Source organism: Vibrio sp., assembly GCF_048266485.1.
Lineage (GTDB): Bacteria > Pseudomonadota > Gammaproteobacteria > Enterobacterales > Vibrionaceae > Vibrio.
Genome location: NZ_JBLWZK010000002.1, coordinates 205,578 through 263,248, shown reverse-complemented (window position 1 = coordinate 263,248; position 57,671 = coordinate 205,578). Strand labels below are relative to the sequence as shown.

The following is a 57,671-nucleotide window of genomic DNA, read 5'->3' as shown; positions in this document are numbered from 1 at the left end:
ACGGTTAGAACGATTACCCCAATCACGTTGCGTGGTTACCACTGCTTCAGCAAATGCCAAAGTTTGATCAACCGGAATAAAGCCAAAATCATCAGCACGACGAGGATAAGTAGAAGTATCACCATGAGTCATCGCAAGACCACCGCCCACCAGCACGTTAAAACCAATTAACTTACCGTTTTCTTCAATAGCCACAAAATTTAGGTCATTGGCATGAACATCCACATCGTTCAAAGGCGGGATCGCAATCGTAGTTTTAAATTTACGAGGTAAGTAAGTACGACCTAAAATAGGCTCTTCTTCTTGAACCGTACTATCAATTTTTTCTGCATCTAGCCAAACTTCCGCATACCCTCGAGCGTGTGGTAAAAAGTGCTCACTGATCTTCTTTGACCACTCATACGCTTCTTTATGTACTTCTGATTGATATGGATTCGCCGTACATAGAACATTTCGGTTCATATCTGCCGCAGTACCAATTGTATCAATACCAATCGAGTTCAACGCTTTATGAACCTTCTTAATATTAGGCTTTAAAACACCGTGATATTGAAAGGTTTGACGCGTGGTTAAACGAATACTGCCATATAAAGTATGTTCATCCGCCCACTTATCGACACCAAGCCATTGCGTTGGTGTGATCACACCCGCTGGTAAACGTGCACGAACCATCAAAGTATGTAATGGCTCCAGTTTTTGCTTGGCGCGCTCAGCTCTAATATCACGATCATCTTGTAAATACATGCCATGGAAACGAATCAATGTAAAATTGTCCCCCGTTACTGCACCAGTAATTGGGTTTTGTAGATCTTCTGCAATCGTACCACGTAAAAAATTACTCTCGGCTTTTAAACGTTCACCATCAGAAAGTGGACCTAATACTTCACCTAATACTACTTGTTCTTTCGTGCTCATTAGTACACATCCCTTTGATAACGTTTTGCTTTACGTAAGTCATTCACAAAAGCTTCTGCTTGTTCGCGACCTAGTTTTCCTTGTTCTTCAGCTACTGAAATTAATGCTTTATGCACATCTTTGGCCATACGATTAGCATCACCACATACATAAATATACGCACCTTGCTGTAACCATTGCCATACTTCAGCGGCATTTTCTAAAATTCGATCTTGGACATATACCTTCTCTGCCTGATCTCGGCTAAAGGCAACATCGAGTTTTGTTAGCACACCTGATTTCAAATACTTTTGCCATTCAACTTGATATAAGAAATCTTGAGTGAAGGTACGATCACCAAAGAATAACCAGTTTTTACCTTCGGCATCTCTCGCTTCTCTTTCTTGAATAAAACTACGGAATGGTGCAATCCCCGTACCCGGGCCAATCATGATCATTGGAGCAGTGTCGTCTTGTGGTAACTTAAAGTTATTATTATGCTCAATGAATACTTTAACATTATCCCCTTCTTCCAAACGATGAGTCAGATAATGAGATGCGCCACCATAACGAGTCTCTTCACCTTGCTGATATTCAACCAAACCAACCGTTAAGTGCACTTCATCCTCAACATCGGCTTGGCTAGATGCAATTGAATACAATCTTGGCGTTAATTTACGGAATAAACTCGCGAGTTGCTCAGCCGTAAGAGTCGTTTTCTTCTCTTTTAACACATCAAGTACCTGAGTCTTACTTGCATACTCACGAAGCTTATCTTTATCTTCCACCAGTTTTTGCAGCTTTTTACTGCCCGAAATCTCTGCATATTGGCTCACAAGCTGTGGATTCGATGCCGTAATTTCAAACTTATTAACCAGTGCACTATGAATAGAAATGCTTTCACCATCGAGTTCAATGCTTTCAATTCCAGATAAACCGACTTGCTCTAAAATCGCAGCAACCAGATCTGAATGGTTTTCATACCATACCCCTAGTGCATCACCAGGCTGATAAGTGATACCCGATCCTTCAAGATCAATTTCAATATGTCTAACATCTTTACCTGAATCACGACCGGTAATCTTTTGACTAGTCAGTAAACTCGCAGTGTAAGGGGTTTGTTTATTCCAAGGGCTTTCAACATGTGCGCTTTGCCCTACCGGTAATTGCACCACTTGTGCATCACTCGCCGATAGCGTTTCTTTTACTTTTTCTAATGCTTGTTTACGCCACTCACTCGCCGGAGCTTCATAATCAACATCACAATCCAGGCGGTCAAGGAAAGCCGTTGCACCAAGCTTGCTTAAGTAGTTATCGAAATCTTTACCAGTTTGGCAGAAAAACTCATAACTAGAATCACCTAATGCAATAACCGCATATTTTAAGCTGGCTAATTTAGGGGCTTTTTTCGATTGCAGAAATTCATGCAACTCAATCGCATTATCTGGCGCTTCCCCTTCACCATTGGTTGAGGCAACAATAATGACATGAGTTTCTTTGGCGAGATTCTTACCTTTGTAATCACTGGCATCAAATAACTCTACAGCGATACCATTGGCATCTGCTTCATTTTTTAACGCTTCAGCGACGCCTTTGGCATTACCGGTTTGCGAGGCATAGATAATAGTCAATTTTCCCGCTGGTTCAGCGGCGACTGAAAGTTGAGATTGAGTAGCGCCTCCGGCTGCTGGTTGTTCGGTTTGGCTTAGCCCCCAGAAGTAACCACTCACCCACGCAAGCTGCTGCGGTGATAACTCAGACATAGCCTGCTGCAATTGACCGATTTGTTGATCATTGAGCGGACTTGCCAAAGCAGAAAGATCCTTAAGTAACATGTCACGACATCCTATCTTTTATATAAGCTCAAACGTTCTCAATTCAGGTGGGAACATTTAGAGATACAATATTATTGCTTCATGACAATAGATTAACGACTCTAATGAATCGCGAGAAAGAATTGATAAGTATGTTTTATAACTTTTTGGAAATAAGAAAGGAGAGGAATAATAAAAGTAGATATAAAATAGCCGTTAGTTCGCTGTTTTTTAATGACTATTTATTAGCGATGCGAATTTGTTTAAAACCCACATCTAAAGCAGAGTGAGAGGCTTCGTCGGCATCTTGATAATGACACTCTTTTCCGTGCTCATCAGTCAGCAACACTAAGCCGCCTCTATTATGACGAAATTCGACAATCCAACGTTCCTCTTCAATAGAGGACTCAATAATCGCTTCAATCAATTGCTTATCTTGATATAAACAGCGAAGTTCTGTCACGGTCATGATGTGCCCTTCCATGTCACTCACAATGCTCAGTATTAATCATGGCGCAAATTTCAGAACTTGCTAGTTTGGCCACTAAATTACCCTCCTGCTGTCAAAAAAATTAATAAGAGCTTGGCTTATTGTAGTGTTTATAAATATACAAACCTATCAACGCTATAATGATCCAAGGCAGTAGTTTTATCACCGCCCCTACCATGCTCACGATAAAAGCAAACACGAGTGCAGCCGCGAAAGCGATAAAGAAACTCACCAGGGTTACACCCGTGAACATCAACATACCAATAAAAACGAGAATACAAAGCAGTTCAAACATAAATGGTCCTATTTAATCAAAATCAGATATTGCACCTAACTAGCTATGCAGATTACGCGCCAAGTTTAACCAAATATAAAGACTTAAGATTCAGCAGCTTAAATAAGTAAGGAAAAGGTAAGATAATAAAAAAGCGGATTTAACCAATAAAAGGCCAAATCCGCCATCGTAGAAATGAGATTAAACGTCCAATTCTGCTGGAATTTTGGCTAGTGCCGCTTCAACGACTTCAATACCCGCACCCGGTTTATGCGCATTTTCACTAATATAACGTCGCCATTGACGAGCGCCTGGCATTGCTTGGAACAAACCTAGCATGTGACGAGTGATATGACCTAGGCTAGCACCGGCCGCCATTTCTTGTTCAATGTAAGGCAGCATTTCTTGTACTACCTGACGACGTTTCTTAATTGGCTTATCACTGCCAAATATTTTCTGATCAACTTCGGCTAACAAATAAGGATTTTGGTAGGCTTCACGCCCAACCATCACACCGTCAAGATGCTCTAAATGCGTTAATGAATCCTCAATAGTTTTTACGCCACCATTAATCGCAATAGTTAAATCAGGAAAATCTTGCTTAAGTTGGTAGACACGAGGGTAGTCCAACTCTGGAATCTCACGGTTCTCTTTGGGACTTAATCCACTTAGCCAAGCTTTACGAGCATGAATGGTAAATTGATCAACGTCGCCCTTTTCACTCACCATAGAAACAAAGCGAGTTAAAAATTCATAAGAATCTTGATCATCAATACCAATACGCGTTTTTACCGTAACCGGAATATCCACCACTTCACGCATCGCTGCCATACAATCAGCCACCAGCTCAGGTTCTGCCATTAAGCACGCACCAAACTTACCATTTTGTACACGATCGGAAGGACAACCGACATTTAGATTTACCTCATCATAACCACGCTCTTGAGCAAGCTTGGCACAATGGGCTAAATCAACAGGATTAGAACCACCAAGTTGCAACGCCACCGGATGCTCTTGCTGACTAAATTGCAGAAAATCCCCTTTACCATGAATAATCGCACCGGTTGTAACCATTTCAGTGTATAACAACGTATGTTCAGATAATAAGCGATGGAAGTAACGACAGTGGCGATCAGTCCAATCAAGCATCGGGGCAACAGAAAAGCGATTTATGCTAAAATTCATAAATAAATCACTCAAAATTAACACTAAAAACCAAAAATAAACAAAAACTTAGCATATAAAACCAGAGATTAAAAACAACAACAAAAAAAACCAAAAAAAATCAAACAGTTAATAAATTACAATTAAATCAATAAGATAGATAAGCATGTTTAATGAGATCATTTTAGCATAAAAAGATAGATTAGAAGGTGACAAAAATACCATCATTATTCTTAAACAAAACTCATAATCAGTATATTACTCTGTTTAAATTGATTAAGTAGATTAACCCACATCTCTCAAGCAATGTTATTTAAACCCAAAATGGCCTTACAAAAGCAAGACCATTTGGAATTAACATTTATTAACTTATAGAGAATTGTTATTTATCACATCAATAACATTCTTTGATATATGCCACATCATTACGGGAGGAACAGCATTTCCAATCGCCTTAAAAGCGCGAGTATCAGAGACTTGAAACCTAAAGCTTTCAGGAAAAGATTGTATCCGAGCGGCCTCTAATGGTAAGAATCGTCTATATTTTCCATTAAGGCACATTACAGGATCAACACTATTTAAACTTGCTTTCGATAGATGTGCACTAATAGTGTTGCAAGGCTCCTGTGGATTTTGAGACCGACCCTTATTCATTTTTTCTCTATTTTTCATCATCCCAAGAACAGCCTTTTCGCTAAAATAATATTTCTCAGGAATTTTACTTTCAGGTATCAATATATCATTTAATATTTTTTTATCACCTTCAGGAACTGATACAGGAAAATTAAAACTTTCCATATGTTTTTTATCTTTGAAACCGACTATAAACACTCTTTCTCTTTTTTGTGGAACACCTAATTCTACCGCATTTTGTAAAACAAACTTACAAAAGTATCCTGCTTCTTCAAATGTTTTTAAAATAAGAGGAAAAGCTTGCTTTTTATTTGCAGAAAGCAATCCCTTCACATTCTCTGCAATAAAAGCTTTTGGTCTATGTTGCTTTAAAACATCAACCATTTCAAAGAATAATTTTCCAGTATCATTTTCATAACCCAACCGAGGTGGATTTTGAGCAACTATTGAAAATGATTGGCAAGGAAACCCACCGATCAATATATCGTGTGGAGGAATTGTAGTTTTTAACTCTCTTATATCACCACAAATAGCTTGATGTGAAAAATTATCATTATAAATACTCACAGCATAAGGATCTATATCAGAAGCAAATACCAGTTCAACAGGGTTTAACTGATAACTTGTCCCTAAATAGTCAAACCCACCTTGAATTCCAAGATCCATACCTCCACAACCGCTAAAAAGTGATGCAACTTTCAATTTCATGCTAATAGTTTCTCATCCCAACCAGATTGTTCATTATAAATTATGTCAAATCCACTTGGGGACATCACCTTAACCCGACCATCTTTAAAAGCTCCAACAGGGTCTTTTATTATAAATAAACTTCGCTTTTCAGATGTAATTACTAAGCGATATACAAAATAATTCTCTCTATTTGTAAAAGCTGAATTCCATTCATTTGGAGTTAAATGAAAACGATATTGTGTTAATTTTTTATTGCTAACTGTTGTTTTCACTTCTATAAACTTATGAGAATCATCAAAATCACGCGACTGCACATCATAACCAACAGCTAAATGCGTAGGCATAAATTTAACTAAGTGAGTTAAATGTTCAGCTCCTTCTTCTATCAATTTAGCTTTTTCGTGAGCTATTATGATTGCTTCACCTTTATCACCAATTTCTTTAGTGCTCAACTTATGAACTTTTTCATAATCAATTTCTATATCAACATCTGTTTCTGATGTATGTGAGCGGATGAAATTTCCAACGTTGGTTTTAAACTTACTAAATTCCAATTCGTTAACATAATCAAACCATTTCTCCCTAACATATGAAATATCAGATGGTTGTAGATCATCTTGGCCATAATAAGCATCATACTCATCAAAAAAATCTGGATTTTTTATAAAATCATCGATAATAGTGCGCTCAGAGTCATTGACCATAAACTTCCGTTCTTTCACTACAAGCAGGTTAGCTAAGGTCATATAATCTAAAATATCACCAGCGGTGCGAGTTTGATCGCCACGAGATTTTGAGCATCCCAGTTGACCTGAATATTCCAGATTTTTTTCACATCTATTTTTAAGTATTATTTTAACAGCTAAATTTAAATCTGATGTCTCCGATAAAAACCGAACATCATTGAGCAAAACATATGTTGCTTCTTCTTTGGTTAAATATGCATCCTGAGGAGATTTTATTTTCAACAAATTTATAACTTTCAAAAATAATAATGCTGGCTTAAATTTCACTCCAAGATTAATTAGTTCGCAATTAAACCTGTCTTTTATATGTCCACCTGGAAATTGCAACTTAACAGAGAAACACTTAAAGAAACTGATGAAATCTTGTTCATCATTCAACTCTCGTGCTAATTTACTGGACTTTACATTACCATTTTCATATTGAATGAAGCCTAATAGAGAAGATATTTCAGTTCTCCAATTAGCAATCGTTTTCGGTGATAAACTATCATTCCCTTGATAACCACGAATAAGATTATCTAACTTTTGGTTAAATTCCTTAGGTGGACACTCTTCAATTTGGCTAATGGCATTTGAAAAATAAGATAAAACATCTTCCAGTTCATTTTTAAAACGAGGCCTAACAAAGTGCATATCAATATGTGAGGCAATTGGAGTCCGATAAATACTTACTGTAGGCATTTTTTTATTTCCTTTGCTATAGCACAACCTAATAAAGGTGGAACAGCATTTCCAACCTGTTTATATTGTTCGGTCTTATTGCCATAAAATACAAAATTATCAGGGAATGATTGTAATCGAGCATTTTCTCTTACTGTAGGAACCCTATTATATTTATAATGAAAATGGTGTCTATGACCAGTATCTATTGTAGGAGATGGTTTTTTGCTATGGTATCGAGTCCAAGCAACATTAAAATTTCTCGTGTTGCGTAAATGCTCTGGTAAGCTTTTATAATTCCCACCTTCTGGGACTAATGCAATGGTATTCTTTACCTTTTCTTGATGCTTAGTAATTAGATGGTTTTTAACTATATCTGCACCCATTCTCATAAGTTTTTGATAATCATTTTTCTCAGCACAAGCATATTCATTACTTTCGGGCATATCGGTTTCATCTAAAGCGTGCAGATCGCTTAACGCATCCTCACAAGATACATAGTCTATTGGACGACAAATAGGCTGAGGAAAGTTAACTGATAAATTAAGATCGCGTCTAACACCTATAAAAATCGTCCTTTTTCTGATTTGAGGAACTCCATAATCAGCAGAATTCAATACTTTGTAATCAATGTCATAACCAATTGCTTTAAACTCTTTAAGGATTTCATCTTTAACTTGCCCTTTAAATAAACTCACAATACCCGGGACATTTTCAAGAATAATAACTTTAGGCTTCAAATGTTGTGAGATTTTCACGAAAGATCTAAATAATCGATTTCTCGCATCTTCAAATTTTCGAGGGCCAGATAGGGATAAGCCTTGACAAGGTGGGCCACCAATTATCACATCGATATCTCGCCCTTCAATAATATTGTCAATCTCATTTAGAGTAATTTGTTCAATATCACCACAGATGACTTCCGAAGATTTGTGATTTTTTTTAAACGTTTCAATAGCTGCAGCATTATTATCTATTCCTAATAGTATATTCGCTCCGCTCATCTCAAACCCCATAGAGAGGCCACCACATCCACAAAAAAGATCTACAACATTCATACCCAAAACACCTGTATTTATAAACAGCACTAATATAACAAAAATTTTTCATTATCGCACATATACCAATGTGACTTAACCAAAACTGTCCAGTGCTTTTCAAGTTTTATCATTTGGACATGATTTATTTACTTATCCTATTTTTCATCATTAAAATTGAAATCCCAACTGTAGGCTTAACACCCAAAGCCTCACAATATCTCACATACTCCAACACATCGAGTTTACGCTCACATTGCTCAACCTTTCCCACATAGGAATGAGGAACATCAAGTTTAACGGCTAATTCACGCATAGTTAAACCTCGCTCGGCTCTTGCTTCTTTAAGCCATTCGATAAGTTTTGCGTATTCAGGTGTAAATAGTGTCTTTTTCATTGTCCCTATATTAGAGACAAGATAAAATGTACCCAATTCAGGAACAAAGGACAACACTATGACTTTAATGACCCCTAGTAAAATGGGAAACAAAAGAGGCAAGCCCAAAACGGATCGCTTTACCACTACTCATTATCTATTGCTTGCGCAGTTTGGAAATAGGTCTTTGATCTTGATTGAAGAAATTGCGGAAGATTTACTCGGTTTGTCGGTAGCAACAGCAAAAAAACGGGCTTCTAATAGTGCTCTACCGTTTCCTGTTTTGCGACTTGGTGAAAGCCAAAAATCGCCTTGGTTGGTGCATATAGATGATCTTGTGAAATATATAGATGCAAAAACGATTAAGGCTCGAAATGAGTGGATATTGCTTAATTCTTGATTTGTTTATATCGTCAAAAAATTGCCCCAAATCCTTAAAATTTTCCCAAAATTAGACTTTAAAAAATAAAAATACAATTTACTTTCAGTGACTTACAAAGATTAGGTTTTTTTTGAAAAAAAGTGCCCCACACAGTGCCCCAAATTTATTTTTTACCTTAAAATATCGTTAATTATCAATAACTTAGCACAAGGAATCACCCTTATCGAGCATCGGGGCAATGGAAAAACGTTGCATTGGGTAATTATTCATAATGGTATATGGGATAAATATCTCTGACTTATTTGGCCAAATATTTTACCATAGGCAGCAAAGGCGTACACCAATGAAAATTAAGGTTAACAGATTTTGAATAAACGTTTGATCCAACAAGTAACGGACCTTTGCCAACAACGAGGGGTTCGCCTCACCTCGCAGCGTCAACAAGTGCTTGAGTTAATTTGGCAACAAAAAGGCTCTTCGACTGCTTATGAGTTACTCGATAAACTCAAACAAACCGAACCTCAAGCAAAGCCGCCGACCGTTTATCGCGCATTAGAATTTTTGCTTGAACAGGGATTTATTCACAGAGTGGAATCAACCAATAGCTTTGTCTCCTGTTGCTTTTTTGATGAGCATGATTGTCATGGCAGTAATAAACACTTTTCACATTTATTGATCTGTGACAAATGTGGCGATATCAGTGAACTTCAAGATAAATCCTTAGTTGAATTGCTAACCAGAAATATTGCTCAACATGGATTTAAACTCACTAACCATGTCATCGAAACTCATGGGATTTGCCAAAACTGTCAATCTGATTAATTAGATTGGTATTACTCCCCTTCATTATCCTTAATGGCAAAATTGACAAAAAAAGAGAAGCCCAATTTGAGCTTCTCTTTTTTAATATCAGTTTGTAAATCACTTACGTTTTAGTTAATCGCTTAGGCTTTAAAAGCTTTGAATGCGTTAATCAAACCATTAGTTGAACTATCATGCGAGTCTACCGCATTGTTGTCCGCCAGTTCAGGCAAGATTTGATTAGCAAGTTGCTTACCAAGCTCCACGCCCCACTGATCGAAACTGAAGATATTCCAAATCACGCCTTGAACAAAAATCTTATGCTCATACATCGCAATTAAATTACCTAGTGTTTTAGGCGTAATTTGCTTAACTAAAATAGAGTTCGTTGGGCGATTGCCTTCAAACACTTTAAAGTTCACCAAATCTTTCACTTCTTCTGGTGATTTGCCTGCTGCTGCAAATTCCGCTTCAACTTGTGCTTTTGATTTACCAAAAGCCAAAGCTTCCGTTTGAGCAAAGAAGTTTGACATCAATTTTTGATGATGATCGCTGACTTGGTTATGGCTGACTGCAGGTGCAATGAAATCACATGGAATCAACTTAGTGCCTTGGTGGATCAACTGATAGAATGCATGCTGACCATTGGTACCCGGTTCACCCCAAATAATTGGACCAGTTTGGTAATCCACAGCATCACCATTACGGTCAACATATTTACCGTTTGATTCCATGTTCCCTTGTTGGAAGTAAGCAGAAAAACGGTGTAAGTACTGATCGTAAGGAAGAATGGCTTCTGATTCCGCACCATGGAAGTTGTTGTACCAAATACCAATCAACGCCAAGATCACAGGAATGTTATTTTCAAATTCGGTATTAGCAAAGTGCTGATCCATCTCATGGGCACCTTCCAATAACTCAATAAAGTTATCAAAACCAACTGCAAGACAAATAGAAAGACCGATTGCCGACCATAAAGAATAACGACCGCCAACCCAATCCCAGAATTCAAACATGTTATCCGTATCAATACCGAACTCTTCTACTGATTTTGCGTTTGTAGAAAGCGCCGCGAAGTGTTTAGCAACATGTGCTGAATCTTGTGCCATCGCTAGGAACCAGTCACGTGCACTATGCGCATTAGTCATAGTTTCTTGCGTAGTAAAAGTTTTTGATGCTACTAGGAACAAGGTCGTTTCTGGATTCAAGTTCTTTAGTGTTTCAGCGATATGAGTACCATCCACGTTAGATACAAAGTGCATGTTCAGACGTGTTTTGTAAGCTGTTAATGCTTCAGAAACCATGTAAGGACCAAGGTCAGAACCACCGATACCGATATTCACAACATCCGTGATTTCTTTACCGGTATAGCCTTTCCATTCACCCGATACGATACGGTTAGTAAAGCTTTCCATTTTCGCCAGAACAGCATTTACGCCAGGCATGACATCTTCACCATCTACCATAACCGGTGTGTTGCTACGATTACGTAAAGCCGTATGTAAAACGGCGCGACCTTCAGTTTGGTTGATCTTATCGCCAGCAAACATTGCTTGAATCGCGGCTTTAAGTTCAGTTTGCTCAGCAAGGGCAAATAAATGAGTGAAGGTTTCTTTATCCAACAAGTTTTTAGAGTAGTCGACTAAAATGTCGGAGCCAAATGTTACAGAAAATTGATTAAAACGATCAGCATTTTGAGCAAATAGATCAGCTAACTCCATATCTTGTGCTGATTCAAAATGCTTAGTTAGCGCTTTCCACGCCGCCGTTGTGGTTGGATTGATATTTTTCAACATTACTCATTCCCGATAAGTCTATTGGATTTATTCAGAACAAAAAACGATCGTGTTTATTAAAAACATGAGCGTTAATTGCCTACCCCGATACAAAACAAGCTTAGCCGCATTCCTAGGCTCAACTTAAAATTTCTTATACTGCTATTGAATAATTATCGCAGTGATTTATGTGATCTATATTGCGTTACATCAGTTTAAAGAAAAGTCACAATGAAAGAAATCAACAAATCTCAGATTCAATTAAATAACGGCAATAATTTAAAAGGATGATTAACCATTACTCGGAACATGCTTTCTTCATCGGCTAATCGACCAACATCGGTAAACAGTCCCCATAGCCACCATGGCACTTTATAGCAATCAAACACTGGCCAGTTTTGTAATGGCTGTTAATCTGGCATCACTCGATATTCGAAACTAGAGTTAATTGCCGCTCGGCTGGTGAATCGACTGAAAGAAAACCAAATGACTTTTTTTCATCATTCGTTTCTGGCTATTCCGAATAAAGCAGTGCAACACGCCCGGTTAATTTGGTCACTAACTCATAAGCAATCATACCAATATGATGAGCCACTTCTTCTGCTGGTAATCCATTTCCCCATAAGGTTGCCTCATCGCCCACTTCATCTTGACTATCCGCCCCCAACTCAACCGTCAACATATCCATAGATACTCGCCCAACTAACGGTACTCGACGTCCATTAATCAATACCGGTGTACCATTTGGTGCGGTGCGTGGATAACCATCACCATAGCCCATCGCAATCACACCTACTTTAGTGTCTTGTTGAGCAGTCCAAGTAGCGCCATAGCCAACACTCTCTCCTGATTTGACATCTCGCACCGCAATTAATTGAGAGGTTAAGGTCATGGCAGGCTTAAAGCCTAAAGACTCAGCGGTTTGATTTTCAAAAGGTGAAACACCATACAAAATAATCCCTGGCCTTACCCATTCAAGGTGACTATCTGGCCAAGCTAAAATTCCTGATGAAGCGGCAATAGAACGCTCACATTCAGGTTCAGCTAATTGGGTAAATAAGGTTATTTGCTGCATAGTGACCGGATTATCAAGCTCATCAGCACAACCAAAATGACTGATAAAGCGCAGTGGTTTCACGACATTCGGGCAAGCATGGAGACGATCAATAAATTCATTAAGATCTTCAGGCCGAATCCCTAGCCGATGCATACCCGTATCAATTTTCAGCCACACATGAATAGGAGAAGCTAAGCTTGCTTGCTCTAATGCAACTAATTGCTCTTCACAATGTAGCGCTGTATGAAGATTATTGGCTTGTAAAATAGGGAGATCGGAATCAGCATAAAAGCCTTCGAGTAATAAAATCGACTGACTGATTCCAGCACGCCTCAACTCTAAAGCTTCTTCAATTCTCGCCACGCCAAAGTTATCTGATAATGACGCTAGCGCTAACGCGACAGGAACTGCACCATGACCATACCCATTGGCTTTAACAATTGAGGTAATTTGGCTATTCGGTACCTTGAGCTTGATTTGCTCCAAGTTGTGACGCAATGCTGCTAAATCTATCTTGGCAGTCGCGGCCAGAGTTGGCTTCATTTCAGTGTGTCCTTGAGATGCTAGGAGGGATAATCGGCAATAAAAAAATCAAGCTGACCAATAAAAGCTAGCTTGATTGTGTTATTTATTCATCATCAAAAGCAGGGCCAGCGTAATTATCAAAGCGAGAGAACTGACCTTGGAAAGTGAGTCGTACTGAACCGATTGGGCCGTTACGCTGCTTACCAATAATAATTTCTGCGATACCTTTAAGCGCACTATCTGGGTGATACACTTCATCACGATAGATAAACATAATCAAATCGGCATCCTGCTCAATCGCCCCAGATTCACGTAAGTCCGAGTTAATTGGGCGCTTATCAGCACGTTGCTCCAAAGAACGGTTAAGCTGAGATAGTGCAACGACTGGAACATTTAACTCTTTAGCCAGCGCTTTAAGAGATCGAGAGATCTCTGAAATTTCCAAAGTACGGTTATCTTGCAGACCCGGCACACGCATCAACTGAAGGTAATCGACCATGATCATCGATAAGCCACCGGTTTCACGAGCAATTCGACGTGCACGAGAACGTAAATCGGTTGGCGTTAAGCCCGAACTATCATCGATATACATATTCTTCTTCTGCATCAGAATACCCATGGTCGATGAAATACGCGCCCAATCTTCATCATCCAATTGACCGGTACGGATCTTAGTTTGGTCAACGCGTGACAATGAAGCCAACATACGCATCATTAACTGTTCGGCGGGCATCTCTAGTGAGAAAATCAGTACCGGCTTTTCTTGATCCATTGCGGCATTTTCACACAGGTTCATCGCAAAAGTGGTTTTACCCATTGAAGGACGTGCCGCGACAATAATCAAATCAGAGCCTTGCAAGCCTGCCGTTTTCTTATTGAGATCAGTAAAGCCCGTCGAAACCCCGGTCACCCCATCTTGTGGTGATTTGTATAATTCTTCGATTCGCTCAAGAGTTTTTTCTAGGATATTATCCACCCCTTGAGGACCTTCACTTTCGGTGGTGCGTTCTTCAGCAATGGCAAACACTTTACTTTCTGCCATATCAAGCAAATCAGCCGAGCTACGCCCTTGAGGGTCATAACCTGCATCGGCGATTTCATTCGCAATACCGATAAGATTACGAACTAAGGCACGCTCACACACAATATCGGCATAGGCATTAATATTGGCAGCACTAGGTGTGTTTTTAGCGAGATCGGCTAAATAAGCGAAACCACCGACAGATTCAAGTTCTTCTCGCTGTTCGAGATGCTCAGATAAAGTGATAAGATCAAGGGGTTGGCTATTTTCTAAAATCGCTTTGATTGCGGCAAAAATAAGACGATGTGGTCGACTATAGAAGTCTTTTTCTACTACCTTGCCAGCAATCGCATCCCAGCGTTCATTATCGAGTAAAAGACCGCCGAGTACAGACTGTTCAGCCTCAAGAGAATGAGGAGGAACTTTAAGGGCATCAACTTGAGCGTCTATGATTTTACGAGGTTTATTTTCTGCCATGGGACCACTTACTTACGAAATGAAGTCGACTATTATAACTGAGTGTGTCGATTTGTAATCACACTATCGAATAAAAAAAGTTTTAACGTTATGATGACGGCAAAATATCGACATCCTTTATTATCGTCGACTGTTATTTTATTGAGGTCTCACGCTTAGTGCAAAATCGATTATTACTACTATTGTATTTAATTATAAGCAGCCAAGCTTATAGTGAAGACGCGTTACCCTATCAATCATCAACAAATGGTGTGACAGGTAATAATAACGTGGTAACCGACAATTCCGTAATCGTAGCCAAGGATGATACTCAAACCGCAACGCCTTCCTCTGAAAGCACTCAGCAGGAGAACTCAACGACAGCTGAAACAAATCAAAATGTAGATTCAATTGAAGAGACAGAAGTTGTTGATAGTGATTCTGAAGAGATCACATTCGAACCAACACCTAGTGCCGAGACTACAGCAGATTCAGCAGATTCAGCAGATTCAGCAGATAATAATCCTACCGATCCGTCCACCCAATCAACTGAGCAAGTTGCAAGTTCAGACTCAGAAGATGATGGTATCGATGAAGATCTTATTGCCGAGCTTCTTGATGAAGGAAAGGGAAAAGAAAAAGTAGCCAAGCCAAGCACTGGCACAGAGAAAAAAGCCGTCAGTGAAACGCTAGACACAACGAAAAACTCCGCATCAACAAAATCTAGCTTTGTTGGCAGTTCAACCTGGTTGCCTGAAATCGAGTTTGGCTATCGCTCAGAACAAGGCAATGAAGATGAACGTGCTTTAAATGCCCGCCTATCATTATCACAAATCAGCGGCCGCTTACGTAATAGTGGTGAAATAAAAATCTATCTAAAAAATGAAGATGGTAAAGAAGACGAACGCGAACAAACCTATCAATTAAAAAGCGACTATAAAATCAGCCCTAAATTCTATATCTATGGCAACTTTAAAGGTATAGATTCGAAATACAGTTCATACTTTCATGATTATACCGTTTCTACCGGTTTGGGTTATCAAATCACAAACACCGATACCCTAAAAGTTGAGACCGAACTTGGTCCTGGTTATCGTTATCAAGAACCCAACACCGATGAAATCGATGACGACGATCCAATATTTCCAGACAATGTTGATGAGCCGATTGTCCGTGCAAGCTTCACTCTTAACTGGAAACCGCTTGATAGAACCTCATTTAACTTTGATGGTACTATTGTCAGTGGTTCAAGTAATACTCGTTTTGATACTGAAATTAGCATTATTAACGATATAACCGAAGATATTGCTTTGAAAATATCACAAAGCATAGAGCACCTTAGCCGAGTACCTAATAACCTAGAGAAAACAGATACCGTGCTAACCATCAATATATTGTACTCGCCAAAGTGATGTCATTATTAGGCAACTAATCCACTAAACACACTCTATACCCAACACAAAGATCATAAAATTTAGGCATAAAAAAACCGACACTAGGCCGGTTTTTTTATTACGCTTTGATGCTGGCTATTAAGCAGCAACAACTTGAAGTTTAACTTCAGCAAATACTTCAGAGTGAAGTTGGATGCTAATTTCAAACTCACCAGTTGTACGTAGTGCGCCTTCAGGAAGACGAACTTCGCTCTTAACGATCTCAACGCCAGCTGCAGTAACTGCATCAGCGATATCACGAGTACCGATAGAACCAAATAGTTTACCTTCGTCACCCGCTTTAGAAGCAATAACAACTGCTTCTAGTGCGTTAACTTTCTCAGCGCGAGCTTGAGCAGCAGCTAGTTGCTCAGCAACTTTAGCTTCTAGTTCAGCGCGACGTGCTTCGAAAACTTCAACGTTAGCTTTAGTCGCCATAACTGCTTTACCCTGTGGGATAAGGAAGTTACGAGCGTAACCAGATTTAACGTTAACTTGGTCGCCAAGGTTGCCTAGGTTACCGATTTTATCAAGTAGAATAACTTGCATTATCTTAGTCCTCTTAAACTTAATTAAACTGCTGCCAATTACTGATGTTTGTCAGTGTATGGAAGAAGTGCTAGGTAGCGAGAACGCTTGATAGCGCGAGCTAGTTGACGCTGATATTTAGCACTTGTGCCAGTGATGCGACTAGGTACAATTTTACCAGCTTCAGTGATGTAGTTTTTAAGAGTTGCTACGTCTTTGTAATCAATCTCTTGTACGCCTTCTGCAGTAAAACGGCAGAATTTACGACGACGGAAGAAACGAGCCATGGGCTATCTCCTGATCTTAAATTTGAGTAATGTTGTCGGCATGTAACACCAATTTCCCCAAACCATTTCGGCCGGTGTGATAAGCGACAAAACCACTTACCTTGATGTGACTACCTAAAACTAAATATTGAGTTAATTCTTGTGACCCTTGCCCACTCACGACTACCTGCATACGACAATAAACTTGTCTCGGTAAATTCGCTTCTTGTACTGTCGAGCGGTGCTCAATACTAAAATGGCAATGAGCGATGCCGGCAGGACTTAGGCTTCTAACCGGAGCTTTAACGACAGTGCCGCTTAACTCCAATCGATTGGTCATCAATGATTACTCAGCTGCTGCTTCTTCTGACTTAGCTTCAGAACGCTCTTCACGACGAGGAGCGCGTTCTTCACGTGCTTTCATCATGATTGATTGTTCAGTTACTGCAGATTTAGTGCGCATGATCATGTTACGTAGAACTGCATCGTTAAAACGGAAAGCAGTTTCTAGCTCGTCAATCACTTCTTGGTTAGCTTCTACGTTCATAAGAACATAGTGAGCTTTGTGAAGTTTATTGATTGGGTAAGCCATTTGACGACGACCCCAATCTTCTAGACGGTGGATAGTACCGCCAGCTTCAGTGATAGAACCAGTGTAACGCTCGATCATGCCAGCAACTTGCTCGCTTTGATCAGGGTGCACCATGAATACGATTTCGTAATGACGCATAGGTTGCTCCTTACGGATTATTAGTTTCCACATTGGCTCGGTCATCCGGAGGAAACAAGGAACGAAAAATATAAAAGACCGAGATTTCAGGACGGCGAATTGTATAAGACGTCACCAGATTAGGCAAGAAAAAAGATTGTTACGTGATGCGAGTACGCTTCGCTTCGAGTTACGAGAAAGAGCAAAAGCAGAAAATCAGGTTGCGAGAGCCGAGTGCGCTACGCTTCGAGTTACGGGAAAGAGCAAAAGTAGTTGCCAAGCACGAAACACGCAACTCGACACACTTACCTGCTTTTCGGCTCCCGAGCGAAGCATCCCCGCATCTCGGCTCTAGCTCTAGCTTTAACCTAAACGCTGACGCACGGCTTCAAACAAACATACCCCAGTGGCTACTGAAACATTTAAACTTGAAACACTACCCGCCATCGGGATCTTAATTAAATCATCACAGGTTTCACGAGTTAAGCGACGCATACCGTCACCTTCAGCTCCCATGACAATCGCTAGCGGGCCTGTTAATTTGGCTTGATAGATATCGTGAGTCGCTTCACCAGCGGTGCCGACAAACCAGATACCTTGTTCTTGCAGCGCTCTCATGGTGCGAGCAAGATTGGTCACTCGAACAAATGGTACCGTCTCTGCCGCGCCACAAGCAACTTTGCTTACCGTACCGGTCAAAGGTGCCGATTTATCTTTTGGTACGATAACCGCAGCAACACCTGCCGCATCCGCATTACGTAAACAAGCGCCTAGGTTATGCGGATCAGTAACACCATCTAAAACTAATAATAAAGGTTGTTCACCTTTTGCTTGGCACGCTGCAATAATGTCATCGAGGTGATGCTCATTTAACTGCTTAGCTGGTTTTACTTTGGCAATAATACCTTGGTGGTTCGCCCCTTGCGCTTTATCATCAAGCGCTTTACGTCCCATTTGTTGTACTGATACACCAAACTTCTGTAATTGGTTAATCACTGGCATGAGTCGGTCATCTTCACGGCCTTTTAGAACAAATGCTTCAATTAGGCGAGCTGGGTCTTTATCTAACACAGCGTTAATGGCATGAATGCCAAAAATAAATTCGTTACTCATTGTTTACCTTGAGGGTGTTGCCACCCGTATTTATTAATGCGACTCCCTGCAATTCAAAGAGCCACTAAACTTAAGAATTTTGTTGTTTCATCTTGGCGCGCTTAGATGCCGATGGTTTACTACGCTTAGGCTTCGTGCCCGGTTTTCCGGCAGTGGCTCCTTTCGGCTTACGTGCTTTTTTCTTTTTCGGTTTGTCAGAACTGTCATCTGGTCGCTTAGTTGGCTCAACGAGTGGCTTCGCTTTTTGACCAGGTTTATTAGCTTTAATCGCTTGTTTCTTTTGAGTCGATGCTTTTTTATCCGCATTAACAGCACGCTTCTTAGCTGTCTTACCTTTACCGCGAGGTTGACGCTCAGTGCCTACCACTTCAAAGTCAATTTGGCGATCATCAAGATTTACCGCTAATACTTTCACTTTCACTGAATCACCCAAGCGATAAATAACGCCTGAACTCTCACCAATCAAGCGTTGACCTAGAGGATCAAATTGATAATAGTCGTTTGCTAATGAAGAAATATGCACTAATCCATCAATGTGTAGATCGCTCAATCGAACAAAGAAACCAAAACCAGTTACATTGGCAATCACCCCATCAAGCTCTTCACCGACATGGTCTTGCATATATTCACATTTTAGCCAGTCAGAGACATCACGGGTAGCATCGTCCGCACGACGCTCGGTCATTGAGCATTGTTCACCGTAAAAGTCCATATCATCAAAGCTATAATGATAACCACCAGTTGGCGTCCAGCGGTCAGTATTCACACCTTCATTCTTCGCAATTAAATATTTAATCGCACGGTGAAGTAATAAATCAGGGTAGCGTCGAATCGGTGAAGTAAAGTGAGCATAACGCTGTAATGCCAAGCCGAAATGACCACCATTTTCCGCATTATAAACCGCTTGCTTCATCGAACGTAATAGCATGGTTTGAATCAGCTCTTTATCTGGACGCTCACCAATCGCTTTTATCAATTGCGCATAGTCAGTTGGTGTAGGCTCAAGTCCACCAGTTAAGTTTAGACCTAACTCGCCCAAGAAATCTCTAAAGCCTGTAAGTCGCTCTTCACCAGGAGTGTCATGCACACGGTATAGTGCAGGCTCTTTGGCTTTTTCGACAAAAGAGGCCGATGCGATATTGGCTAAAATCATACATTCTTCAATGATCTTATGCGCATCGTTACGCACCACAGGTTCAATACGATCAATTTTACGCTGCTCATTAAAGATAAATTTGGTTTCCGTGGTTTCAAATTCAATCGCCCCACGGTTTTCACGCGCCACTTTCAGCACGTTATACATTTTGTGTAATTCTTCTAAGTCCGGCACTAAAGTATGATAACGAGTACGTAGTTCTTCATTCCCCTCTAAAATATCCGATACTTTATTATAGGTTAGACGAGCATGTGAATTCATCACCGCTTCATAATGCTTATAGCCAGAAAGCTTGCCCGAAGCCGAAATGGTCATTTCACAGACCATACATAAACGGTCAACTTGTGGGTTTAACGAACATAAGCCGTTCGACAATACTTCTGGCAACATTGGTACCACTTGCGATGGGAAGTAAACTGAGTTGCCACGATTAATCGCTTCTTTATCTAGTGCAGTATTCGGGCGAACATAATAACTCACATCCGCAATGGCGACCCATAAACGCCAACCACCACCTTTTTTAGCTTGACAATAAACCGCATCATCAAAGTCACGGGCATCTTCACCATCAATAGTAACCAGCGGTAAATCACGTAAATCCACTCGACCTTCTTTCGCTTCTTCCGGTACTTCTTCACCAAGGTTTTCAACTTGCTTTTCAACGGCAACTGGCCATTGATCGGGAATTTGGTGTGTATGGATCGCAATTTGAATTTCCATACCTGGAGCCATATTTTCACCGAGTACTTCAACGATTTTGCCCATCATGCCACGAGAACGCGTCGCGCGAGCGGTCAACTCAACGACTACCACATTCCCCATACGAGCCCCTTCCCGGAACTCATCTGGGATCAAAATATCTTGGCTAATACGAGAATCATCAGGTACGACAAAGGCATGGCCATCTTCTAAAAAGAAGCGACCTACAAGATTAGTTTTACGTGCTTCAAGAATTCGAACTAAGCGCCCTTCTTTACGACCTCGTTTATCTTCGCCATTCGGCTGAACGAGAACATAGTCACCATGGATCACTGTACGCATTTGGTGATGAGGAAGTAGAACATCATTGTCTTTGCCCACGCTTCCTTCAGGACGAACCCAACCAAAGCCGTCACGATGCCCAATTACAGTGCCTTTAATTAAATCAATTTTTTCTGGCAAGGCATAGCATTGACGACGGGTAAAGATCAGTTCACCATCTCGCTCCATTGCTCTCAAGCGACGGCGTAAACCTTCATATTCATCCTCACCTTTTAAGTTCAGAGCTTCAAATAAATCATTACGATTCATTGGCATATTTGCTTGCTTTAAAAAATCAAGAATGAACTCTCGGCTCGGGATTGGGTTTTCGTATTTTTCGGATTCACGAGTTGCGAAAGGATCAATATGGGTACGTTCGGACATGACAAACCTGCTTATGTGCGCAAAGTGTAATGATTAGTATATCTGAGTGAGACGCTAACCTACAGAAATCGTTTAAATATCTTCTTTAATTAAAGCAGATAACAATGACAAGCGTGTGTCACACAGGAGTAAGGAGTAATACCAGATCATCATTATTATCAAGCAAGTCAGCCAAAGTGCATTGATCAAGTTGAGACAAGAATGCTTCTTTTGCTTTAGCGAGTTGCGCTTTTAAACGACAAGCTGATGTAATGTGACAGGCACTTTCAGAGCAATCAATTAACTGCAATGGCTCTAAGTCTCTAACCACTTGGCCGACGACAATCTGTTCAGCCGGTTTACCTAAAACAATACCGCCATGCTTACCTCTTGTGGCTTGAATATAACCAAGCTGTGCAAGTTTATTGATAATTTTAATTAAGTGATTTTTGGGAATAGAGAATCGCTCACTCACTGCTTGTATATTAGAACGCTCCCCCTCAGGTAACACGGCTAAATAAAGTAATGACCTCAAACCATAATCAGTAAAAGATGTTAATTGCATATCTACTCCCAACTTCGAATTGCAACATTATATACCCAAGTAACTTCAAGATGCAGAATTCACTTGAGTATAAGTATTAGATTGACTGAATGATACATTTAGATGACAATAAAGATGCATTTAAAATACAACTTTAAAAAGGTACGAATATGTTAAATCAATCAACCATAGATATTGTCAAGTCTACCGCTCCACTTATTGCGGAAGCAGGTCCTTCAATGACGACTCATTTTTATGATCGTATGTTCAAACATCACCCTGAACTAAAAGATGTATTTAACCTAACTCATCAAGATACAGGTCGTCAGCGTGAAGCTCTATTCAATGCAGTTTATGGTTACGCTGCCAACATCGATAATGTTGAAGTCTTATTACCTGTAGTTGAAAAAATAGCCCAAAAACATACCAGCTTTAACATCACAGCCGAGCAATACGATATTGTTGGTACTCACTTACTGGCCACAATTGATGAACTAATGAACCCAGGGCAAGCTGTTCTCGATGCTTGGGCTGAAGCTTATGGCTTACTCGCCACAATATTCATCAACCGAGAAGAAGAAATTTATAAAAAAAACGAACAAGAAATCGGTGGTTGGCGTGGAACTCGTGAATTTAAAGTCATTGAAAAAACGCCGGAAAGCGATGTGATCACTAGCTTCGTTTTTGAGCCTACTGATGGCCAAAGCGTTGTTGGTTACAAACCTGGACAATACATTGCTATCTATCTCAACTCAGATAAACTAGCGAACCAAGAAATCCGCCAATATAGCTTGTCAGATGCACCAAACGGTAAGACTTACCGCATCTCGGTAAAAAGAGAAGATCAAGGTGTGGCCTCTAATCACATTCATAATGAAATCCAAGTGGGCGATACCGTTCAGCTTGCAGCCCCTGCCGGTGATTTCTTCTTTACTAGTGAAAGTGACAAGCCTGTCGCCTTAATTTCAGCTGGTGTAGGGTTAACGCCAATGCTATCTATTTTAGAAAGCATTAAAGATGCACATAAAGCCAATATTCACTGGTTACATGCGGCAGATAATACAGATCGACATGCTTTTGCTACAAAGGTCACCGAGTACGCTGAACAACAAGAAAATTTAACTCAACAGACTTGGTACAAAGATCAACAAGGGTTTATGGATTTAAATACAGTTAATTCTATCGACTGGCAAGCGACTGATTTCTACTTATGTGGCCCAATTGAATTCATGCAATTTATTGCGAAACAATTAATCGAAAAACAAGTCCCCGAAGCCAACATTCACTACGAATGCTTTGGCCCTCATAAAGTACTGTAATACCAATCAAATTAATTAGGTGACCAAAAATTGCGAAGGAAAAAGCCTTGAGAACAAGGCATAAATTTTCGATAACTAGTTGCTCTACAATCAAAATTTATAACGCAGTTATCGAGGCTTTTAACAAGCAAGAATGATCATATAATTAGTGCGATTGGTATAAGACTAATAAACCCTAAATTACAGACAACAAAAAGCCGACCCTGAAGTCGGCTTTTTATAACTCAGTCTAATTCAAAATTAAGAATTAAATGGATGAACCTTAATGATGGTTTCATTACGATCTGGACCGGTTGAAATAATATCAACGGGTACACCCGTTAATTCTTCAATGCGTTTGATATAATCAAGAGCTGCTTGAGGAAGCTCATCGATAGATTTAGCACCGAAAGTATTTTCAGACCAACCAGGCATGGTTTCGTAAACTGGTGTCGCTCTTTCAAAATCATCTGCTGACATTGGAGACACTTCAACAGTAGAACCATCATCCATCTTGTAGCTAGTACAGATTTTGATTTCTTTTAAACCATCAAGTACATCAAGCTTAGTTAGGCAGAAACCAGATAAAGAGTTAATTTGAATTGCACGACGCATAGCAACAGCATCAAACCAACCAGTACGACGTAAACGACCAGTAGTTGCACCGAATTCGTTACCCACTGTACCTAAGTGTTTACCAATCGGATCTTGCTTATCTAAACCATCATATAGTTCAGTCGGAAATGGACCTGAACCAACACGAGTACAGTAAGCTTTAGCGATACCTAAGATGTAACCTAAGTGACGAGGGCCAAAACCAGAACCTGCAGCAACACCACCAGCAGTGGTATTGGAAGAAGTTACGTAAGGGTAAGTACCGTGGTCGATATCAAGCAATGTCCCTTGCGCGCCTTCAAACATGATTTTATCACCACGTTTACGAGCAGAATCAAGCTCATCGGTCACATCAATCACAAGTGAAGTCAGTAATTCAGCATAGCCTTTTACTTGCTCCAACACTTCTTCGTAGCTCACTTCTTCTACTTTGTAGTAGTTCACTAGTTGGAAGTTATGATATTCCATCACTTCTTTTAATTTTTGCGCGAAAGCTTCCATGTCAAACAAATCGCCCACACGTAAACCGCGACGAGAAACTTTATCTTCATAAGCTGGACCGATACCACGGCCAGTTGTACCAATTGCTTTTTTGCCACGAGCTAATTCACGAGCTTGGTCTAAAGCAATATGATAAGGAAGAATTAGAGGACAAGCTTCAGAAATGTATAAGCGTTCGCGAACTGGAATGCCGCGCTCTTCAAGCGGTTTCATTTCTTTTAATAAAGCGTCAGGTGAAAGTACTACGCCATTACCGATAATGCATTTTACATTTTCGCGTAGAATACCTGATGGAATTAAGTGAAGAACGGTTTTTTCACCGTCAATGACTAGAGTGTGACCTGCATTGTGACCACCTTGATAGCGAACCACATATTTTGCATCTTCAGTTAAAAGGTCAACGATTTTACCTTTACCTTCGTCACCCCATTGGGTGCCCAGAACGACTACGTTATTTCCCATCTTTCTAAGTCTGCTTGCTAGTTAAAAAAGGATTCTAGCATAGCCTAGTACCATCTTGCAGTCATTTTTTAGATGATTTTTTATGCAAATTAATTTTACGACAAATATTGTATATTAGGTTTTACAAAATTGAAGCGTAAAAACTAACTCACCATCAATAACACAATAATAGCACCAACCAGAATCAGACCCGCACCAATACGCTTTAATGTCTGCTCAGGCTGCTGAGCCATTTGACTCACCATGTCGCGCCACTGTTTTGGAAATAATGCCGGCCCCATCCCTTCAAAAATCAATAATAGACCAATGGCGATCATCAATGCGGTCATGTTCAACCTCTCTTTTATGCCCCAAAAACTGTTATATATCCAAAAACAAGAAAGACCCACGAAGGGCCTTTCAAATCTTACTGCCGAATAAGTTCAATCAACTTATTTTCGGCCATTGCTATCATTCATGTATTTGAAGAAATCGCTCTTAGGATCAAGCACTAACAAGTCACTCTTGTTGCTAAATGACTTCTCATACGCTTTCAATGAACGTAAGAAGCTATAAAACTCAGGTGATTGTTTATAAGCTTTTGAGTAAATATTCGCTGCAGTTGCATCAGCATCACCTCGTGTTACACGAGCTGTCTTATCAGCTTCTGCAAGAATAGTCGCTACTTCTAACTCAGCTTGAGCTCGAATGATCTCTGCCTTTTCACGACCTTGAGAACGGTGCTTACGAGCAACCGATTCACGCTCTGCACGCATACGGCGGTAAATAGACTCACTGATTTCATCAGGTAAGTTGATTTTCTTCATACGGAAGTCAACCACTTCAACACCCAAATCTTTCATCGCACTACCACGAGTATCTTCCAATACTTCTTGCATAATTTGATCACGTTCACCATCAATTTCAAGTGCTTCTTTGGCTGATTCAGGCAGCACTTCATTATCATCGATAGAATCTACGGCAACAATATCACTGCTTGGTCCAGAAACAATTTGCTTAATTTCACGCGAACCAATTTCAGAACGAAGTACATCTGTCACTTTACGTTCAAGTAATGTTTCAGCGGTTAAGGTATTCCCCCCTCCAGTAGCAAGGTAATATTGACCAAAATCACTGATTTTCCACTTCACATAAGTATCAATGATAACGTCTTTTTTCTCTGAAGTGACGAAACGATCAGAACGGCCATCCATGGTTTGGATACGCGCATCTAATGTTTTCACACTATCAAAGAAAGGCATTTTAATGTGTAACCCTGGTGGATAAATCTTAGAGATCTCATTGGTATCTTTAAGCACACGACCAAAACGGATCACAATGCCACGCTCGCCTTCTGGGATCACGAACACCGACATTAACGAAACGACGATTAAAATCGCGACTAAAGGGATAATTAACTTACGCATGCTTAGAATCTCCCTTGACGTGTAGATGTTGAGTTAGTGCCCGAATCTTGAGATCCACTGCTATTTTGTGGATCCAACTGAATACCATCATAGGTTGGTTGCGTTTTATCTTTAGCACGAGTTGAACTGTTGTTTTGTTTAGATTCTGAAATCAACTTATCAATTGGCAGGTATAACATATTGCCAGATGAGTCAGAGTCAATGAGCACTTTCGAACTATGAGAATAAATCTTCTCCATTGAATCTAAGTACAAACGATCACGAGTGACACCTGGTGCTGCATTATATTCAGGAAGTAATTTCTCAAACTGAGCAACTTGACCTAATGCTTCATTTACCGTGCGTTCGGTATAACCTTGCGCTTCTTTCTTCAAACGTTCAGCTCGACCCGTTGCTTTCGGTAAAATTTCATTTTTATAAGCTTCTGCTTCGCGAATGAAACGCTCTTCATCTTCTCGAGCGGCAATAGCATCATCAAATGCATCTTTTACTTGCTCAGGAGGGCGAGATGATTGGAAGTTCACATCAATAACCGTTAAGCCCATATCGTACTTATCGATAATTTGGTTTAAAGTTTTTTCTGTTTCTTGACGAATCGCCTGACGACCACTAGTCAAAATACTATCCATTAATGAATCACCGATAACCGCACGTAGTGCTGAATCAGTTGCTTGACGTAAGCTATCATCAGCATTCGTCACACGGTACAAATATTTATAGGGATCTGATACGCGATATTGAACGCCCATTTCAACGGTCACTACATTTTCATCTTTGGTCAGCATCAAACCAGATGCACGTAAAGAACGAATCGCTTGTACGTTTACCGCAGTAACTTCATCAATAAAGCGAGGACGCCAGTTTAGACCAGGGTCAACCATACGCTCATATTTACCTAAGCGTAAAACCACGCCTCTTTCTGCTTCACCGATAGTGTAGAAACCAGAGAACACCCAAATTAAAATGGCAATAATAGCAATGGCACCAAAGCCTATTGCACCGCCACCACCAAAAGAAGGCCCTTTACCACCTCCTTTCTTACCAAATTTTCCGCCTAACTTTTGGCTGAGTTTATTAAACACCTCATCCAAATCAGGTGGACCTTGTTCACGACCGCCACGATTATTGTTCTTACCCCAAGGGTCATTATCGCGGCCGTTATTGTCGTTATTATTTCCAGGCTCATTCCACGCCATTAGAAAGCTCCATCGTATAGATATGACGTTATATCAATCTGTCTCGTAATAATTGATATCATACTGTAGCAGTGATGTCTGTGACGATAAAGTCACTCATTACTGCCCCTTCTCTTTTCACTAATCTTAACCAATCAACTTGTTGCATTCTAATATCAATCAATAAATTGCCTTGTTCATCATACTCTTCCGCTTGAATTGCATTCAATTGGAAAAACAGGCTCCGAACTCTCCCCTGGTTCATAGGAGGAATACACAATTGATATTGAACAATTTGAGTTGCTAGACGTTCTGTCAGCCCAGAGAATAGCAAATCGATACCTTGCCCTTCCATCGCTGACACCCACACAGTGCGAGGTCTACCTTCATCATCACGGTCGATTCTTGGTTTTTGATCGTCCATGCTATCAATCTTGTTCATCACTAATAGCGATGGAACCTCATGAGCATCGATCTCTTCAAGAACTTCGTTTACCGCATGAATATTCTCACGAAAACGGTCATCACTTGCATCCACAACATGTAACAAAATGTCAGCTTCTTGCGTTTCTTGCAATGTAGCTTTAAATGCAGCGACTAAATCATGTGGAAGGTGGCGAATAAAACCAACGGTATCCGCTAATATTGCCCCACCAACATCTTCTAACTCGATCTTACGCAAGGTCGGATCTAGCGTTGCAAACAATTGGTCTGCGGCATAAACCCCAGCTTCGGTAATACGGTTAAATAAGGTAGATTTCCCCGCATTGGTATAACCTACTAATGAGATAGTTGGAATTTCTGCACGTTGACGCGCTTTACGTCCTTGCTCACGTTGCTTAGCCACTTTCGCTAAACGACGTAAAATCGCCTTAATACGCTCACGCAGTAATCGTCTATCGGTTTCAAGCTGAGTTTCACCCGGCCCTCTTAAACCAATACCACCTTTTTGACGCTCCAAGTGCGTCCAACCACGAATCAAGCGAGTAGAAAGATGACGTAACTGTGCCAACTCTACTTGCAATTTACCTTCATGGGTTCGAGCTCGTTGGGCGAAAATATCGAGAATTAATCCGGTACGATCCAACACACGGCATTGACACAAATATTCTAAGTTCCGCTCTTGAGCTGGACTTAGTGCATGATTGAAAATGACAATTTCAGCGCCTAAAGCCTTAACTGTATCCGCGATTTCTTGAGCTTTACCGGTTCCAACATAGTATTTTGTATGCGGAGATTGGCGGCTACCTGTTACAACTTGTAGCGATGTGACGCCAGCGGAAGATACCAGCATTTCAAACTCGCTGAGATCTTCCCACTCACCTTCTTGTGTGAAGTTGATATGAACAAGTACAGCCTGCTCACCGGCTTCATAACGGTCAAACAAGCAGCTCGCTCCTTAATAATTGATAGTTCAAAATTAGATAGATATTAATCTTCAGAATTCTCTTGTTGAGGACGTTCCGCACGCTCACCTTGTGGACGCTCAGCCGTATGATGACTAACCGCACGAGCAGGAACGACGGTAGAAATTGCATGCTTATAAACCATTTGGTTTACCGTATTTTTCAATAAGATCACAAATTGATCAAATGACTCAATTTGGCCTTGTAATTTAATGCCATTCACGAGATAGATTGATACAGGGATACGCTCGCGACGTAACGCATTTAAGAACGGATCTTGTAAAGATTGCCCCTTAGCCATTTTATATTCCTTATATTTGTTGTTTATTTTATTTTTAGTTGACTTTCTCTTTTTTCCTAAGTTCCAAAATGGGACTTAGCATAGAAAATCAAAAGTGCTTACTTACACAAAAAGCAGTGCCAATTCTTACCTATATTGCTGGTTTCTCAGCATAAACGGATAAGTCATGCATTAACGGATGAATTCACCCGACTGCTAAAGTTTCTTTATACCAATCAATATAAGTACATGGTCTCATTAGCGCAGAAAAAAAGCTTGATAACAAGGCATAAAATTTCTGTTAGTAGTAGTTCTACATACAAATTTTATAACGTAGTTAGCGAGTTTTTTTAACAAGCTAAGGTGAACCGTTACTTATTGCGATTGGTACTATATAGCGATTTCAACCTTGACGTCGCTTTTAACACATACGCAAAGTACTAAGTACAAAGAGCATAAATACAAAGAGTATGAGCAATTACAGTATATACTCAAACTCATTTAAGATACTGCATCAATCAGAATTTACTTACAATTTGATTAATAAAGCTATCCATGTGAATAATGATCAATTTCGGCAGAAATAGCTTTAACTCCCGCTTCAATATCTTCACTATCTAACCAAGTTAAGTCATTCCAACTGCGTAACCAAGTAATTTGTCGCTTAGCCAATTGACGAGTGGCACACACGCCACGGAAAATGGCTTCATCCAATGTACCATTGCCATCTAAATATTCCCACACTTGTCGATAACCTACACAACGAATTGAAGGAAGATCAAGATGTAGATCACCTCTGGCACGCAAAGCTTTCACCTCATTTTCAAAGCCAGCTGCCATCATTTTTTCAAATCTCAGCTCAATCCGGCGGTGAAGCTCCACTCGCTCTTTTGGCATAATGGCAAACTGCTTCACTTGATAATGCAATGCTTCTCCCTTTTGTTCCGTCAATTCGGTTAAGCTTTTACCTGAGATACGAAACACTTCTAATGCACGAGACAAACGTTGCGGATCGTTAGGATGAATACGTAAAGCAGAAACAGGATCAATTTGACTTAGCTGTTGATGCATTACATCCCAACCTTTTTCATTGGCTTCTTGTTCAATTTGTTGGCGAATGTCCGGATCGGCAGCGGGTAATGGTGATAACCCTTCAAGTAAAGCTTTGTAGTACAGCATCGTCCCGCCAACCAACAATGGAATTTTACCTTGAGAGACGATTTCATCCATCTGCTGCAACGCATCACGACGAAAATCCGCGGCCGAATAGGCTTCACTCGGATCGAGAATATCGATCAACCGATGCGGTGCAAGTGCTAACTCTTGTGCATCAGGCTTGGCAGTACCAATATCCATGCCTTTATAAATTAACGCAGAATCAACACTGATTATCTCAACCGGATATTTTTGTCTTAAACGAATCGCTAGATCCGTCTTACCCGATGCGGTTGGACCCATTAAAAATAATGCGAGTGGTAATGGTTGTTTCATGATTGCAGCGCCGCTATTGATTGAGAAAAATTCACAGGTTGGATCCAGTTATATTGATGATAAGGTAAATAAACACCCCAGGTTTGTTCGAGTTCTGCGACTAACTGAATCGCTTCAGAAAGCCTATATTTTGGTTTTGCTACCACAATCTTGCTTGTGAGCCATTGAGTGATCAAGGGGAGTTCAACATTTTGTTCTTTTTGTAACTCGATCAATAGGTCGGGTATTAATTGCTGTAAATTTTGCTGACGTAATGGTTGTGGTACGCCCATCACCATTACACTGTTTTTCCCTTTCGCTGTTAATTCAATTCCAAGAGTGAATAATAGATTCTGATAAGTCGTTAACGTTTCAATATCTTCAGCCGACATTGGTATATTTAAAGGGATCAATAAAGGCTGAGCTTTCAACTTATCCCCATCGACAAAATTAAACTGACCTTGAACCCGCAGCGCTTCTGCTTTATTTAAATCAACCAAATGACAACCTTGCGCATTTTGCATCAATAAATAAACATCTTGGATCACCGTTAATGCTTTACCTAGGTCGGTGATATTAATTTTTGAGCTCTCATGCTTTTCCTCGGAAGGTTGAGAAACAGAGATAACACCCTGCTCCATAAAACCTTGCTCCTCGTCAGCAACATTTGTCAAAGGCTCAAATAAAGCACGATAAGCATCGGTTTGCTTTTTCTGGACTATGGATGACAGGCGCGAGCTTGGATAAGACACAGCGGAAGACGATTGAGAGTGCCCCGATGAAACACGAGATGATTCCCACGCTTGAGTACTAACACGATGCTTAGAGCTCGTATGCTGAGGTTGATGGACTGGTGCTGACTCTCGAATCGAGTAATCATCACCTCCAACGGGTTCAGTTGCGTACGCCGATTTAGATATCGATGGTTTAACTAACTCAATACTTTGCGCCAATGCATCACTTAATGCTTGGTAAATAAAGTCATGAACTAAGCGAGCATGGTGAAAGCGTACTTCATGCTTAGCGGGATGAACATTAACATCGACATGATGTGGATCGACTTCAATAAACAACACATAAGTCGCGAATTGCTCGGGGCGCAGTGCATTTTCATAACTTTGGCGGATAGCATGATTAATTAACTTATCACGCATCATTCTGCTATTAACATAACAATACTGAAGGTCACTTTGATTACGTGCACCATCCGGTGTGGTGATCCAGCCTTTAAGCCTTAAATCATCATGATTAAGTTCAATCGCAACCGCATGATCCATAAAGTGATTACCGCATACCGCAGCCACTCGTTTTTCAATTTGTAGATCGGTTTTAGCTGAGCGATATTGACGTATGACTTTGCCATTATGGCGCAAAGTAATGGAAATCGAAAAACAGCTCAATGCAATACGTTTAAGTAGTTCATCAATATGAGAAAATTCGGTCTTTTCGGTTCGTAGAAATTTGCGGCGTGCAGGCGTATTAAAAAAGAGATCGACCACTTCAACTGTGGTTCCAATCGGGTGGGCAGCAGGGGTTAATTGCACCGCCATATCTCGACCTTCCGCATACGCAGCCCATGCTTCAGTTTGTGTTGCAGTACGAGACGTTAAGGTTAAACGCGAAACCGAGCTGATACTGGCCAACGCTTCGCCTCGAAAGCCTAGGCTAAGAATAGCTTCAAGATCATCAAGAGAATGAATTTTCGAGGTAGCATGACGACTGAGTGCCAAGCCTAGTTCATCTTTTTCAATACCCGAGCCGTTATCGCGCACTCGAATCAGCTTGCTGCCACCCTTTTCAATATCAACATCAATGCGCGTCGCACCGGAGTCGATACTATTTTCAACCAGCTCTTTAACCACCGATGCAGGGCGTTCAACTACTTCACCTGCCGCAATTTGGTTGGCTAATCGAGCGGGTAAAATTTTTATCGCCATAACGCTACTGCACCATTTAATCGATTGAAATTAAGAGCAAGCTTAAGATTGAGGTATCGTCAGCTTCTGACCTACTGCTAGGCTGTCGGATCTCAAATCATTAGCTTTGCGAATATCAGAAATACTAACGCCATATTTGTCAGCGATCTTACCTAAAAAGTCGCCACTTCTTACTTGGTAGATCGTATTTTTCACAGGGACACTGATTTGTAATTTTTGGCCAATTTTTAAAGTATTGGATCGCAAGTTGTTCTGTTGCTTAATGCTATTCACCGATACTGAATATTGTTCCGCAATTTTACCTAGGTAATCACCACTTTTTACCACATGAGTCACGGTGGTATGACTAGTACGACGAGAAGCCGTTGAACCATTATTAGATGTGGCTCCTGATGAAGCAACTTTCAACTCTTGGCCAACAAATACCGTTGAACTTTTTAAGTTGTTCCACTTCATCAGGTTTGCTGTTGTGGTGCCATAATTATGGGCAATCACTGAAAGAGACTCACCACTTTTCACTTTATGTGTCGAACCTGATGATTGATTTACCACAATCATGCCTTCCGGTGGATTGGCTTTAAAATACTCAATAACCGCATTGGAAATTGCACCGGCTAATTTATTTTGGTGGTAATTTTGAACTAATAATTTCTCTTCCTGTGGATTAGACATAAAGCCCGTCTCAACTAATATTGATGGAATATCTGGAGACTTCAATACGGCAAGGCTAGCATAAACAGGCTTAGATGTGTGCATACGTGTCACTTGTCTTAATTCTTGGATCATTTTCAGTGCAAGTTTATTCCCTTCAGTTTGCGAATGACTAAACTGCAAATCTAATACTGTTTGGCTAACGTTTTTATCATTGCTGTTTTTAGACAGTAAAACACCACCACCACCTAAAAGCTCAGATTGTTCTTCTTTTTTTACTACCCAACGACCAATTTCAGTATTCGCACGACGAGTACTTAATACGAATACGGAAGCACCACGTGGCCCTGCCGACGTATAGCTATCAGCGTGAATCGAAACCAATAGTAGCGATTTATTTTTACGGGCAATTTCCGAACGCTTATTCAAGTTAACGTAATAATCACCAGTACGAGTTAAGATTGCATGAATATTGGATGTTGAATTCAGTTTAGCCACTACTTTTTTCGCAATCGCTAATGTGACATGCTTTTCATATTTACGAGTCGGCCCAATAGAGCCAGGATCTTCACCACCATGTCCAGGGTCAATCGCCACTACAATTTTAGAGGGTGGAATGGCGCGCGTTGTAACCGCTAGAGCGGATGTTTTTTGAGGGGTACTTTTCGCAGCAGTCGCATTTGATGATGTCGAAGCCGTTTCTTCATGCTTAAAGTCTACTACTAACCTATGCCCATATTGACCATCTGCCGTTGGTGCTAAAGTAAATATTTCTGGTTTTTGCGCTGATTTCAATTCAAACACTAAACGATAACTTGATGGCTCAGTTGGTGTACTATGACGAATTTTAGTTAATACCGGACTATCTTTAATCATAATCGGTAGCTTAGTTTTTAACTGTGTTTGTTTTAAATCCAGAACCAAACGATCTGGTCCACTTAAGGTAAAATAGCTAAATTTGGCTTCACTACCCATGTCCATCACCACACGAGTGTCATGAGGTGAAGGCCAAACTCGAATACTATTTAAAGAATTAGCATTGACACTCGCAATAGCACCAAGCCATAACATCATGAGCAGACACAACGCTCGAAAATAAGAATATTTCAACACAACTCCAACTTATTTACTAAAGATTGCCCATATTCATTATTTGCCGTGATAACAACCTGACGTTGCACATCGACGTAACGTAGTTCTATATCCAAATCTGCTAAAGGAAGCAAACCTTCACCTTTTTCAGGCCACTCCACCAAGCAAATCGCATCGGGGGTAAAGTAATCTCGGATCCCCATAAACTCGAGTTCTTCAGGATCCGCAAGACGATATAAATCAAAATGAAAAACTTGCCAATTATCTAACTGATACGGTTCAACCAAGGTATACGTTGGGCTCTTTACATTACCTTCATGGCCTAAAGCACGAATGAAGCCTCGGCTAAAGGTCGTTTTCCCAGCACCAAGATCACCATGCAAATAAATAGTGGTTTGCTGAGAGCATAACTTAGCTAGTTGTGTTCCAAACGCGATGGTCGCAGATTCATCACTTAACATAGCTTGTTTTCTCGTCTGCTTGGTCGTCATAAAGTGTCATCACCCGTATAATAAATGGCCTATTGGCAGCTTATAATTCCATCAATAAAAAATAGTAAACTGACTGAGTCAATAGTAGCAAGACTCAATTGGTCTATTATTCTATATATTGACGACAAATTCTAAACAAAGTGTCAAAAAGAAATAGAAACTTGGTCAAAATTACGTTACTTAGCAAATAGAGATCATCGTTGCTACTGAATCACACTCCTAACTCATGCTAGAATTCTAATATAAACCTTACTGAAATAGCCCATCTAACATGAACCATCAAGAACTTGCTAATAAAATCAAACAATGGGGTAAAGAACTCGGCTTTCAGCACGTCGGGATCACCGATGTTGACCTCTCGGAACATGAAGCCCAATTACAACGTTGGCTTGATGCCGGTTACCATGGTTCTATGGATTGGATGGCACGACACGGCATGATGCGAGCCCGCCCTCAAGAACTCCATCCAGGTACTATCCGTGTGATAAGCGTTCGTATGGACTACTTGCCTCCAGAAGCTCAATTTGCTTCAAACCTATCCGATCCTACTCAGGCTTATATTAGTCGTTATTCATTAGGTCGCGACTACCATAAACTCATCCGTAACCAATTAAAAAAGCTGGGACAGAAAATTGAAGAAGAAGTGGGAGAATTAGGTTATCGACCTTTTGTTGATTCTGCCCCCATTTTAGAACGCCCTTTAGCACAAAAGGCAGGATTAGGTTGGGCAGGAAAGCACTCTCTCATTCTTGACAAACAGGCTGGTTCTTGGTTTTTTCTTGGTGAACTATTAGTTGATATCCCTCTTCCTATTGATGAACCTCAGACAGATCAATGCGGCCAATGTAAAGCTTGTATGACATCTTGCCCTACAGGAGCAATTATCGAAGAAGGCATAATTGATGCTCGTCTATGTATCTCTTACCTCACCATTGAATTAGATGGTGTTATCCCGGAAGAACTTCGTTCTAAAATAGGCAATCGAATTTATGGTTGTGATGATTGTCAATTGGTCTGCCCGTGGAATCGAGCGGCAGACGTCACAAATGAAGCCAGTTTTCACCGACGTGACATATTCAATGATGCTGACCTTATCAAGTTATTCCAGTGGAACGAACTTCAATTCTTAAAAAATATGGAAGGCTCTGCTATTCGTCGTATTGGTCACATTCAGTGGTTACGTAATATTTCTATCGCCTTGGGCAATGCCCCTTATCAATCCACAATCCTAGAAGCATTAACCGCACGCCTAGGATTAGATGATAATTTGGATATTCATATTCAATGGGCGATAGAGCAGCAAAATAAAAAGAAGAATGATATTGATGCCAATACAGCACGAAATACTAAATTAGAAAGGCTAGTTAGAATTATAGGAAAAGGGTTACCAAGAGACGCTTAGTGATACTTATCCCAAAAAATATTAGAAATGTGGAAAAAGTGACAAAAGCGAGAGCGTGACAGGGCGTAACAAAAAGTTAAGCACATTCAAAAGAAATGATAAAGATCAAGTAAAAATCAAATAAAGATCCTTATCTCGCACTGTTCTTTCATACAGTAAAACCAAAATAACGAGAAAAAACAACGATTTACAGCATTGTCATTTAATTTGTGATTTCAGTCAACTTTAAATGATCCATTTAAAATGGATTTTATTACAACTAAAAAACAACTTACACACCAAGTTATCCACAAAAAAAACATGTGGATAAGTTTGTAGATAATTATCCATTTTTCTCAGAGAACGCCGATAATAATGCAAGAGGAGCATTGGAATCAAACGTACGAATTGAATTTGGAAATATAAACTGTAGCAATTAAAGAGCAGAAATCCAGAAAAACTGAATTTATTATTGAATAGTGATATCACTCACTGAATTACAAAGAATAAAAAACGATCCCTAAAGAGATCGTTTTTTTATATATTTTAAGGAAGCTAGGATGCTAGTCCTTAGGTTCTCAGTCTTCTCCCCTAGAAACTAAGGACTATAAACTAGAAACCTTATGTATTTGGAGCGACACACGAGGTTCGAACTCGTGACCTCAACCTTGGCAAGGTTGCGCTCTACCAGCTGAGCTAGTGTCGCATTTGCTACATAAATGTAGACTTTAATAGATGGTGCCCCGGGCCGGACTTGAACCGGCACAGCGCGAACGCCGAGGGATTTTAAATCCCTTGTGTCTACCAATTCCACCACCAGGGCACGCAATTCATTGCGATGCCGTGACTTATCAAAGATAATTGAAAAGTTAGAACACCATCTGAAACCGAACTTACATTCCATTTCATTAATTTGGAGCGACACACGAGGTTCGAACTCGTGACCTCAACCTTGGCAAGGTTGCGCTCTACCAGCTGAGCTAGTGTCGCATTTGCTACATAAATGTAGACTTTAATAGATGGTGCCCCGGGCCGGACTTGAACCGGCACAGCGCGAACGCCGAGGGATTTTAAATCCCTTGTGTCTACCAATTCCACCACCAGGGCACGCAATTCATTGCGATGCCGTGACTTATCAAAGATAATTGAAAAGTTAGAACACCATCTGAAACCGAACTTACATTCCATTTCATTAATTTGGAGCGACACACGAGGTTCGAACTCGTGACCTCAACCTTGGCAAGGTTGCGCTCTACCAGCTGAGCTAGTGTCGCATTTGCTACATAAATGTAGACTTTAATAGATGGTGCCCCGGGCCGGACTTGAACCGGCACAGCGCGAACGCCGAGGGATTTTAAATCCCTTGTGTCTACCAATTCCACCACCAGGGCACGCAATTCATTGCGATGCCGTGACTTATCAAAGATAATTGAAAAGTTAGAACACCATCTGAAACCGAACTTACATTCCATTTCATTAATTTGGAGCGACACACGAGGTTCGAACTCGTGACCTCAACCTTGGCAAGGTTGCGCTCTACCAGCTGAGCTAGTGTCGCATTTGCTACATAAATGTAGACTTTAATAGATGGTGCCCCGGGCCGGACTTGAACCGGCACAGCGCGAACGCCGAGGGATTTTAAATCCCTTGTGTCTACCAATTCCACCACCAGGGCACGCAATTCATTGCGATGCCGTGACTTATCAAAGATAATTGAAAAGTTAGAACACCATCTGAAACCGAACTTACATTCCATTTCATTAATTTGGAGCGACACACGAGGTTCGAACTCGTGACCTCAACCTTGGCAAGGTTGCGCTCTACCAGCTGAGCTAGTGTCGCTTTACATTTCTCGTGGTAATAAATTTAACACTTTGAGAATTGTCACCCTGAACGTCTTTCATTGTTCAGGGCTGCGAATTATAAGAGCATTTTTTTTTGATGCAAGTACTACTTCAAAAAAAAATGTAAATACCGATTCAATCGTTGAAAAATAACTCAACTTGCGGTTTATAGCCGCACTTTTATAGCAACCGACTGAGCATTATTAGATTTTAAACACACTTGAACGATAGTACTGCAATTCTGCGATCGATTCACGGATGTCATCAAGCGCTAAATGACTACCTGATTTTGAAAAACCATCAAGCACTTTTGGCTGCCAACGGCGGGTTAACTCTTTAATAGTGCTGACATCTACGTAGCGATAATGAAAATACTCTTCAAGTACTGGCATGTGCTTATATAAAAAACGACGATCTTGACCAATACTATTGCCGCAGATTGGTGACTTACCCTTTGGTACCCATTGTTCTAAGAAGGCAATAGTTTGAGCAACTGCATCATCTTCTGAAACCGTACTGTCTTGAACACGCTTCACTAAACCGCTATTGGTATGAGTATTCGTACACCAGTCATCCATCTTAGCCAGTTCAGATTCTGGCTGATGAATAGCAAGAACCGGCCCTTCGGCTAGAATATTCAATTCACTGTCAGTCACGATGGAAGCGATCTCAATGATTTTATGTGTTTCAGGATCAAGTCCTGTCATTTCTAAATCGACCCAAATTAAGTTTTGATCACTGAAAGACGCATTTGACATAGATCTTTGCCTTTTTTATCCAGAAAAGAGGTATCATACTCTGCTTATATAGAAAGCCAAACACACTGTGTGTGAATTTAGAGTATCCAATAGGGAATAAGTATAACCTGTGGCAAAAAAGAAAAAACTCACTAAAGGCCAAGTTCGCCGAGTTCGAACCAATCAAAAAAAACGTCTGACTCAAGAAGATTCCATTCAATGGGATGAAAACATGTTGGGCGATATGCAAAAAGGCTTAGTGATCTCTCGCTTTGGTCAACATGCCGATATTGAAGATCTTGAAACGGGCGATATTCAACGCTGTAATTTACGTCGAGGTATTGAAAGCCTAGTCTCTGGCGACCGCGTTATTTGGCGTCCAGGCCTTAAATCTATGGCGGGTATTTCTGGTGTAGTTGAAGCAGTTGAACCTCGAAGTTCAGTACTCATTCGCCCTGATTATTACGATGGCGTAAAGCCGGTAGCTTCCAATGTTAACCAAATGGTGATCGTATCGTCTGTTTTACCAGAGCTATCACTTAACATTATCGATCGTTATTTGATTGCAGCTGAAACACTCAAGATTGCACCACTCATCGTATTAAATAAAACCGACCTAATTCCTCAAGGTGAAGAACAACCGTATCACCAAGCGCTTAGTCACTATAAAAAAATTGGTTATGAGGTGTTATTTGTTAGCCGCGAAACCGAAGATGGCCTAGCCGAATTGCAAGAAGCCCTTAAAGATCGTTTAAGTATCTTTGTGGGTCAGTCTGGTGTAGGTAAATCAAGCTTAGTTAACGCCTTAATGCCGGAAGTAAAAGTACTTGAAGGCGACGTGTCTGAAAACTCAGGCCTAGGTCAACACACCACCACCACGGCTCGTTTATACCACTTCCCAAAAGGCGGCGATCTTATCGATTCTCCGGGAGTTCGTGAATTTGGCTTATGGCACTTAGAGCCTGAAGAAGTGACGCAAGCATTTGTTGAGTTTCGTCCCTATCTTGGTGGCTGTAAGTTCCGTGATTGTAAACACAATGACGATCCTGGTTGTTTACTACGCGAAGCGGTTGAGAAAGACGATATTCCGCGCGTTCGTTTTGAAAATTATCACCGCATCATTGAAAGCATGACAGAAAACAAAGCCAATCGACAGTTTTCTAAAAATAAGAAAGATTTATGATACCAATCGCAATAAGTAACTGCTTATCTTGATTGGTATAGCTTTAATTTTGAAAAGCTGACAACAGGGTTGCTTTTAAGTAAAATCGGCTACCCTTTTCGTAACTCAGACGAAATGTTCAACAAAAACGGATATTCACGTGATAGATAAAATGAAAGTGACTCTGCAATACTGGATCCCACAGCACGGTTTAACTCGCCTGATGGGTAAATTGGCCTCAGCCAAAATGGGCAGCCTCACTACCGCAGTTATTCGCTGGTTCATCAAGCAATATAACGTCAACATGGACGATGCGGTACATTCTGATCCGGCTTACTTCAATAGCTTTAACGAATTTTTTGTTCGTGAATTGAAAGAAGGCATTCGCCCAATTGCAGAAGGTAGCAGTGTGATCACTCACCCTGCCGATGCTCGCACGAGTCAGTTTGGTCCAATTGAAAATGGTCGCTTAATCCAAGCGAAAGGCCATGATTTTTCAGCTCAAGAGCTACTAGGTGGCGATGCAAAATTAGCGGAAGAATTTATCGATGGTGAATTCGCGACGTTATATTTATCACCAAGTGATTATCACCGTGTTCACATGCCTTGTGATGGCACACTACGTCAGATGATTTATGTTCCTGGTGATCTATTTTCAGTGAATCCACTGACAGCGGCGAATGTACCTAACCTATTTGCTCGAAATGAACGCGTCGTGTGTATTTTTGATACGAAATTCGGCCCAATGGCACAAGTACTTGTAGGGGCAACCATTGTGGGTAGTATCGAAGTTATCTGGGGTGGCACCATTACGCCACCAACCGGTTCATCGGTACATCGTTGGAACTATGAAACCACCGGTGATAAAGCGATCCACATCAAGAAAGGTGAAGAAATGGGTCGCTTTAAACTTGGCTCAACCGTGATTAACCTATTTGCAAAAGATCGAATCCGTTTTGATTCAACAATGGCAGAAGGTGAACAAACCGTACTTGGTACGCCTTACGCCCATGGTATCAATAATGATGCCGAAACGGCTAATGCTGAACCTCAAGCAGAGCAAAAGTAAGACCGAAAGCAAACTATCGAGGGCTGCCATGATTTGGCGGCCCTTTTTATGTGTTCAACTCTCTTAGTCAACGCCCACTAACTAAGCCCTTCTCAATTCCACAACTATACCCAAGTGACTCTAAGATGAAGCTTCCAAAACAAGCCTTATTCTTACTGAAACTTGCATCTTGAAGTTACTTGGGTATATAAACACTTAATCTTCGAGTTCAGGTTATTTAATTATGTTAATCATTGCTCACCGTGGCGCGCGATCTACCCATCCAGAAAACACTTTAACCGCGATACAAGCAGCAATCGATATGGGATGCAAAGCTATTGAAATAGATGTACATGAGCACGATGGGCAGTTTTGGGTCATTCACGACAAATGGCTGAACCGCACCACAGATCATGTAGGTAAACTCCATTGGATGAGTAGTGATAGGCTCAAAAAAGTCGTGGTCGAAAAAACCGAGCCCTTGCCGACTTTATTAGATGTACTAAAACTGGTTAACGGAAAATGTGCACTCAATATTGAACTAAAAGGGGTTCAACATCTCGAACTATTCTACTTTCATCTTCAATTTGCCATCGAACAATGTCAGTTCAACAATAATCAATTAATCATTTCATCGTTTAACCACAGTTGGCTACAGCAAATCAAACAAGAACAACCGCAATGGCTGATTGGTGCACTTACCGCGTCAAAAAGCACAGACAAGGCCAATTTTGCCAAAAATTTAAATGCCACTAGCTTAAATTTAGATATCGATGTGGTCGATGAAGATTACGTACAGCATGCAAAATCTCTAGGCTTAGCGGTTTATGTCTATACGGTTAATCGACCTGAAGATTGGCAATGGTTAGAGGAAATAGGAGTTGATGGTGTATTTTGTGATTGTCCTGCCGAAGCGATAAAACACTATCCTCAGACAGATGGATTTGCTTGGTATTGAAATGAGAGGACGCTTCGCTAGAGGCGCGGGGACGTTTCACTCGGGATCCGGCTTCTCGCGTCTCGAAGCGCAGCGCACCCAGCTCTCGTCACATCTTTTGGACGTCATCTTGGACAAGTAAGGGACGAACGCGATTCAGGATCTCCTAAAGCGCGTTGAGACGGATCTGATTTATTGTGTAAGTAACTTGTTGTTGGAGATCCCGCATCTTCTTCGCTTAGGCTCATGTGCGGGATGACATTTTTGGCTCTGCTTCTCGCGTCTCTAGCGTAGCGTCCTCGGCTCTCGGCTCCGCACTTCCCCTTAAGCTCTCGGAAATGGAAACGCCGTTACCTGATCGATATGATCCGCGCCGATCGCCAGCATGACTAAGCGATCAATCCCTAGCGCAACCCCTGCACACTGAGGTAACCCTGCTTCTAACGCGGCAATCAAATGGTGATCTATCGGCTGTGGTTGCAATCCCATTTCAACCCGTTGTTGATTATCTTGCTCAAAACGCGCTAACTGCTCCTTAGCATCATCCAGTTCATGAAAACCATTGGCCAGTTCAATGCCTTTAAAGTACACCTCAAAGCGATCGGCAACTCGTGGATCTTCTTGATTAATCTTAGCTAAGGCTGCTTGCGATGCTGGAAAGTCATAAACCATCACCGGAATTTTCTGGCCAATATGCGGTTCAATCCCAACGCTGAATAAAAGTTGCAATAATGTGTCACGATTGTCTTCGGGATCAGCAATATCAGCTAAGCCTAAGGTCACTGCCACTTCTTTTAGTTGACTCATGGTTGACTTTAACGGGCAAATATCGAGTACCTGCTGAAAAGCTTGTTGGTAAGTGATTTTTTCACATGATTCACAACCAAGCACCATTTGTAAAAGCATATCCATTTCCGCCATTAAGTCATGGTGATCAAAACCAACGCGATACCACTCCAACATAGTGAATTCAGGGTTGTGATAACGGCCATTTTCTTCATTACGAAATGCTTTATTAATTTGATAAATCGAACCACTACCAGCCGCTAATAATCGCTTCATATGAAACTCTGGACTGGTCATCAAAAATACATTTTTTCCAAACGCATATTCAGGTCCAATAAATTCAGTTTTAAAGGTATGAAGATGAACATCGGTAACCGTTGCGTGGCTCATGGCTGGTGTATCTACTTCCAGAACCTGTCGCTCGGTAAAAAACTGACGGATAGAAGTAATAATCGAAGCACGTTGCTTTAATTGAAAAATTGAACAGGAAGGCTGCCAAGTATGCATAAAAAACTCAAAACAAATGAAAGTGTACTCAGTTTAATTAAACTAATAATGATAACCAAGCCTTACCTTAAAACCTAAGCAACCTCTCACTATTAAAACAATCAATTAAACACTACTACTTTAGGGTAGCAAAGTGCCTATTTACCCTTGTCAGATCAATTTATTATTCATCATTATTGCCTACACTTATTACGCACAAAATTTATAACTACTATTTTTCCAATCGTGCTCGTGAAACAAAGCTCTTATGAGCACACCTACTCTGGAGGATAACTGTGAAAGTCATAACCACAGATATCGCAGTCATTGGCGCTGGTGGCGCTGGTTTACGTACTGCAATTGCGGCAGCAGAAGCAAACCCTGAACTTGAAATTGCATTGATTTCAAAAGTGTACCCTATGCGTTCACACACGGTTGCTGCCGAAGGCGGTTCAGCGGCAGTTATCAAGGAAGAAGACAGCTTAGATAATCACTTCAACGATACCGTTGGTGGTGGTGATTGGCTATGTGAACAGGATGTTGTTGAATACTTCGTAGCAAACTCAACCCGTGAAATGATCCAAATGGAACAATGGGGTTGTCCATGGAGCCGTAAAGAAAATGGTGATGTCAACGTTCGTCGTTTTGGGGGAATGAAAATCGAGCGTACCTGGTTTGCGGCCGATAAAACTGGCTTCCATATGCTACACACACTTTTCCAAACCTCTATTAAATATTCCAACATCAAACGCTTTGATGAGTACTTCGTAGTTGACCTCTTAGTTAATAACGAAGGGCTTGACGGCGAAGATGACGCAAAAGAAGTGCAAGGCATCGTAGCTATTCATATGTCTGAAGGTGAGCTTGTTGCAATCAAAGCAAAATCAGTGGTACTTGCTACTGGTGGTGCGGGCCGTGTTTACCACACCAACACCAATGGCGGTATCGTAACAGGTGATGGTATGGCAATGGCTTACCGCCACGGTGTACCTTTACGTGATATGGAATTTGTGCAATACCACCCAACTGGGCTACCAGGCACAGGCATCTTGATGACCGAAGGGTGTCGTGGTGAAGGCGGTATTATCATCAATAAAAATGGCTACCGTTACTTACAAGATTACGGTATGGGCCCTGAAACGCCAGTGGGTCAACCTAAGAACAAATACATGGAACTCGGTCCTCGTGACAAAGTTTCTCAGGCGTTCTGGCATGAACAACAAAAAGGCAACACCATCAAACACCCACTTGGTGATGTCGTCCATCTCGATCTCCGTCATCTAGGTGAAGCGTACCTACAAGAACGCCTACCTTTTATCTGTGAGCTAGCGAAAGCTTACGTCAACGTTGACCCAGCGAAAGAGCCAATTCCAATTCGTCCAACGGTTCACTACACCATGGGGGGGATTGAAACTAATGGTCAATGTGAAACTCGCATTAAAGGTCTATTCGCAGTAGGTGAATGTGCCTCTGTTGGCTTACACGGTGCAAACCGCTTAGGTTCAAACTCTCTGGCTGAATTTGTGGTATTTGGTCGCGTCGCAGGTGAACACGCCGCTGAACGCGCTAAAAAATTCAAAGGCTGGAATGAAGAGAACATCAAACGTCAAATCAGCGATGTAGAAGCTCGAATTCAAGCGATATTAGATAATGATGGCACTGAAAGCTGGTCTGATATTCGTACAGAAATGGGGCACACCATGGAAGCAGGTTGTGGTATCTACCGCAAAGAAGATTTGATGCAAGCAACCATCGATAAGCTCACTGAGCTGAAAGAACGCTACAAGAAAGTGGGCATTAAAGATAAAGGCAAAGTATTCAACACGGATCTACTTTACGCTATCGAAGTGGGCTACGGCTTAGAAGTGGCAGAAGCGATGGCACAATCAGCCATTCGTCGTAAAGAATCTCGCGGCGCACACCAACGTTTAGACGAAGGTTGCACCAGTCGTGACGATGAGAACTTCTTGAAGCATACGCTCTCTTTCTACCAAAAAGATGCTGCTCCTGTGATCGACTATAGTTCAGTGAAGATCACTAAGTCTCAACCGAAAGCTCGCTTATACGGTGCTGCAGCAGAAGAAGCGGCAGCCAAAGAAGCCGCAGAAGCGAAGGAGGCAAAATAATGTCTGCAACTGCAACTCGTATCCAGAAAGTAAATATTTTACGTTATAACCCAGAAACCGATAACGAACCACATTTACAAACGTTCGACGTACCTTGTGATGACACCACATCCATCCTAGATGCGATTGGTTATATCAAAGATCACCTAGACAAAGATCTGTCTTATCGTTGGTCTTGTCGTATGGCGATCTGTGGTTCATGCGGCATCATGGTGGATAGCGTACCTATGCTCGCCTGTAAAAGCTTTATGCGTGATTACCCAAATGGCGTGACCATCGAGCCTCTTGCTAACTTCCCTATCGAGAAAGATCTTATCGTTGATATGACGCCTTTCATCGAACGTTTAGAAGCGATCAAGCCATACATCATTGGTAATGACCGTAAACCAGAAGACGGTGCCAACAAACAAACGCCAGCACAAATGGCGAAATACAAACAATTCGCTGGCTGTATCAACTGTGGTCTTTGCTACGCGGCGTGTCCTCAATTTGGTTTAAACCCTGAGTTCATCGGCCCTGCTGCATTAACATTGGCTCACCGTTACAACTTAGATACTCGTGACAATGGTAAAGCAGAACGTATGAAGCTTATCAACAGTGACAATGGCGCTTGGGGGTGTACTTTTGTCGGTTACTGCTCAAAAGTATGTCCAAAACACGTCGACCCTGCTGCAGCGGTAAACCAAGGGAAAGTGGAATCTTCAATGGATTTCGTGATCTCTATGTTCAAATCTGAGGAGATCTAGAATGAGCAATCGTAAGCCTTACGTTCGTCCTATGAATCGTACTTGGTGGAGCAAGCATCCGTTCTACCGTTTTTACATGGTTCGTGAAGCAACGGTACTGCCGTTAATTCTATTTACCTTGTTCATGCTTTGCGGTCTAGCAAGCTTAGTGAAAGGCCCTATGGCTTGGGTAGAGTGGCAACACTTTATGCAAAACCCACTAGTGATCGCGATTAACATCGTGGCATTAGTCGGTAGTTTATTCCATGCGGCAACTTTCTTTAGCATGATGCCACAAGTGATGCCTATCCGTTTAGGTGGCAAATTAGTAGAGCCGAAAATGATTATTGCCACACAATGGGGTGCAGTTGCTGTGATCTCACTGATTGTATTGGCATTGGTGTAGGAGAGAAGACATGATTAATCCAAACCCAAGACGTTCTGATGAGCCAATCTGGTGGTCACTATTTGGTGCTGGCGGTACTTGGTTTGCCATGATCACACCAGTAACGATTTTAGTACTGGGTATCTTGATGCCACTAGGTATGTTTGATTCGAGCACTTTTAATTTTGTGCGCGCCCATGCCTTTGCAAGTAGCATTATTGGTGGTCTATTTATTGTCGCCTCAATTGCACTACCAATGTGGCATGCAATGCACCGTGTTCATCACGGCATGCACGACCTAAAATTCCATACAGGGATCCTAGGTAAAATTGGTTGTTACGCAGCCGCCGCCATTGTCTCTGTTCTCGCGATTGCTTATATTTTCTTACTATAAGAAAGCTTCGTAACAAAATGAAAAGCCGGCATTTTTGCTGGCTTTTTTTGTTTTAGGAATAAGATCTCGATACTCGTGGCTCGGGCGCTTTGCTTCTCGTAACTCGAAAAAACAGTCGTCATCTTTGAGGAGCCTAGGCGACATCGAGGATCTATACACAGCACGTGCTAAGTAGATTCCCGCTCTCGCCTTAGGCTCGGCAGGAATGACGGGATTTTGTTACCTGTTCGGTGTTTCAAATCGCCTGCAAAAAAGATACCTAAAGTTAGCTCGTCATCCTGAAAAGCGACGAAGGAGCGCAGTTCAGGATGACATCATTTTATTTCGTTTCTCGTTAATAGTGACTAATAACTTTATTCCCTTATTCCCTTATTCCCTTAAACAAAAAACGGGCCGCTGAAAATTCAGCGGCCCGTTTGCCATTCTTCGAGCTACGAGCAGCGAAGCGCCCTAGCTACGAGAAACGTAAAATATTACTTCACACGACCAACATATTCGCCAGTACGCGTGTCCACTTTCACTACTTCACCAATCGCGATAAATAGTGGTACGCGAACGACTGCGCCAGTACTCAATGTGGCAGGCTTACCGCCCGTACCTTGAGTGTCGCCTTTAAGGCCAGGATCAGTTTCTGTTACTTCAAGCTCAACAAAGTTTGGCGGAGTCACAGAGATAGGGGTATCATTCCACAACGTTAGAGTACAAACGTCATTTTCAACTAACCATTTAGCCATATCGCCGACTGCTTTCACGTCTGCTGCAATTTGCTCAAAGGTTTCGTTGTTCATGAAATGGTAGAATTCACCATCGTTATATAGATAACCTAGTTCTACATCAACTACGTCAGCCAGTTCAAAGCTTTCACCTGACTTGAACGTTTTCTCTAACGTTTTTCCAGACAAAAGTTTGCGAAGCTTAACGCGGTTAAACGCTTGCCCTTTACCAGGCTTAACGTATTCATTTTCGATGATTGAGCAAGGCTCATTATCCAACATGAATTTTAAACCGCCTTTGAATTCATTGGTGCTAACTGTCGCCATGATTTCCTCTATTATTCTTCGAGTTCAATTTAATGCCCGATATGATAACCCGAAAAGTCATTTCTGTTGAGCAAAAGTGGTGTAAAACCTCGACAAATGCCCGACAAAATGATCCAACTCGACAAAATTCTTGGTTAACCGAATTAGCACAAGCAATTTCCGATCCCATACAATTGCTTGAGTTATTGGAAATCGATCCTACACCGTGGTTATCGGGGATGAAAGCACGTCAGCTATTTGCCCAACGCGTCCCTAGAAGTTTTGTCGATAGAATGGAAAAAGGCAATCCACACGATCCTTTATTACGCCAAGTATTGCCTTTAAATGAAGAATTTGAAGTGCATGATGGATACTCAACCGATCCACTAGATGAGCAAGACAACGTGCTGCCCGGCTTATTACATAAGTACCGCAGTCGAGTACTGATGATCGTAAAAGGTGGTTGCGCAATTAACTGCCGCTACTGTTTCCGTCGCCACTTTCCCTACCAAGACAACAAAGGCAATAAAACCACTTGGCAACAAAGCCTAGACTACATTGCTTCGCATCCTGAACTCGATGAAGTGATTTTGTCAGGCGGCGATCCATTAATGGCTAAAGACAGTGAATTACAGTGGCTTATCGAAAATATCGCTCAAGTCGAACACATCAAAACGCTACGAATTCATAGCCGTTTACCGGTAGTGATCCCATCGCGCATTACCGATGACTTATGCCAACTCCTCCAACACACTCGCTTAAATGTCGTGATGGTGACGCATATTAATCACGCTAATGAAATAGATGATGAACTAAATGCCAGTTTAAACAAGCTACGCCAAGTTGGTGTGCACTTACTTAACCAGAGTGTGTTATTAAAAGGGATTAATGATTCGGTCGAGGCTCAAGCTGCATTAAGCCACGCTTTATTTCATGCGGGTGTTCTACCTTATTACTTACACTTGCTAGATAAAGTACAAGGCGCGGCTCACTTTTATGTGTCAGATGAGAAAGCGAGACAAATTATGTCGGAATTGCTCAAACAGGTATCAGGCTACCTAGTTCCTAAACTGGCACGAGAAGTGGGTGGTGAGGCGAGTAAAACCCCCATCGACCTTCGTTTATCTTAATAAGGCTGCACTATGGAATTGGAAGATATTTATCGTCGCGATCTTAATTTGCTTATTGCCTTACAAGTATTAATTGAAGAAGGCTCGGTGAGTAAAGCAGCACAGCGCCTTAATCTTAGTCAATCTGCCATGAGCCGAGTTTTAGGTCGCTTGCGAGTACTACTCGACGATCCTTTATTTACTCGTCAAGGACAACACCTTATTCCCACTCAAAAAGCTTTGGATTTTAATCAATCGCTTACTCAACCACTTGAGAATATCCGCGATATCTTATCCCCTCAAGAATTTGAGCCCAAAGCGTGCCGCCAAAAATTCACCATCGCGACTACTGATTATGCAATGCAAACCATTCTACCCTTTGCTTTGCCGCGTATTTATCAAGAAGCACCTAACCTACAACTTGAACTCGTTCCGCTGCAACATAATAACCTCATCCATCAGTTAACGGCCCAAGGTGCCGATATCGCAATCTGCCGCCCAACCTATTCTGTTGCGCCACTGCACAGTGATATTCTCGGCAAAGTCAGCGTCTTTTGCCTATTGTCGAATAACCATCCACTAGCCAATGTTGAACTGACATTGGATGATTATCTAAATAGCCGACATGCGATGATTGCGATCAGTGATGGGGTTAAAGCTCTAATAGATGAAGCACTTTCTGACTACCCTAGCCCTAATTGGGTTCTACGCTCTTATCATTTAGAAGCGGCATTAGCGGTGATGGATACTTTACCTTTAATTGTCACCGTGCCCGCCGATCTCGCCTACCTAGTGGCAAAGCGTTACAACCTAGTGATTAAGCAACTACCTTTTAATTTAACCCCATTCGATTACTCGTTAATTTGGCATTCTCGTTGTGATCATGCCGCCTCACAACAGTGGCTTAGAGGAGTGTTAAAACAAGAGTGTGGTAAGTTAATCGCTGAAAGGGTTAAGGTGATGGGGATAGAATAAAGGGGTTAAAGGTTTCTGGTTTCTGGTTTCTGGTTTCTGGTTTCTGGTTTCTGGTTTCTGGTTTCTGGTTTCTGGTTTCTGGTTTCTAGGAAAAGAGTATCGAGTCTCGTGGCTCGGGCGCTTTGCTGCTCGTGACTCGAAAAGAAAAAAGCCAAGCAGCGACTCATGTCAAAGCACTGCAAGGCTTTATAATCAATTAAATACATTACTATTTTACTTTTCTCATTACTCAAAAAACCAAAATCGAGTAACAAGAAACGAACAAGCGTAGCGTTCTAGCCTCGGACGTTAACCACAACACGACCAGTCACTTGACCATTAGTAATGTCTTCTGCGTATTGTGGTACTTCTTCTAACGTAATTTCTGAGCAGGCTTGATCAAAGTAACTTGCTGGCAGAATCTCAACCAATTTATTCCACGCGGCAATACGTTTTTCTGCTGGGCAATTGACCGAATCGATACCTTGTAGACGCACATTGCGTAAGATGAAAGGCATCACCGTTGTTGGTAGATCAAAACCAGCTGCTAGGCCACATGCCGCCACGGTAGAATCGTAATCCATCTGAGCCAACACTTTAGCGAGCACTTTACTACCCGCAGTATCAATCGCTCCCACCCACACTTGTTTTTCAAGCGGACGAGCTGGTTCTTCAAATTCTGAACGGTCAATAATACGAGAGGCACCACGCGCTTCAAGCCAAGGGCCGTTGGTTTCTACACGTCCAGTTACTGCCGCGACTTTATAACCAAGTTGGCTTAATAAAGTGACAGAAACTGAACCTACGCCACCACTTGCGCCGGTTACTAGGATCTCACCATCTTCTGGTTTTACACCCGAATCTAAAATGGCTTGTACACATAGCATGGCAGTGAAACCAGCAGTACCGATCATCATGGCTTGTTTAGGATCAAAACCTTGCGGTAATGGCACTAACCAATCGGCTTTTAAGCGTGCTTTTTCAGCCATGCCGCCCCAATGGTTTTCACCAACGCCCCAACCCGTTAGAACGACTTTATCACCTTCAGAGTAACGATCATTTTGAGACGCTAAAACCGTACCGGCAAAATCAATGCCAGGTACCATTGGGAAGTTACGAATGATTTTGCCTTTACCTGTTACGGCTAGGCCATCTTTGTAGTTAATTGAAGAGTAATCAACCGCTACCAGTACTTCACCTTCCGGCAATTGGCTTTCATCGAGTGTTTCAATGTTCGCGATTGTACGTTTGTCTTCTTGATTAAGAACTAAAGCTTTAAACATAACATCTCCAACGTGTGAGTTAGCAATTCGATTTATGCTCAAGTAATTGGAATTGCAGTGAGGAGCAAGTGAATGAGGCCCCATGAGCATAGCTCGCCTATAACTTTTTTATAACGAAATAGGAGGACGAATGAACGCCGTCAACAAAACTGCAGTTTCAAGTACGAAGAGTTGAATATACTGAAAGTATAAGTAATTAACCTTATTAAAAACAGTGATAACAACGCATACAGATCATGCACAAAACACATGTATTTATCATTAGTAAATGTGTTTTTGGCATTTAATTTAGATATAGTCAAGTAATCGACTAGGAAGAAAAAGTGTGATTACACTGGTTTAATTTCAACTTGGTATCCCATATCTGAACTCCCAACAAAGTCCACATAGTTACGGATCGCCGGCAATGCATCATCGCTATGATGAGAAACATACAGAATCTGACTCAAATTCTCTTCAGCAATCATATTGAGAGTATTCATCACCAACTTACGATTAATAAAATCTAACCCTTGATAAGGTTCATCAAGAATCAATAACACAGGTTGCTTAATCAAGGCACGTCCAATTAATAACAACCTCTGTTGGCCATAATCGAGTTGTTTAAAGCCGGTTCTCTCAAATGAATCCATATGTAGAATCGCCAGCCAATCTTTAGCTAAATCCATCTGCTTTTTACTTGGTTTTTGATAGAGGCCTATCGAATCAAAGAAACCGGAAAGCAAGACTTCTATGGCGCTGCAATTGACCCGATACTGTAAATGTAAAGCGGATGACACGATGCCGATTTGCTCTTTTACCTGCCAAATCGTTTCGCCACTGCCGCGAGGTTTACCAAATAAGGTTATATCATTGCTATAGCACTGTGGATGGTCGCCAAGAATCAAACCAAGCAAGGTACTTTTACCACAGCCATTCGGACCACGTACTTGCCAATGTTCACCGTTATTAATTCGCCAATTCACCTCTTTGAAGATTAAACCATCGGTATATTCGACTTTGCCATTTTTAAGCTCCACTAGAGGATCGGGATATTTGGCTTGATAACGCTGCTGCTTAATTAGTTCAAGTACTTGCTGACTACGTTGCTGCGAGAGAGCATTGAGCTGAGCCATGACTGGATGGTCATGCCATTCACTGATAGTCATAGGATCGCTTAGACGATGAATGATATTACTCGCGTTATCGACTTCGACATTAAACATCGCCACATGAGTAATACAGCCTGGTAATTCATCTTCACGGGAAGTAATGATAAGCAATTGGATTGATGTCGAAAGGGTTTGTAGTAATTGGGATAATTGCTGTTGATGGTCAATATCAAGTCCAGCGTAAGGCTCATCAAGTACTAATAATTCAGGCTCAATTGCCAGCGCTCGGGCCAACATAACTCGACGGGTTTCGCCAGTCGAAAGCTGACGAAAACCGCGCTGACGTAGATGAACCAGATCAGTTAACACTAACAAGCTCTCTAGTTGTTCAGAATTGCAGCACGCTTCCGAAACCAATGATTCGACACTCGAACCGAAATCCAAACGGTCCATAAAATCCGTGTCATCATCTGCTAATTCTTTTTCAAGCAACTGCTGTTGAAGATACAAAGAAACCCAGCCAACTTTATTAGGTCGACCTTCAATCTCTGCTTGTTCTAGTTTGAGATCATCGACTAACAAACGACCAAGCAAGGAGCCGGCATGGCTATAGGTTGAAAATATCCCCCAATGCTGACCTGTTTCCATCGTCCAATCATCAATTCGCAACCCATAACAATTATCAATAAGGTTTTTTATCTGCATCGCCAAAATAATTTCATCCCTATAAACACACACCAACACAGTAGCTACAAACAAAAAATTAACATAAAAAACAGACAAAATCGCAGAAGACCTAAAATAATGCTTAAAAACGATAATAAAAAAGGCTCACAACCTAAGCTGTGAGCCTTAATATGCTTCTCTATATATGTTTAGCTATGAGAGATTTAGATAGCAAGTAATCCGCAGATTACATCATGCCACCCATACCGCCCATTCCACCCATACCGCCCATATCAGGCATTGCAGGAGCAGAATCTTGTGGCTTGTCTGTTACCATCGCTTCTGTTGTGATCATAAGACCCGCAACCGATGCAGCGAATTGAAGAGCTGAACGGGTAACTTTAGTTGGATCTAGGATACCCATTGCGATCATGTCGCCGTATTCGCCTGTAGCCGCGTTGTAACCGTAGTTACCTTCACCAGCGCGAACATTGTTAGCAACCACTGATTCTTCATCACCAGCATTCTTAGTAATTTGACGAATTGGTGATTCCATAGCGCGAAGTGCAACGCGGATACCCACGTTTTGCTCTTCATTGTCACCTTCAAGGCCAACCACTTTAGAAGCAGCGCGAATCAATGCAACACCACCACCGGCAACAATACCTTCTTCAACCGCAGCGCGAGTGGCGTGAAGTGCATCTTCAACACGGTCTTTCTTCTCTTTCATTTCTACTTCAGTTGCTGCGCCAACTTTAATGACAGCAACGCCGCCAGCCAATTTCGCTACACGCTCTTGAAGTTTTTCTTTGTCGTAGTCAGACGTTGCATCTTCGATTTGTTGACGAATTTGTGCAACACGACCTTGAATCGTTTCTTCTTCACCAGAACCATCGATGATAGTGGTGTTTTCTTTAGTGATCGTCACACGCTTCGCTTGACCTAGATCTTCAAGTGTCGCTTTTTCTAACTCAAGACCGATTTCTTCAGAGATAACCGTACCCGCTGTTAGAACTGCGATATCTTGTAGCATCGCTTTACGACGGTCACCGAAGCCAGGAGCTTTCACTGCAGCCACTTTCACGATACCGCGCATATTGTTCACAACGAGAGTCGCTAGTGCTTCACCTTCTAGATCTTCTGCGATGATCAATAATGGGCGAGACGCTTTTGCAACCGCTTCTAGTGTTGGAAGCAATTCACGGATATTTGAAACTTTCTTATCAACCAAAAGGATGAATGGATTGTCTAGATCCACACTACCTGCTTCTTGGTTGTTGATGAAGTAAGGCGATAGGTAACCGCGGTCAAACTGCATACCTTCTACTACGTCTAGCTCATCTTGTAGCGCTTGACCTTCTTCAACAGTGATAACACCATCACGGCCTACTTTTTCCATCGCTTCAGCAATGATTTTACCCACTGAGCTATCAGAGTTTGCAGAGATAGTCGCCACTTGTTCGATTTCAGTGCTGTTTGAGCAATCTTTAGAAAGCCCTTTAAGCTCTTCAACGGCTGCTGTTACTGCTTTATCGATACCACGTTTTAGATCCATTGGGTTCATACCCGCAGCAACCGCTTTCAGACCTTCAGTGATAATAGATTGTGCAAGAACCGTTGCCGTAGTGGTACCGTCACCGGCTACATCATTTGCTTGAGAAGCGACTTGCTTCACCATTTGTGCGCCCATGTTTTGGAATTTGTCTTCCAATTCAATTTCACGAGCCACAGACACACCATCTTTAGTGATCGTCGGTGCGCCATAAGATTTGTCGAGTACGACGTTACGACCTTTAGGGCCTAATGTTACTTTTACTGCGTCCGCTAAGATGTTCACACCTTCAAGCATTTTTACGCGAGCATCATTACCAAATTTTACGTCTTTTGCAGCCATGTTCTTATTCCTTATAAAATCTATTGAATGCGTTTGGTTTTGAATTCAGAAGTTATTTGTCTTAGTCAATAATGGCTAAAATAGCATTTTCAGACATAACTAATACTTCTTTACCATCGATTTTTTCAGAGGTTACATAGCCTTCTGCAAAGATCACCGTATCACCCACTTTTACGTCAAGTGCTTGAACTGTGCCATTTTCTAAAATACGACCTTTGCCGACAGCTAGAACTTTGCCGCGTGTTGATTTTTCCGCAGCTGAACCAGTTAATACGATGCCACCAGCAGACTTTGATTCTACTTCTTGGCGCTCAACGATAACTCGGTCATGTAAAGGACGAATGTTCATCTGTGCATCTCTCCTGATTAGATGTTCATAGAAAAGTTAAAGACACCGATCTATTTGTATCGGTCTGCTTGAATATGTTGGGGGGCCAACAGCAAAACCCAAGGGGTGAGGCGAAAAAAATTGTGATGGGGATCAGAATAAAGAAAGTTATGAGTAGAGTATTCGTCTCTTGTATATCGGGCGCTTCGCTGATCGTGGCTCGAATAGAAGTAAAAGTCCCTAGTTTCTAGTTCCTGGTTCCTAGGAAGAGCAAACAGCGATCGCTTTACTTTTATACGCCACACGAAATCTGCAATAAAAACGTCATTCCTGCCGAGCCTTAGCGAGAGCGGGAATCTAATCACAACACGCAGTAAATTATTACTAACTGAACGATTCGACACGCTTTTAGTCGATCCCCTATCTTCTTCGCTTTGGCTCATGTAGGGGATGACGGCATATTTAAACTTCGGCTCATACCTTACGCTTTTCCTAATCACGAGCAGCCAAGCGACCGAGCTACGAGAAACGAAACAAATGAACACGCTACTTCTCCTCGGCTCCCGAGTGAAACGTCCTCGACTCCCGGATATCGCTTTACCCTAGTCACAAGTACCAAAAAGCCTTATCCTAAGCTCTTCATCACCAGCGAATCATTTCCATGCAAGATAAACACGGCTTATTGACTGGCCCAATTCCCCAAGTATTACAAACCATGACCTTACCTATGGTGGTTGGGTTATTGGCGATCTTAACTTTTAACCTAGTCGATACCTTTTTTATCTCACTGCTTGGTACTCACGCGCTTGCCGCGATCAGCTTTACTTTCCCTGTCACTTTTGGGGTGAGTTGTATTACATTAGGCATTGGCATGGGTTTATCTGCTAATGTTGGACGCTTGCTTGGTCAAGGTGATACTCGTAATGCTGCGCGCTTTTCCACTCATGGCCTTATTCTCGCCGTTTTATTAGTGACACTCGCCTCTACGTTCGGGTTACTGACCATCGAGCCACTATTTCGCATGCTAGGTGCAACCGACGATTTACTGCCCCTTATCAAGCAATACATGCAAATTTGGTATGCCACCATTCCGCTCTTAGTGATCCCTATGGCTGGAAACAGTGTCATTCGCGCCACGGGAGACACCAAAACCCCCGCTAAAATCATGATGACGGCAGGGCTAATTAATGGAATGTTGGATCCGCTGTTAATCTTTGGCTACGGGCCGTTTCCTGAACTGAGCATTCAAGGTGCCGCCATTGCCAGTGCCATCAGTTGGTTTGGGGCATTATGTGCCGCGTTATATGTGTTGATTAAACGAGAAAAATTACTGGCCCCACCACAATTAAAGCGAGTGTGGCAAGATTGGGGTCAGATCTTAAAAATTGGCACTCCAGCGGCATTGTCCAGCGCCATGAACCCACTTTGCGGTGCCATTTTAATGATAATGCTAGCCAGTTTTGGTACCGAAGCCGTCGCCGCTTATGGTGCAGCACAACGGGTTGAATCACTGATGATCCTCGTGCTGATGTCGCTCGGGTCAGTACTCACTCCTTTTATTGCACAGAATATCGGTGCCAATCAACCAGAGCGCAGCTTCAGCGCCTTATTTTTAACCATGCGGTTTACGGTGATATTTCAATTAGGCTTGTTTGTCTTAATGGTGCCATTAAGTATGCCAATTGCCGCCATGTTTAGCCAAGAACAAGCAGTACAAGACTTGCTATGGCATTTTCTCATTGTGGTGCCAATCAGTTACGGCTTTCAAGGCATTGTGATGATGTTAGTCAGTTGCTTGAACGCCATGCATTTGCCGGTTAAAGCCTTTATGTGGAACTTTGCACGTTTGTTTATTTTTACCTTGCCGTGCGCTTGGGTTGGCAGCCAAATGAATGGCGTGGAAGGCCTGTTTATTGGTATTGCTGTAGGAAATGTGATTGGTGGGATGATGGCGTATGGGTATGCGGTGAAGATGAGAAAAGAATGTTATGAGACGCCAGAGTACTGTAAAAATAGTGATGAGTAACGAGAACACTTTGCTGCAAGTAAAAGCTTTTCTACGCGCTGTAAAAAACCGTTACGAGATCCGAATGCGAAAAAAATAAACTCCGTCATCCTGAATAGTGAGGCACGAACGTAGTTCAGGATCTCCTACCACACGTTACTCACCAACAGAATAATTCAATATCAACACGCTGTGGGAGATCCTGAACGGCGCTCCTACGTCGCTTTTCAGGATGACGTGTCTACTTTTGGACTATCTTTACTTTTACACTCAACACAAATATCAAAAAGTCCCTCATTCCAGCCGAGCCCCATCCGTCATTCAGGCCAAGCCTAAGCGAGAGCCGGAATCTACTCACCACGCGCTGAATATAGATCCCTGATGTCGCTTAGGCTCCTCAGGGATGACGGCTTAATTGGCTGCCTCGCAACAAAAAACGTCATTCCAGCCGAACCCCATCCGTCATTCCGGTCGAACCCCTATCCGTCATTCCGGCCGAGCCTAAGCGAGAGCCGGAATCTACTCACCACGTGCTGGACATAGATCCCTGATGTCGCTTAGGCTCCTCAGGGATGACGGCTTAATAGGCTGCCTCGCAAC

51 protein-coding genes and 9 tRNA genes (1 of these 60 only partly in view) are annotated in these 57,671 nt (G+C 41.5%); 15 read left to right on the top strand and 45 right to left on the bottom strand.

Annotated elements, in window-relative coordinates:
• From cysI to ACN0T8_RS05845, 9 genes are all read right to left on the bottom strand, one after another.
• On the bottom strand, window positions 1-915 hold the 5' portion of the coding sequence (cysI, locus tag ACN0T8_RS05885; protein WP_417879709.1) for an assimilatory sulfite reductase (NADPH) hemoprotein subunit. It extends 813 nt beyond the left edge of the window; 915 of the gene's 1,728 nt are visible here — the first part of the coding sequence; it begins with the start codon at window positions 913-915; the stop codon falls past the left edge of the window.
• Window positions 915-2,729 carry an assimilatory sulfite reductase (NADPH) flavoprotein subunit gene (locus ACN0T8_RS05880; RefSeq protein ID WP_417879708.1) on the bottom strand — a complete coding sequence of 605 codons (1,815 nt, stop codon included), beginning with the start codon at window positions 2,727-2,729 and terminating at the stop codon, window positions 915-917. The genes cysI and ACN0T8_RS05880 overlap by 1 nt, the downstream gene beginning before the upstream one ends.
• A 217-nt stretch (window positions 2,730-2,946) precedes the next feature.
• Window positions 2,947-3,177 carry a hypothetical protein gene (locus ACN0T8_RS05875; RefSeq protein ID WP_417879707.1) on the bottom strand — a complete coding sequence of 77 codons (231 nt, stop codon included), beginning with the start codon at window positions 3,175-3,177 and terminating at the stop codon, window positions 2,947-2,949.
• A gap of 103 nt (window positions 3,178-3,280) precedes the next feature.
• Window positions 3,281-3,493 carry an envelope stress response protein PspG gene (locus tag ACN0T8_RS05870; RefSeq protein ID WP_417879706.1) on the bottom strand — a complete coding sequence of 71 codons (213 nt, stop codon included), beginning with the start codon at window positions 3,491-3,493 and terminating at the stop codon, window positions 3,281-3,283.
• Between the two features lie 180 nt (window positions 3,494-3,673).
• Complete coding sequence (gene dusA, locus ACN0T8_RS05865; RefSeq protein ID WP_417879705.1) at window positions 3,674-4,657, bottom strand: tRNA dihydrouridine(20/20a) synthase DusA; 984 nt, start codon at window positions 4,655-4,657, stop codon at window positions 3,674-3,676.
• Window positions 4,658-5,005: 348 nt separating this feature from the next.
• Window positions 5,006-5,977 carry a DNA (cytosine-5-)-methyltransferase gene (gene dcm / locus ACN0T8_RS05860; protein WP_417879704.1) on the bottom strand — a complete coding sequence of 324 codons (972 nt, stop codon included), beginning with the start codon at window positions 5,975-5,977 and terminating at the stop codon, window positions 5,006-5,008.
• Window positions 5,974-7,386, bottom strand: a complete 1,413-nt coding sequence (locus tag ACN0T8_RS05855) for a protein NO VEIN domain-containing protein (RefSeq protein ID WP_417879703.1) — start codon at window positions 7,384-7,386, stop codon at window positions 5,974-5,976. The genes dcm and ACN0T8_RS05855 overlap by 4 nt, the downstream gene beginning before the upstream one ends.
• Entirely contained in the window at window positions 7,374-8,423 is a 1,050-nt protein-coding gene (locus ACN0T8_RS05850) for a DNA cytosine methyltransferase (RefSeq protein WP_417879702.1), read from the bottom strand. Before ACN0T8_RS05850 ends, ACN0T8_RS05855 begins: the two co-directional genes overlap by 13 nt.
• Window positions 8,424-8,547: 124 nt before the next feature.
• Window positions 8,548-8,799, bottom strand: coding sequence for a helix-turn-helix domain-containing protein (locus ACN0T8_RS05845; RefSeq protein WP_417879701.1), 252 nt, complete (start codon window positions 8,797-8,799; stop codon window positions 8,548-8,550).
• A gap of 58 nt (window positions 8,800-8,857) precedes the next feature.
• Between ACN0T8_RS05845 and ACN0T8_RS05840 the strand changes: the two genes are divergently transcribed.
• Together ACN0T8_RS05840 and zur are read left to right on the top strand one after the other, a co-directional pair.
• Window positions 8,858-9,178, top strand: a complete 321-nt coding sequence (locus ACN0T8_RS05840) for a pyocin activator PrtN family protein (RefSeq protein ID WP_417879700.1) — start codon at window positions 8,858-8,860, stop codon at window positions 9,176-9,178.
• A gap of 345 nt (window positions 9,179-9,523) precedes the next feature.
• Window positions 9,524-9,982 (top strand): zinc uptake transcriptional repressor Zur, encoded by a 459-nt coding sequence (gene zur, locus ACN0T8_RS05835; RefSeq protein ID WP_417879721.1) that lies wholly within the window; start codon window positions 9,524-9,526, stop codon window positions 9,980-9,982.
• A 122-nt stretch (window positions 9,983-10,104) separates the two neighbouring features.
• Here the strand turns inward: zur and pgi are convergent, their stop codons facing one another.
• The 3 genes from pgi to ACN0T8_RS05820 form a co-directional block, all read right to left on the bottom strand.
• Entirely contained in the window at window positions 10,105-11,757 is a 1,653-nt protein-coding gene (gene pgi / locus ACN0T8_RS05830; protein ID WP_417879699.1) for a glucose-6-phosphate isomerase, read from the bottom strand.
• Between the two features lie 493 nt (window positions 11,758-12,250).
• Entirely contained in the window at window positions 12,251-13,336 is a 1,086-nt protein-coding gene (gene alr, locus ACN0T8_RS05825; RefSeq protein WP_417879698.1) for an alanine racemase, read from the bottom strand.
• Between the two features lie 85 nt (window positions 13,337-13,421).
• A complete protein-coding gene (locus ACN0T8_RS05820; RefSeq protein WP_417879697.1) occupies window positions 13,422-14,816 on the bottom strand; it encodes a replicative DNA helicase in 1,395 nt (464 codons plus the stop codon).
• Window positions 14,817-14,974: 158 nt separating this feature from the next.
• Here ACN0T8_RS05820 and ACN0T8_RS05815 point away from each other — a divergent pair, with 158 nt between their 5' ends.
• On the top strand, window positions 14,975-16,207 hold the full coding sequence (locus tag ACN0T8_RS05815; protein ID WP_417879696.1) for a DUF481 domain-containing protein: 1,233 nt from the start codon (window positions 14,975-14,977) through the stop codon (window positions 16,205-16,207).
• 120 nt (window positions 16,208-16,327) lie between these two features.
• Here the strand turns inward: ACN0T8_RS05815 and rplI are convergent, their stop codons facing one another.
• The 7 genes from rplI to nsrR form a co-directional block, all read right to left on the bottom strand.
• A complete protein-coding gene (gene rplI, locus ACN0T8_RS05810; RefSeq protein ID WP_417879695.1) occupies window positions 16,328-16,777 on the bottom strand; it encodes a 50S ribosomal protein L9 in 450 nt (149 codons plus the stop codon).
• A gap of 38 nt (window positions 16,778-16,815) precedes the next feature.
• Complete coding sequence (gene rpsR / locus ACN0T8_RS05805; RefSeq protein WP_000090472.1) at window positions 16,816-17,043, bottom strand: 30S ribosomal protein S18; 228 nt, start codon at window positions 17,041-17,043, stop codon at window positions 16,816-16,818.
• A 16-nt stretch (window positions 17,044-17,059) separates the two neighbouring features.
• Entirely contained in the window at window positions 17,060-17,362 is a 303-nt protein-coding gene (gene priB, locus ACN0T8_RS05800; RefSeq protein WP_237296472.1) for a primosomal replication protein N, read from the bottom strand.
• A 6-nt stretch (window positions 17,363-17,368) separates the two neighbouring features.
• On the bottom strand, window positions 17,369-17,752 hold the full coding sequence (gene rpsF, locus ACN0T8_RS05795) for a 30S ribosomal protein S6 (protein WP_417879694.1): 384 nt from the start codon (window positions 17,750-17,752) through the stop codon (window positions 17,369-17,371).
• A 342-nt stretch (window positions 17,753-18,094) separates the two neighbouring features.
• Window positions 18,095-18,844, bottom strand: a complete 750-nt coding sequence (rlmB, locus tag ACN0T8_RS05790; protein WP_417879693.1) for a 23S rRNA (guanosine(2251)-2'-O)-methyltransferase RlmB — start codon at window positions 18,842-18,844, stop codon at window positions 18,095-18,097.
• 70 nt (window positions 18,845-18,914) lie between these two features.
• Window positions 18,915-21,404 carry a ribonuclease R gene (rnr, locus tag ACN0T8_RS05785; RefSeq protein WP_417879692.1) on the bottom strand — a complete coding sequence of 830 codons (2,490 nt, stop codon included), beginning with the start codon at window positions 21,402-21,404 and terminating at the stop codon, window positions 18,915-18,917.
• A gap of 118 nt (window positions 21,405-21,522) precedes the next feature.
• Entirely contained in the window at window positions 21,523-21,948 is a 426-nt protein-coding gene (gene nsrR / locus ACN0T8_RS05780) for a nitric oxide-sensing transcriptional repressor NsrR (RefSeq protein WP_417879691.1), read from the bottom strand.
• 149 nt (window positions 21,949-22,097) lie between these two features.
• Here nsrR and hmpA point away from each other — a divergent pair, with 149 nt between their 5' ends.
• On the top strand, window positions 22,098-23,246 hold the full coding sequence (gene hmpA, locus ACN0T8_RS05775) for an NO-inducible flavohemoprotein (protein ID WP_417879690.1): 1,149 nt from the start codon (window positions 22,098-22,100) through the stop codon (window positions 23,244-23,246).
• Window positions 23,247-23,486: 240 nt separating this feature from the next.
• Here hmpA and ACN0T8_RS05770 read toward each other — a convergent pair whose 3' ends face one another.
• From ACN0T8_RS05770 to tsaE, 10 genes are all read right to left on the bottom strand, one after another.
• Window positions 23,487-24,803, bottom strand: coding sequence for an adenylosuccinate synthase (locus tag ACN0T8_RS05770; protein ID WP_417879689.1), 1,317 nt, complete (start codon window positions 24,801-24,803; stop codon window positions 23,487-23,489).
• A 143-nt stretch (window positions 24,804-24,946) separates the two neighbouring features.
• Entirely contained in the window at window positions 24,947-25,132 is a 186-nt protein-coding gene (locus ACN0T8_RS05765; protein ID WP_417879688.1) for a DUF2065 domain-containing protein, read from the bottom strand.
• 102 nt (window positions 25,133-25,234) lie between these two features.
• A complete protein-coding gene (gene hflC, locus ACN0T8_RS05760; protein WP_417879687.1) occupies window positions 25,235-26,209 on the bottom strand; it encodes a protease modulator HflC in 975 nt (324 codons plus the stop codon).
• A 2-nt stretch (window positions 26,210-26,211) separates the two neighbouring features.
• Window positions 26,212-27,405 (bottom strand): FtsH protease activity modulator HflK, encoded by a 1,194-nt coding sequence (hflK, locus tag ACN0T8_RS05755; RefSeq protein WP_417879686.1) that lies wholly within the window; start codon window positions 27,403-27,405, stop codon window positions 26,212-26,214.
• Between the two features lie 58 nt (window positions 27,406-27,463).
• Window positions 27,464-28,771, bottom strand: coding sequence for a ribosome rescue GTPase HflX (hflX, locus tag ACN0T8_RS05750; protein ID WP_417879685.1), 1,308 nt, complete (start codon window positions 28,769-28,771; stop codon window positions 27,464-27,466).
• Between the two features lie 44 nt (window positions 28,772-28,815).
• Complete coding sequence (hfq, locus tag ACN0T8_RS05745; RefSeq protein WP_287025172.1) at window positions 28,816-29,091, bottom strand: RNA chaperone Hfq; 276 nt, start codon at window positions 29,089-29,091, stop codon at window positions 28,816-28,818.
• A 528-nt stretch (window positions 29,092-29,619) separates the two neighbouring features.
• Window positions 29,620-30,561 carry a tRNA (adenosine(37)-N6)-dimethylallyltransferase MiaA gene (gene miaA / locus ACN0T8_RS05740; protein ID WP_417879684.1) on the bottom strand — a complete coding sequence of 314 codons (942 nt, stop codon included), beginning with the start codon at window positions 30,559-30,561 and terminating at the stop codon, window positions 29,620-29,622.
• Complete coding sequence (gene mutL, locus ACN0T8_RS05735; protein ID WP_417879683.1) at window positions 30,558-32,477, bottom strand: DNA mismatch repair endonuclease MutL; 1,920 nt, start codon at window positions 32,475-32,477, stop codon at window positions 30,558-30,560. Before mutL ends, miaA begins: the two co-directional genes overlap by 4 nt.
• Before the next feature lie 42 nt (window positions 32,478-32,519).
• The gene (locus tag ACN0T8_RS05730; protein ID WP_417879682.1) at window positions 32,520-34,202 is read right to left on the bottom strand and encodes a LysM peptidoglycan-binding domain-containing protein; all 1,683 of its coding nucleotides are present in this window, start codon (window positions 34,200-34,202) and stop codon (window positions 32,520-32,522) included.
• Window positions 34,203-34,234: 32 nt separating this feature from the next.
• Complete coding sequence (gene tsaE / locus ACN0T8_RS05725; protein WP_417879681.1) at window positions 34,235-34,711, bottom strand: tRNA (adenosine(37)-N6)-threonylcarbamoyltransferase complex ATPase subunit type 1 TsaE; 477 nt, start codon at window positions 34,709-34,711, stop codon at window positions 34,235-34,237.
• Window positions 34,712-34,982: 271 nt separating this feature from the next.
• Between tsaE and queG the strand changes: the two genes are divergently transcribed.
• Window positions 34,983-36,113 carry a tRNA epoxyqueuosine(34) reductase QueG gene (gene queG, locus ACN0T8_RS05720; RefSeq protein WP_417879680.1) on the top strand — a complete coding sequence of 377 codons (1,131 nt, stop codon included), beginning with the start codon at window positions 34,983-34,985 and terminating at the stop codon, window positions 36,111-36,113.
• A 609-nt stretch (window positions 36,114-36,722) separates the two neighbouring features.
• On the opposite strand, the gene ACN0T8_RS05715 is transcribed toward queG, so the two are convergent.
• The 10 genes from ACN0T8_RS05715 to orn form a co-directional block, all read right to left on the bottom strand.
• Window positions 36,723-36,798 (bottom strand) — tRNA-Gly (locus ACN0T8_RS05715).
• Window positions 36,799-36,828: 30 nt separating this feature from the next.
• Window positions 36,829-36,915: transfer RNA gene (locus ACN0T8_RS05710), tRNA-Leu, on the bottom strand.
• Window positions 36,916-37,006: 91 nt separating this feature from the next.
• Window positions 37,007-37,082: transfer RNA gene (locus tag ACN0T8_RS05705), tRNA-Gly, on the bottom strand.
• 30 nt (window positions 37,083-37,112) lie between these two features.
• Window positions 37,113-37,199: transfer RNA gene (locus ACN0T8_RS05700), tRNA-Leu, on the bottom strand.
• A gap of 91 nt (window positions 37,200-37,290) precedes the next feature.
• A tRNA-Gly gene (locus ACN0T8_RS05695) sits at window positions 37,291-37,366 on the bottom strand.
• 30 nt (window positions 37,367-37,396) lie between these two features.
• Window positions 37,397-37,483: transfer RNA gene (locus tag ACN0T8_RS05690), tRNA-Leu, on the bottom strand.
• A 91-nt stretch (window positions 37,484-37,574) separates the two neighbouring features.
• A tRNA-Gly gene (locus ACN0T8_RS05685) sits at window positions 37,575-37,650 on the bottom strand.
• 30 nt (window positions 37,651-37,680) lie between these two features.
• Window positions 37,681-37,767: transfer RNA gene (locus tag ACN0T8_RS05680), tRNA-Leu, on the bottom strand.
• Between the two features lie 91 nt (window positions 37,768-37,858).
• Window positions 37,859-37,934, bottom strand: a tRNA-Gly gene (locus ACN0T8_RS05675).
• A 205-nt stretch (window positions 37,935-38,139) separates the two neighbouring features.
• On the bottom strand, window positions 38,140-38,694 hold the full coding sequence (orn, locus tag ACN0T8_RS05670; RefSeq protein ID WP_417879679.1) for an oligoribonuclease: 555 nt from the start codon (window positions 38,692-38,694) through the stop codon (window positions 38,140-38,142).
• Window positions 38,695-38,803: 109 nt separating this feature from the next.
• Here orn and rsgA point away from each other — a divergent pair, with 109 nt between their 5' ends.
• The 3 genes from rsgA (at window position 38,804) to ACN0T8_RS05655 (ending at window position 41,841) form a co-directional block, all read left to right on the top strand.
• Window positions 38,804-39,856, top strand: coding sequence for a small ribosomal subunit biogenesis GTPase RsgA (gene rsgA, locus ACN0T8_RS05665; protein ID WP_417879678.1), 1,053 nt, complete (start codon window positions 38,804-38,806; stop codon window positions 39,854-39,856).
• A gap of 142 nt (window positions 39,857-39,998) precedes the next feature.
• Window positions 39,999-40,904: an archaetidylserine decarboxylase gene (gene asd / locus ACN0T8_RS05660; protein WP_417879720.1), complete on the top strand. Its 906-nt coding sequence runs from the start codon at window positions 39,999-40,001 to the stop codon at window positions 40,902-40,904.
• Between the two features lie 223 nt (window positions 40,905-41,127).
• The gene (locus ACN0T8_RS05655; RefSeq protein ID WP_417879677.1) at window positions 41,128-41,841 is read left to right on the top strand and encodes a glycerophosphodiester phosphodiesterase; all 714 of its coding nucleotides are present in this window, start codon (window positions 41,128-41,130) and stop codon (window positions 41,839-41,841) included.
• A gap of 303 nt (window positions 41,842-42,144) precedes the next feature.
• Here ACN0T8_RS05655 and epmA read toward each other — a convergent pair whose 3' ends face one another.
• A complete protein-coding gene (epmA, locus tag ACN0T8_RS05650) occupies window positions 42,145-43,113 on the bottom strand; it encodes an elongation factor P--(R)-beta-lysine ligase (RefSeq protein WP_417879676.1) in 969 nt (322 codons plus the stop codon).
• 275 nt (window positions 43,114-43,388) lie between these two features.
• On the opposite strand from epmA, the gene frdA reads away from it, so the two are divergent.
• From frdA to frdD, 4 genes are read left to right on the top strand one after another with little or no spacing between them, the layout of a single operon-like run.
• The gene (frdA, locus tag ACN0T8_RS05645) at window positions 43,389-45,218 is read left to right on the top strand and encodes a fumarate reductase (quinol) flavoprotein subunit (protein WP_417879675.1); all 1,830 of its coding nucleotides are present in this window, start codon (window positions 43,389-43,391) and stop codon (window positions 45,216-45,218) included.
• Window positions 45,218-45,964: a succinate dehydrogenase/fumarate reductase iron-sulfur subunit gene (locus ACN0T8_RS05640; protein WP_417879674.1), complete on the top strand. Its 747-nt coding sequence runs from the start codon at window positions 45,218-45,220 to the stop codon at window positions 45,962-45,964. The genes frdA and ACN0T8_RS05640 overlap by 1 nt, the downstream gene beginning before the upstream one ends.
• Window position 45,965: 1 nt before the next feature.
• Window positions 45,966-46,349 carry a fumarate reductase subunit FrdC gene (frdC, locus tag ACN0T8_RS05635; RefSeq protein ID WP_417879673.1) on the top strand — a complete coding sequence of 128 codons (384 nt, stop codon included), beginning with the start codon at window positions 45,966-45,968 and terminating at the stop codon, window positions 46,347-46,349.
• Window positions 46,350-46,359: 10 nt separating this feature from the next.
• Window positions 46,360-46,722 (top strand): fumarate reductase subunit FrdD, encoded by a 363-nt coding sequence (gene frdD, locus ACN0T8_RS05630; protein WP_417879672.1) that lies wholly within the window; start codon window positions 46,360-46,362, stop codon window positions 46,720-46,722.
• 473 nt (window positions 46,723-47,195) lie between these two features.
• Here frdD and efp read toward each other — a convergent pair whose 3' ends face one another.
• Entirely contained in the window at window positions 47,196-47,762 is a 567-nt protein-coding gene (gene efp, locus ACN0T8_RS05625) for an elongation factor P (RefSeq protein ID WP_417879671.1), read from the bottom strand.
• 32 nt (window positions 47,763-47,794) lie between these two features.
• Here efp and epmB point away from each other — a divergent pair, with 32 nt between their 5' ends.
• Together epmB and ACN0T8_RS05615 are read left to right on the top strand one after the other, a co-directional pair.
• Window positions 47,795-48,871 (top strand): EF-P beta-lysylation protein EpmB, encoded by a 1,077-nt coding sequence (epmB, locus tag ACN0T8_RS05620; protein WP_417879670.1) that lies wholly within the window; start codon window positions 47,795-47,797, stop codon window positions 48,869-48,871.
• Between the two features lie 12 nt (window positions 48,872-48,883).
• Entirely contained in the window at window positions 48,884-49,825 is a 942-nt protein-coding gene (locus tag ACN0T8_RS05615) for a LysR family transcriptional regulator (protein ID WP_417879669.1), read from the top strand.
• Window positions 49,826-50,100: 275 nt separating this feature from the next.
• Here ACN0T8_RS05615 and ACN0T8_RS05610 read toward each other — a convergent pair whose 3' ends face one another.
• The 4 genes from ACN0T8_RS05610 to ACN0T8_RS05595 all read right to left on the bottom strand — a co-directional run bounded on the left by ACN0T8_RS05610 (window position 50,101) and on the right by ACN0T8_RS05595 (window position 55,087).
• Window positions 50,101-51,087 (bottom strand): MDR family oxidoreductase, encoded by a 987-nt coding sequence (locus ACN0T8_RS05610; RefSeq protein WP_417879668.1) that lies wholly within the window; start codon window positions 51,085-51,087, stop codon window positions 50,101-50,103.
• 329 nt (window positions 51,088-51,416) lie between these two features.
• On the bottom strand, window positions 51,417-52,883 hold the full coding sequence (locus ACN0T8_RS05605) for an ATP-binding cassette domain-containing protein (protein ID WP_417879719.1): 1,467 nt from the start codon (window positions 52,881-52,883) through the stop codon (window positions 51,417-51,419).
• A 208-nt stretch (window positions 52,884-53,091) separates the two neighbouring features.
• The gene (groL, locus tag ACN0T8_RS05600) at window positions 53,092-54,738 is read right to left on the bottom strand and encodes a chaperonin GroEL (protein WP_417879667.1); all 1,647 of its coding nucleotides are present in this window, start codon (window positions 54,736-54,738) and stop codon (window positions 53,092-53,094) included.
• 61 nt (window positions 54,739-54,799) lie between these two features.
• Window positions 54,800-55,087, bottom strand: coding sequence for a co-chaperone GroES (locus tag ACN0T8_RS05595; protein ID WP_417879666.1), 288 nt, complete (start codon window positions 55,085-55,087; stop codon window positions 54,800-54,802).
• 640 nt (window positions 55,088-55,727) lie between these two features.
• Between ACN0T8_RS05595 and ACN0T8_RS05590 the strand changes: the two genes are divergently transcribed.
• A complete protein-coding gene (locus ACN0T8_RS05590) occupies window positions 55,728-57,092 on the top strand; it encodes an MATE family efflux transporter (RefSeq protein WP_417879665.1) in 1,365 nt (454 codons plus the stop codon).
• Window positions 57,093-57,671: the final 579 nt, after the last annotated feature.

Bases quoted from the DNA above. Each gene is read 5' to 3' on its own strand.
- ACN0T8_RS05880 (WP_417879708.1), bottom strand. From the start codon at position 2,729: ATGTTACTTAAGGATCTTTCTGCTTTGGCAAGTCCGCTCAATGATCAA.
- ACN0T8_RS05875 (WP_417879707.1), bottom strand. From the start codon at position 3,177: ATGACCGTGACAGAACTTCGCTGTTTATATCAAGATAAGCAATTGATT.
- ACN0T8_RS05870 (WP_417879706.1), bottom strand. From the start codon at position 3,493: ATGTTTGAACTGCTTTGTATTCTCGTTTTTATTGGTATGTTGATGTTC.
- dusA (WP_417879705.1), bottom strand. From the start codon at position 4,657: ATGAATTTTAGCATAAATCGCTTTTCTGTTGCCCCGATGCTTGATTGG.
- dcm (WP_417879704.1), bottom strand. From the start codon at position 5,977: ATGAAATTGAAAGTTGCATCACTTTTTAGCGGTTGTGGAGGTATGGAT.
- ACN0T8_RS05855 (WP_417879703.1), bottom strand. From the start codon at position 7,386: ATGCCTACAGTAAGTATTTATCGGACTCCAATTGCCTCACATATTGAT.
- ACN0T8_RS05850 (WP_417879702.1), bottom strand. From the start codon at position 8,423: ATGAATGTTGTAGATCTTTTTTGTGGATGTGGTGGCCTCTCTATGGGG.
- ACN0T8_RS05845 (WP_417879701.1), bottom strand. From the start codon at position 8,799: ATGAAAAAGACACTATTTACACCTGAATACGCAAAACTTATCGAATGG.
- ACN0T8_RS05840 (WP_417879700.1), top strand. From the start codon at position 8,858: ATGACTTTAATGACCCCTAGTAAAATGGGAAACAAAAGAGGCAAGCCC.
- pgi (WP_417879699.1), bottom strand. From the start codon at position 11,757: ATGTTGAAAAATATCAATCCAACCACAACGGCGGCGTGGAAAGCGCTA.
- alr (WP_417879698.1), bottom strand. From the start codon at position 13,336: ATGAAGCCAACTCTGGCCGCGACTGCCAAGATAGATTTAGCAGCATTG.
- ACN0T8_RS05820 (WP_417879697.1), bottom strand. From the start codon at position 14,816: ATGGCAGAAAATAAACCTCGTAAAATCATAGACGCTCAAGTTGATGCC.
- rplI (WP_417879695.1), bottom strand. From the start codon at position 16,777: ATGCAAGTTATTCTACTTGATAAAATCGGTAACCTAGGCAACCTTGGC.
- rpsR (WP_000090472.1), bottom strand. From the start codon at position 17,043: ATGGCTCGTTTCTTCCGTCGTCGTAAATTCTGCCGTTTTACTGCAGAA.
- priB (WP_237296472.1), bottom strand. From the start codon at position 17,362: ATGACCAATCGATTGGAGTTAAGCGGCACTGTCGTTAAAGCTCCGGTT.
- rpsF (WP_417879694.1), bottom strand. From the start codon at position 17,752: ATGCGTCATTACGAAATCGTATTCATGGTGCACCCTGATCAAAGCGAG.
- rlmB (WP_417879693.1), bottom strand. From the start codon at position 18,844: ATGAGTAACGAATTTATTTTTGGCATTCATGCCATTAACGCTGTGTTA.
- rnr (WP_417879692.1), bottom strand. From the start codon at position 21,404: ATGTCCGAACGTACCCATATTGATCCTTTCGCAACTCGTGAATCCGAA.
- nsrR (WP_417879691.1), bottom strand. From the start codon at position 21,948: ATGCAATTAACATCTTTTACTGATTATGGTTTGAGGTCATTACTTTAT.
- hmpA (WP_417879690.1), top strand. From the start codon at position 22,098: ATGTTAAATCAATCAACCATAGATATTGTCAAGTCTACCGCTCCACTT.
- ACN0T8_RS05770 (WP_417879689.1), bottom strand. From the start codon at position 24,803: ATGGGAAATAACGTAGTCGTTCTGGGCACCCAATGGGGTGACGAAGGT.
- ACN0T8_RS05765 (WP_417879688.1), bottom strand. From the start codon at position 25,132: ATGACCGCATTGATGATCGCCATTGGTCTATTATTGATTTTTGAAGGG.
- hflC (WP_417879687.1), bottom strand. From the start codon at position 26,209: ATGCGTAAGTTAATTATCCCTTTAGTCGCGATTTTAATCGTCGTTTCG.
- hflK (WP_417879686.1), bottom strand. From the start codon at position 27,405: ATGGCGTGGAATGAGCCTGGAAATAATAACGACAATAACGGCCGCGAT.
- hfq (WP_287025172.1), bottom strand. From the start codon at position 29,091: ATGGCTAAGGGGCAATCTTTACAAGATCCGTTCTTAAATGCGTTACGT.
- miaA (WP_417879684.1), bottom strand. From the start codon at position 30,561: ATGAAACAACCATTACCACTCGCATTATTTTTAATGGGTCCAACCGCA.
- mutL (WP_417879683.1), bottom strand. From the start codon at position 32,477: ATGGCGATAAAAATTTTACCCGCTCGATTAGCCAACCAAATTGCGGCA.
- ACN0T8_RS05730 (WP_417879682.1), bottom strand. From the start codon at position 34,202: ATGATGTTATGGCTTGGTGCTATTGCGAGTGTCAATGCTAATTCTTTA.
- tsaE (WP_417879681.1), bottom strand. From the start codon at position 34,711: ATGACGACCAAGCAGACGAGAAAACAAGCTATGTTAAGTGATGAATCT.
- queG (WP_417879680.1), top strand. From the start codon at position 34,983: ATGAACCATCAAGAACTTGCTAATAAAATCAAACAATGGGGTAAAGAA.
- orn (WP_417879679.1), bottom strand. From the start codon at position 38,694: ATGTCAAATGCGTCTTTCAGTGATCAAAACTTAATTTGGGTCGATTTA.
- ACN0T8_RS05655 (WP_417879677.1), top strand. From the start codon at position 41,128: ATGTTAATCATTGCTCACCGTGGCGCGCGATCTACCCATCCAGAAAAC.
- epmA (WP_417879676.1), bottom strand. From the start codon at position 43,113: ATGCATACTTGGCAGCCTTCCTGTTCAATTTTTCAATTAAAGCAACGT.
- ACN0T8_RS05640 (WP_417879674.1), top strand. From the start codon at position 45,218: ATGTCTGCAACTGCAACTCGTATCCAGAAAGTAAATATTTTACGTTAT.
- frdC (WP_417879673.1), top strand. From the start codon at position 45,966: ATGAGCAATCGTAAGCCTTACGTTCGTCCTATGAATCGTACTTGGTGG.
- frdD (WP_417879672.1), top strand. From the start codon at position 46,360: ATGATTAATCCAAACCCAAGACGTTCTGATGAGCCAATCTGGTGGTCA.
- efp (WP_417879671.1), bottom strand. From the start codon at position 47,762: ATGGCGACAGTTAGCACCAATGAATTCAAAGGCGGTTTAAAATTCATG.
- epmB (WP_417879670.1), top strand. From the start codon at position 47,795: ATGCCCGATATGATAACCCGAAAAGTCATTTCTGTTGAGCAAAAGTGG.
- ACN0T8_RS05615 (WP_417879669.1), top strand. From the start codon at position 48,884: ATGGAATTGGAAGATATTTATCGTCGCGATCTTAATTTGCTTATTGCC.
- ACN0T8_RS05610 (WP_417879668.1), bottom strand. From the start codon at position 51,087: ATGTTTAAAGCTTTAGTTCTTAATCAAGAAGACAAACGTACAATCGCG.
- ACN0T8_RS05605 (WP_417879719.1), bottom strand. From the start codon at position 52,883: ATGCAGATAAAAAACCTTATTGATAATTGTTATGGGTTGCGAATTGAT.
- groL (WP_417879667.1), bottom strand. From the start codon at position 54,738: ATGGCTGCAAAAGACGTAAAATTTGGTAATGATGCTCGCGTAAAAATG.
- ACN0T8_RS05595 (WP_417879666.1), bottom strand. From the start codon at position 55,087: ATGAACATTCGTCCTTTACATGACCGAGTTATCGTTGAGCGCCAAGAA.
- ACN0T8_RS05590 (WP_417879665.1), top strand. From the start codon at position 55,728: ATGCAAGATAAACACGGCTTATTGACTGGCCCAATTCCCCAAGTATTA.